Genomic DNA, 57,671 nt, shown 5'->3' with positions numbered 1-57,671 from the left:
CCCACGCGGACCGCGTCCGGCTCGGCGCGCACCTCGCCGAGGGCACCACCGTGATGCACGAGGGCTTCGTCAACTTCAACGCCGGCACGCTGGGCACCTCGATGGTGGAGGGCCGGATCAGCGCCGGTGTCGTGGTCGGCGACCACAGCGACATCGGCGGCGGCGCCTCGATCATGGGCACGCTGTCCGGTGGCGGCAAGCAGGTCGTGTCGGTCGGCGAGCGCTGCCTGCTCGGCGCCAACGCCGGTATCGGCATCGCGCTGGGCAACGACTGCGTGGTGGAGGCCGGTCTGTACGTGACCGCCGGCACCCGGGTGACCACCCCGGACGGCAAGATCGCCAAGGCGGTCGAGCTCTCCGGCCAGGACAACCTGCTGTTCCGCCGCAACTCGCAGAGCGGTGCGGTCGAGGTCATCGCGCGGTCCGGCTCGTGGGGCGGCCTGAACGCGGAGCTGCACGCGCACAACTGATCTCCTGTGCTCCTGGCGGGCCCGGGCGGCGTACCTCTGTGTACACGGCCCGGGCCCGCTGCCGTTCGAGCAATGGCGGCGGCGGTCCGCGGCTGCCGACGGGCCGTGGCGACGCGCCGCGGATGCCGACCGGCCGGCGGACGCACCGACGGGGTGCCGTCGCTCGGCCCTAGCCGAGGCCGGACCCGGGTCGCAAGCCGCGCTCACCCGCGGGGCTGACCCGGTGGCGCTCTTGGACCTCAACGAGTGGTCCCCGGTGACCGCCTGCGGGCGGGGGTCGTTGGACGGGCGGCGCCGCTATCGGACGCCGCACTGCGCACCGTCGAGCTGGAAGGGCACCCCCATGTCCGAGCCCCTGTCCGACTCCCTGCCCGAGCCGATCCGCGACGCGTCCGACGGCGCGTACGACCACGCGGCCGATCAGGCGTCCGATCACGCGTCCGGAAGCCTCGCGCATGACCTCTCCGCGGCCGCGGCGTCGAAGGACCTGCTGCAGCAGATGGAGGAGCTGCTGGCGACCGTCAGCGCGAGCCTGGCCGGGCTCGGGGCCGATCTGCGGTCCTCCGCCGCCCAGGTCGGAACACCGGACGACGAGGCGCCCCTGCCGGACGCTCACGGCTGACCCGCCGCCCCGGCAGCCGCCCCGACCGGCGGGCCGAGGCGGACGGAGAGCAGAGGGCCGAACCGCTCCGACGGATCCTCCTGGGCGGAGACGCCCCTGCCGAGCGGCAGGTCCGCCGACGGGCCCGACAGCGCGTCGGCCGCACGGCCGGTCGACACGTCGGACACGCCCTCGTCGAGGTACTCGGGCCCGTCTTCCTCGGGCGGCGGGAGGCCTTTCTCGCGGCGGACGGCCCGGAGCAGGTCGGCGGCCACCTCCTTGCAGTCCGCGCCGGCGTCCACTCCGTCGATGCAGCGCCAGTAGACGCTCTCCGCGTCGGCCCCGCAGGCGAGCACGACGAGCGCCTCGGCCACCTCGTGCAGCAGGAAGCAGAGTTCGCACAGGACGGGGTCGAGCTCGCCGAGGTCGTCCAGCCGTCGGGCCCGGCCTCCGGCCCAGTCCGTGCCGGGCGGGCCGAGTGCGTCGAGGGTGTCGAGGGTGTCGGGAACGGCCGGCGGATCGTCGAGGCAGCCCGCCGCGTGGGCGCCCGCGTCGCAGAGCAGCTGGCCGAGGGCACCGATTTCACCGGCGTCCTGCTCCGCGATCCGGGCGCCGACGGCCTCGGTGAGCAGCCCGGCCTGACGGGCCTCCAGCAGCACGTCCTGTGCCGTCCTGGCCTCGGCCAGCGCGTGCCGGGTCGTCTTGATCAGTCGCAGCGCGTCCATGACCGCCGCTCCCCTCGCTCGCATCGGACCGCCGTTGCCGACGGTGTGTCTCGACGCAAGCGTGCTGGCCTGCCCTGCCCTCCCCGGCCCTCCGCCGCGAACCTGTGGACAACCCGCCCCTGTGGACAACCGGGCTCACCCCCACGAGGGATGCCCCACCCCACATGAGGGACTCAGCCGGTCCGATCGTCCGACGAATCCCCGGCCGAAGCCGCAGGCGCACCGCCGGAGGAATCCGCAGCCGCACCCCCGAGCGGCCCCCCGGAGGAGTCCGCACTCGCCCCCTCGGCCGGAGCCGGCGCGCGCTCCGGCACCGGGAAGCGCTTCTCGTTGCGCTCGATCTTGGCCGCCAGCGCCTCCGCCGGATCCACCCCCACCACGCTGCAGAACTGCAGCAGGTAGGCGAGCACGTCCGCGACCTCGTCCCGGACCCGGTGGGCCCGGTCGGGGTCGGCCATCACCGCGTCCGCCTGTTCCGGCGTCAGCCACTGGAAGATCTCCAGCAGCTCGCCGGCCTCCACGCTGAGCGCCGCGGCCAGGTTCTTCGGGGTGTGGAACGGCTGCCAGCTCCGCGCTGCCGCGAACTCGTCGAGGCGCCGGCTCAGCCGCACCAGTGCGTCCTCGCCCGTCGTCGGCCCCCGGTGGGCCACGGGGCGGCCGGGGGCGGAGGTGTCGGCGTGGACGTGGTTCTCGTTGTCGCTCACGTCCCCAGGTCTACCCCGTCGGCGTCGCCCCGCCCGGCCTGTTGCGGGACCCGCGGCGGCCGGTCCGGCAGGACGAGCACGCTGTGGCCGGTGGCCGGGTCGCGGCGGCATTCGACCAGGTCCAGTCCCTCCACCTCGGCGGTGGCGGCCGGCTCCTGCAGCGCGGCCAGCAGCCGGACGTCGCCCTTGTCGCAGACCTCGCGGGCGACCCGCAGCAGCGAGGCGACCTGCTCGGTGCCCAGCCCGGCCCCGAGGTCCTCGGCCAGGACGGTCAGCTGCCGGTGCGCGGAGGGCACCTCGGCCGCGGCGTCCACGTCCAGCACCCCGGCCCCGGTGAGCAGCACCGCCGCGAACGCGAGCAGCCGCAGCATCCCGTCGGAGGCCTGGTCGGCGCCGGTCCGCCCGAGCACCCCCTCGTCGAAGACGGCCATCAGCCGCTGCTGGGCGTCCTCGCCTCGGCGGGCGACCTCCAGCCCGAGCAGCGGGTGTGGTGCGGCGGCCTGGACGGCCTTGAGGAGGCGCCCGTAGCGGCGGCTGCACTCGTTCTCCAGTCGGGCGAGCACCGCGGAGATGTTGGAGGCGGTGCCGACCAGCCGGGCCTGTGGTTCGGGCCTGGTCCAGCTCCGCATCGCGGCGGGCACCGGGTGCAGCGGGAAGACCTCGCGCAGGGCGGTGAGCAGCTGCTCGGTGGCGGCGAGCACCTTGCGCTCACCGGGCGAGGAGCCGGCCACCCGGAGCGGGATCTGAGCGGTGATCAGGCTGTCGCTGGGGAAGGGCGCCCGGATGTCACCCTGCCGGGTGTCGTTGTGCCAGGTGACGTTGACCCGGCCCTGGGCGATGTCCTGCTCGCCGGTCTCCACCAGGGTCTCGCCCGCGAGGGTGAGCCACTCCCTGGCCACCCGGACACGGCCGTCGGTGCGGACGACCAGCTCCAGCCGGATCGGTCCGGCGCAGGAGCGGACGGTGCAGCCGAGGATGATCGCGTTGCGGCCGTGCGGGACGCAGCCCATCAGTCCGCCGCGCACCGGTCCGGCGAGCGGGCCCACGGTGCCGCCGACCCCGTCCAGGGAGGGCCCGATCTCCTCGCCGATCGCCAGCCGGGAGAGCACCGCCAGGGCGTCCAGCGCGTTCGACTTGCCGACGCCGGACGGGCCGTGCAGCACGGTCAGCGCGGAGAGCGGCAGGGTGGTGCGGCGGTAGGACTTGAAGGAGGTCAGCCGGAGTTCCTCGACCGCAGGGCGGCGGGTGGGACGGGCGATCGGGGCTGCGGGAGCGGCGGCTTCGCTGGTCACCCGGGGGACCCTAGCGGCCGGAGAGCCAGACGAAACGTCCCTGCTCGGGCCGGTTCACACGAACGGCTCAGCATTCGCACACCGCCCCCACCGCCTCCGCGGCTGGTCCACGCGGCACCGGCCGAGCGCGCTCCCGCCGCCCCGGCCGAGCAGCCGTCCGGACGCCCCCGCCGAGCCGCCGTCCACCACCCCGACCCCACGCGCTCCCACCGCCCCCGCCGAGCAGGACCCGGCGGGACGGCCGACGACGCGTCAGCCGTACACCGCGAGCTGCACGGAGCCGGTGACCTCGACCGGCTCCGGCAGGGCGGCGAGTGCGGCGGCGAGCCGGTCCGGGCCGGTGTGCCAGGCGTTGGGGCCCATGCCGACGACCGCGGCGGCGTCCCGGTGCGAGAGGCGCAGGGTGAACTCCACCTCGGTGCGGTCGATCAGGCCCAGCCAGGGGCTGAGCTTCTCGTCGATCCGGCGTTCCTTCTCCTCGTCCACCGACAGCAGGCCGAGGCCGGAGACGAGTTCGCGCAGGTGGCGGGAGGTCGGCGCGACCAGCAGCAGGCGTCCGCCGGGGCGCAGCACGCGGCGGATCTCGGGGCCGTTGCGCGGGGCGAAGACGTTGAGGACGAGGTCGGCGCAGTCGTCCAGCAGCGGCAGCGGGCGCCAGGCGTCGCAGACCACGGCGCCGATCCGGGGGTGGGCCTTGGCGGCGCGGCGCAGCGCGTACTTGGAGATGTCGAGGGCGGCGCCGGCCGGGCCGTCGAGGCGGTCGAGGACGTGCGCGAGGTAGTGGCCGGTGCCGGCGCCGAGGTCGGCGACCAGTCCGTCGGAGAGGTCACCGGGCGCGGCTGCGGCGGCGTCGGCGAGCGCTTCGGCGACGGGCCGGTAGTGGCCGGCGGCGAGGAAGTCGCTGCGGGCGGCGACCATCTCCGCGGTGTCGCCGGTGCCGGTGTGCGCGTCGCCGGGGAGCAGACTGACGTAGCCCTGCCGGGCCTGGTCGAAGCTGTGCCCGGCGGGGCAGCGCAGGGTGCGGCCGTCGAGGGCGAGGTGCTGCGCGCAGTGCGGGCAGGCCAGGTGGGGCTCGATGTCCTGCAGCAACGTGGCGTTCCTCGTGGGGCTCGGGGGTGGTCCCCAAGCCTAACGAGTCGGCCGGTGGGCGCCCGACGCGTCAGTCGGTGTCGTCCTCGTCGTCGTCCCCGCCGACCTCTTCCTCCTCGGGCTCGTCGACGACCCAGGCGGAGAGCCGTTCGGCGACCCCGCTGACCCCGATCTTGCCCTCGCGGATGCCGCGGGCGAGGCTGCGGACCTCGCGCGCGGTGGTGGCGACGCTGCAGCCGCTGGCCACCAGGTAGGCGTAGGCGACGGCGGTGGCGAACAGCTCGTTGTTCCGCTCCAGCGAGGGGATGCGGATCAGCTGGTGCATCAGGGCCGCGGCCCGGTCGTGCGGTTCGGGGTAGACGGCGATGTCGAAGATCTCGGCCTGGTGCCGGGCGACCGCGGCCAGCAGTGACCCGTAGTCGGTGACCTGGGGGTCGCCCGGGGTGTACTGCTCAGCGGTCATGAGCAGCCACGAGAGGTCGACCTCGAGCTTCAACGGCGCACATCCTGGGCGCCCGGCTCTCCGAACTCGGCCAGGAAGGCCGTCTCGTACTCCTTCATGAACTGGGCCGCGGTGTCCACGAAGAGCCGTCCGGCCTCGCCCATGTCCTGCTGGACGAGCCGTTCGATGTACTGGTTCATGCTGATCCCCTGCTGCTCGGCCCGTTCCCGGGCCATCTCGGCGGTGGTGGCGTCCACCCGGACGTTGAGTTGTTTCTTGGCCATGAATTCAAGCTAGCGCTGGGGTGCTAGCACAGCAAGGGCGCAATCCGGCCGCCTCGCCGTACCCGCTCCCCTCAGATGTCCGTTCGCGCCCCACCGGAAACCAGCGCGGTGGCACGATCGGCCGGCCCCCGCCCGCAACGCCCCCGACCTGCGCCGACCGCCGCCGGTGAACGGCCGCCCCCGCCACGGCGTCACCCCGGCGACCGGGGGGCGGCACACGCGTGTACGGCGAATTCCCGCCACCACCACGTGGAACGGGACCCTCCGGCCCCGGAACGCCGATCGGCGGGCACCGGAGTCTCCTCCCGTGCCCGCCGATCGCAACGTCACCGCCGGCGGCGGCCGTTACGCGTCCGCGCCGCGGTCCTGTCCGAAGCCGTCGCCGGAGCCCTCGCCGACCGGCTCCAGGATCGCCACGCACTCGAAGTGATGGGTCATCGGGAACAGGTCGAAGGCGCGCAGCGAGACCGGCCGGTAGCCGCCCGCGCGGAAGAACGCCAGATCGCGGGCGAGCGCCGCCGGGTCGCAGGCGACGTACGCGATCCGGCGGGCCTCCAGGCCGACCAGGTGCGCGACGGTCTCGCGGCCGGCGCCGGAACGCGGCGGGTCGAGCACGATCAGGTCGGTGGCGGTGATGCCGGTGCGCGGCAGCAGGGTCTCCACCCGGTCGCACTCGATCCGGACGTTCTCCAGCGCGGCCAGGTTGTGCCGGGCATCGACCACGGCCTGCTTGGACGACTCGATGCCGAGCACCGCGCCGTCCTCGCCGACCCGGTCGGCCAGCGCACCGGCGAAGAGTCCGACGCCGCAGTACAGGTCGAGGGCCATCTCGCCCCACTGCGGGTCCAGTCCCTCCAGCACCGCGTCGACCAGGGTGTCCGGGGCCTGCGGGTGGATCTGCCAGAAGCCGCCCTCGGAGACCCGCCAGGTGCGGCCGGCGGCCCGCTCGCGGACGAAGGTCCGGCCGTGCACCCGGTGGAAGAGGCCCTGCTCGTCGACCCGGGAGATGGACACCGGCCGGTCGAGCTCGACCAGCGGCAGCTGCTCGCCGGGGCGCGGCCGCAGGATGACCTGGCGGTCCGAGGAACCGGTCGCGGCGACCGCCTCCACGGCGGCCACGCCCTCCCAGTCCCGCGCCTCGACGCCGAGCTCGGTGACACCCTCGGCGGCGATCAGGCAGCGGTCGATCGGCTGGACGTCGTGCGAGCGGTGCCTGCGCAGTCCGGCCCGCCCGGTCTCCGGGTCGACGGTGTACTGGACGCGGGTGCGCCAGGCGGGCACCTCGCCGGGCGGCAGCTTGCCGCCGACCGGCTCCACCGAGCCGTCCCAGCCGGCCTCGGCCGGGGTCAGGCCGGCGAGCTTGGCGAGCTGCTCGGTCAGCACCTGGGCCTTCAGCTTGCGCTGGCCGCCGGGCGTGACGTGCTGCCAGTCGCAGCCGCCGCACTTGCCGGGGCCGGAGAACGGGCAGGGTGCGGCGATGCGCTCCTTGGCGGGCTCCAGGACCTCCACGGCGTCGGCGCGCAGGAAGCGGGACGTGGTGGTGCCCTCGGTGATCTCCGCGATCACGCGCTCGCCGGGCAGGGTGTGCCGGACGAACAGCACCCGGCCCTCGTGCCGGGCGACGCAGTGGCCGCCGCCGTGCGCGACCGGGCCGACCTCGACCTCGTAGCGCTCGCCGACCAGCGGGTCGCCGCTCGGCACCCTGGGCTTCGGCTCGGCCTTGGGCCTGGACGCCGCCCCGGACGACGCCTTGGACGCGGCCTTGGGAGCCCCGGGCTTCGACTCGGCGGCGCGCAGCGCCTTCGGCGGGCGGACGGTCTGCTTGCGCGGCCGCCGGCCCTTCGAGCCGGCCGGCTGCTCCTTCGCGCCCGCACCACGACCCTGCGGGGCCGTGCGCTCGTCCACGGGCGCCTCCTCGCGCGGGGCGCGGGGCGCGGTCTGGGCGGTGTAGCCCTCGCGGTCGGTGGCCGCCGGGCGGGCGGACCGGTTGCTCCACTTGGGGTGGGCCACCTGGCCCGGTCGGCCGCCGGAGCGGCCGGAGCGGCCGGCCGAGCCGCCCGATCGGGGCGGGTTGTTGCGGGTCACGGTGATCCGTCCTTGTTGCCGGTCCGGGTGGTGTCGGAGGTCTCGAACGGCCGGCCGGTCTGGTGGCGGGGCTCGCCGCGGCGGACTGCGCCCGGCGCCGACCAGGCCTTCTGCGGCTTGCGCCGCTCGGAGGACTCCAACTGCCAGGGTACGGAGGTCACCATCACGCCGGGCTTGAACAGCAGGCGGCCCTTGAGGCGCAGTGCGCTCTGGTTGTGCAGCAGGTGCTCGTACCAGTGGCCGACCACGTACTCCGGGATGTAGACGGAGACGACGTCGCGGGGGCTGCTGCGGCGCAGGTTCTTGACGTAGTCGAGGACGGGGCCGGTGATCTCGCGGAACGGCGAGTCGAGGACCTTCAGCGGCACCTCGATGCCGCGGGCGTCCCAGTCCTTGCGCAGCGCCTCGGTGTCGGCCGGGTCGACGTTGACGGTGACGGCCTCCAGGGTGTGCGCCCGTGCCAGCCGGGCGTAGGCGAGCGCGCGCAGGGCGGGCTTGTGCAGCTTGGAGACCAGGACGATGGCGTGCACCCGGGTGGGCGGCGCGACGTCGTCGGGCTCCTCGGCGGCGACCAGCTCGGTGGAGACCCGCTCGTAGTGGCGGCGGATCGCCTTCATCATCACGAAGAGCACGACCATGGTCGCGATGGCGATCCAGGCATGGCTGATCTTGGTGGCGAGGACGACGATCAGCACGGCCATGGTCATCACCAGGCCGAAGGTGTTGATGGCCCGGCTGCGCTGCATGTGCGAGCGCTTCTTCGGGTCGGTCTCGGTGCGCAGCAGACGGGTCCAGTGCCGGATCATGCCGGACTGGCTCATGTTGAACGAGACGAAGACGCCGACGATGTAGAGCTGGATCAGCCGGGTCGGGTCGGCGTCGAAGGCGATGATGAACAGGATCGCCACGCCGGCCAGCAGGATGATGCCGTTGGAGAAGGCCAGGCGGTCGCCGCGGGTGTGCAGCTGGCGGGGCAGGTAGCGGTCCTGGGCGAGGATCGAGCCGAGCACCGGGAAGCCGTTGAAGGCGGTGTTGGCGGCGAGCACCAGGATCAGGCCGGTCACCGCGGCGACGAAGTAGAAGCCGGGCGTGAAGTTCGAGAACACGGCCTCGCTGATCTGGGCCAGCGCGGTCTTCTGGTGGTAGTCGGCGCCGGCGCCGACGAGCTGCTCGGCCGGGTCCTCGGCCATCTGCACGTGGGTGAGGCGGGCCAGCCAGATGATGCCCATGAACATCACGACGGCGATGGAGGCCATCAGCAGCAGGGTGGTCGCGGCGTTCTTGCTCTTGGGCTTCCGGAAGGCCGGGACACCGTTGGAGATGGCCTCGACACCGGTGAGCGCGGCACAGCCGGAGGAGAAGGCCTTCAGCAGCAGGAAGACCATCGCGAAGCCGGCCAGCGAGTCGTTGCCGGGGGTGGCCTGGAGGTGGAATCCGGAGCTCTCGGCGCTCATCGTCTGGCCGAGGGCGGAGCGGATCGCACCCCAGACCACCATGCCCATCACGCCGACCATGAAGGCGTAGGTGGGCACGGCGAAGGCGCTGCCGGACTCGCGGACGCCGCGCAGGTTCATGCCCATGAGCAGGATGACCACGACGACCGACAGCGGCAGTTCGTAACCGCGCAGCGACGGTACGGCGGAGACCACGTTGGCGACGCCGGAGGTGGTGGACACGGCGACGGTCAGCACGTAGTCGACGAGCAGGGCGCTCGCCACGACCAGGCCCGAGTTGGGGCCGTGGTTGACGGTGGCGACCTCGTAGTCGCCGCCGCCGCTGGGGTAGGCGTGCACGTTCTGCCGGTACGACGCCACCACCGCGAGCATCACGATGGCGACGACGACGCCGATCTGCCAGGAGAAGTGGATCGCGGACGCCCCTGCGATCGACAGCGTGAGGAGGATCTCCTCGGGGGCGTAGGCGACGGAGGACAGCGCGTCCGAGGCGAACACGGGCAGCGCGATCCGCTTGGGCAGGAGCGTCTCCCCCAGCTTGTCGCTGCGGAGCGCTCGCCCGATCAGGATGCGTTTCGGAAGATCGGCAGGCATAGGCACATCAAGGAATCGTAGGGGCTGCCGACACCTGCTCCGACGACCGGTGCCCCCTCCGTCGAGACTGTGTTCGGCGGACCGGCTAGCGTGTCGGATGAAGAGTTAGCGGGCAACACCCTGGTTGCCCCAGCTGCCGAGGTCGAAGGCCCCGACGACGATTCACCCCCGGAATGCGGGGGTGCGGAAGGATGATGAGCGGTGTTTGCGCAGGTCATGACCCCAACGGACCGGGTGAGGTAGCGTCCCGTGCACATCGTCATCATGGGCTGCGGACGCGTGGGCTCGGCCCTCGCGAGAGCGCTCGAGAAACAGGGTCACTCGGTGGCCGTGGTGGACCAGGACCCGACGGCGTTCCGCCGTCTCGGCGCCGGGTTCAACGGCCGGAGGGTGACCGGCGTCGGCTTCGACCAGGACACCCTGCGGGAGGCGGGCATCGAGGAGGCGGGCGCCTTCGCCGCCGTCTCCAGCGGTGACAACTCCAACATCATCGCGGCGCGGGTCGCCCGCGAGAACTTCGGCGTCGAGCACGTCGCCGCCCGGATCTACGACCCCCGCCGTGCCGAGGTCTACCAGCGGCTCGGCATCCCGACCGTGGCCACCGTCCGCTGGACGGCCGACCAGATGCTGCGCCGGCTGCTGCCGAGCGGCGCCGAGCCGCTCTGGCAGGACCCGAGCGGCAGCATCCAGCTCGCCGAGATTGCCTATGCCCACAGCTGGGTCGGGCACCGGCTGAGCGCCATGGAAGAAGCCGCGGGCGTGCGGGTGGCGTTCGTCACCCGGCTCGGCGAGGGCGTGCTGCCCACGCCGCAGATGGTCGTCCAGGAGGGCGACCTGGTGCACGTGACCCTGCGCCGGAGCGAGCTGGACGCGGTCGAGGCCGCGTTCGCGAAGGGCCCCGAGGAGGGTGGTCACTGATGCGTGTCGCCATTGCCGGGGCCGGTGCGGTCGGCCGCTCGATCGCAGGCGAACTGCTGGAGAACGGCCATGACGTCCTCCTCATCGACAAGAACCCGAACTCCATCTCGGTCGAGCGCGTGCCGATGGCCGAGTGGCTGCTCGCCGACGCCTGCGAGATCACCTCACTGGACGAGGCCGCCCTGCAGCGCTGCCACGTGGTGATCGCCGCCACCGGCGACGACAAGGTCAACCTGGTCGTGTCGCTGCTCGCGAAGACCGAGTACGGCGTGCCGCGGGTGGTCGCCCGGGTCAACAACCCGAAGAACGAGTGGCTCTTCAACGAGTCGTGGGGCGTTGACGTCGCCGTCTCCACCCCCCGCCTGATGTCGGCGCTGGTCGAGGAGGCCGTCAGCGTCGGCGACCTCGTCCGGCTGATGCGCTTCAGCCAGGGCAACGCCAACCTGGTCGAGCTGACCCTCGCCGCCGACACCGAGCTGGTCGGCACCCGGGTCGCGGACGTGCCCTGGCCGGTGGACACCGCCCTGGTCACGATCATCCGCGAGGGCCGGGTGCTGGTGCCGGGCAAGGAGGACACCCTGGAGGCCGGCGACGAGCTGCTGTTCGTGGCCGCCCAGGAGCGCGAGGAGGAGCTGGAGAACCTGCTGTCGGCGGGCTCCGGCGCTCAGTAGCGGACGCGGAGGCACGGAGAAGGGGCCGCACCCGGCGGGTGCGGCCCCTTCTCGTCACTCCGTGTCCGTCTGCGCCTTGATCGGCGGCGGCGCCTTCAGCAGGATCTGCCAGGTCACGTACATCGCCAGCAGCATCGGCGGGATGCCGAGCGCGACCTTGAGCCAGCCGAGCAGGTTGACGTTCCCGGTGAAGTACAGCGGGAAGAGGATCACCGGCTTGATGCCCATGATCACCACCCAGGCCCAGGTCGCCTTGGTGTACGCGGCGAGCCGGCCGGGGTTCTGAGTACGCCAGGTGAACATCTCGCCGGTGATCGGGCCGAGCATCACACCGATCAGCGGCCAGCGGACCAGTGCGGACACCGCCAGCGCCACGCAGTAGCCCACGCTGTAGAGCAGGCCGGGCAGGTAGAAGTTCTCCGCCTTGCCGGTCTTCATCGAGATCCAGGCGCCGATCGCGACGCCGAAGACGCCGCTGAACGCGTGCTGGATGGTCTCCCGCTTCGCCAGCCGGACCACCACGAAGAGGGCGCTCAGGCCGAGCGCCGACCACGCGGCCGGGGCGACCTGGTGCGTCACGTTGAAGGCGATGATGAAGACCAGGCCCGGCAGGGTCATGTCGATCATGCCGCGGACCCCGCCGAAGGCCTTGATCACCGTCTCGGCGGCCTCCTTGGAGGCCGCCGCGTCGTGCGCCGCCGTGCCGGGCTCGGGCGCGGGGTCGTGCGCCACGGCCGGCTCGATCCCGCTGGGCAGGTCGGCGGTGCGGGCGGCGGACTCGCCGCCGGGAAGGTTGCTCACGCTGATTCGCTCCCGTGTCCGACCGGACGCAGCTCGTAGCGGGGGTTGAACAGCACGCGGCGCCCGCGTGCATGGCTGATCCGGCCGGAGGCGATGAGCCGCCGGCCCGGTTCTATGCCCACGATCGAGCGGCGGCCGAGCCAGACCACGTCCAGCGCGTCGCTGCCGTCGAATAGTTCGGCCTCCAGGGCCGGCACGCCCGCCCGCGGGCGGATCGTCACGGTGCGCAGGGTGCCGGCCACGGTGACCACCTCACGGTCCCCACAGCTGGCGATCGGGGTGCATCCCGACTCTGCGGTGTCCTGACGCAGCTCCTCGGCCTCCAGTTCCTCGGTGGAGGAGGTCAGCCGGTTGAGCATGCGGCGGAAGCGGCCCTGCGGCTGGTCGCTGCGGATGTCACCACTCATGTCGGAAAGGCTACCGGGTGGCGGGGCCCGCGCGGCAGGGCCGCAGGTCACAGCGGACCGCCGCACCGGCCGGCCGACCGTTCCACGGGCGGGACGGCCCGCCCACCGGCGCATCCGGCCGGCCCCGCGCCGCCCGTGCGCGCCGGTGCTACGGCAGGACGGCGGCCCGGACACCGCTTCACGCCGCCGCCACGCCCGTGCAACACCCCGCTGCGACCATCGACCGCATGCTCTCCCTGGTCGCCTCCCCCGCGTTCGGCCGAGCCCCCCAGCCCGCCGAGGGCGGCGGCGCCGGGGCGGTGCTGCGCACCGTCCTGGTGCGCGGCGCGCTGACCCGCCCGGCACTCGGCAGGGCCACCGGCCTCAGCGCCGCCGCCGTCTCCCGGCACACTGCCGACCTCATCGCCCTCGGCCTGCTGCGCGAACTGCCGCCGCCCGACGGACCGCCGCGGGCCGGCCGGCCCCGGCTGCCGCTCGACATCGACACCCGCCACCACCTCGCCTGCGGCGTCCACATCGGCGTGCCCTGGATCACCTTCGCGCTGCTCGACCTGCGCGGCCGGGTCGTCGCCCACGAACGCCTCCCCCGGCACGGCGACGCCGCCGCCGTCCTGCGCACCATCCGCAGCCACCTGCCCTCCTTCACCGCCCGCCGCGCCGCCGGACGGTCCCTGCTCGGCGTCGGCGTGGTCACCGGCGGCTGGGTCGACTCCGAACGCGGCGTCGTCGTCGAGCACGCCCCGCTCGGCTGGCACGACGTGCCCGTCCGCGACCTGCTCGCCGGAGTCACCCGGCTGCCCGTCCACGTCGACGGCCACGCCCGCGCCCTCGCCCGGGCCGAGCTCCTCTTCGGCGCCGGCCGCGACGCCACCGACCTCGTGCAGCTCTTCGTCGGCAACGTCGTCGACGCCGCGATCGCCACCGGCGGCGGCGTCCTGCAGGGTCGGCGCTCCCGGGCCGGCGACATCGGCCACCTGCCGGTCCCCGGCTCCGCCGAGCCCTGCCCCTGTGGCCGCACCGGCTGCCTCCAGGCCACCGTCTCCGACCGCGCCCTGGTGCGCCGCGCCCACCGGCTCGGCATCGTCCCGCAGCCCGACCTCGACCTGCTGCTCACCCGCGCCGCCGCCGGCCGTACCGACGCCCTGGAACTCTTCGAGGAGCGGCTGCGGCTGATCGCCCCCGCCGCGGCCCTGCTGCTCGACGTCCTCAGTCCGGAGGTGCTCGTGGTCAGCGAGGCCGGGCTCGCCGTCTCCCCGCACCTCGCGAACGTCCTGCACGAGGAGGTGAACGCCCGGGCCCGCCCGGAACCCGGACAGCTGGTCACCGCGGGCTCCTTCGGACTCGACCTGCTGGCGGTCGCCGCCTGCGCGGGCGTCCTCGACAGCGCGTACCGGCGGCCGATGGAGCTGCGCACCGCCCGGGCGTCCTGACCCTGCCCGGACGGCCCTGCACAGAGCCGCGGCCAGCGCGCCCACCCATGCCCCGACCAGTGCGAACGGGCCGTCAACGCCGCATTAATTCCGCCGGGCCGACGAATCGTTGTCCGCCCGCCGGGCCGCCCGGAGGATGGGAGACACCCCCCAGTCCCCTCCTCCGAGCCGGAGCCCTCCGCCATGCCCGAGAACGACCGCCAGCTGCACTTCAACCTCTTCCTCATGGGCGTCGGCCACCACGAGGCCGCCTGGCGCCACCCGCGGACCGACCCGGCGCAGGCCGCCGACATCGGCCACTTCCAGAACCTCGCCCGCCAGGCCGAGGCGGCCTCCTTCGACTCCGTCTTCCTCGCCGACGGCGTCGAGGCCCGCTCGGACGGCGGCTGGGGCCTGATCAGCCACTTCGAACCGTTCACCCTGCTCACCGCACTCGCCGTGGTCACCGAACGGATCGGGCTCATCGGCACGGTCTCCACCGGCTTCTCCGAGCCCTACAACCTCGCCCGTCAGTTCGCCTCGCTCGACCACATCAGCCGCGGCCGGGCCGGCTGGAACATCGTCACCTCGGCCGGCGACCGCGCCGCCCAGAACTTCGGCCGCAACGCCAACCAGGAGCACGCCCTCCGCTACGAACGGGCCGACGAGTTCCTCGACGTCGTCACCGCGCTCTGGGACAGCTGGGAGGACGGCGCCCTCCTGCTCGACCGCGCCACCGGTGCCTTCGCCGACCCCGACCGGGTGCACGAGATCGACCACACCGGCACCCACTTCCGCGTCCGCGGGCCGCTCAACATCCCGCGCAGCCCGCAGGGCCACCCGCTCCTCGTGCAGGCCGGCTCCTCCGGCAGCGGCCGGGCCTTCGCCGCACGCTGGGCGGAGGCCGTCTTCACCGCGCAGCAGACCCTCGCGGAGGGACAGTCCTTCTACACCGACCTCAAGCGGCAGGCCGCCGCCGCGGGCCGCGACCCGCGGACGGTGAAGATCCTGCCCGGCGTGGTGCCCGTGATCGGCTCCACCGAGGCCGAGGCCCGCCGCCTCGACGAGGAACTGGACGCCCTGATCAGCCCCGCCCGCGCCGTCTCCGTGCTCTCCGGCGTCCTCGGCGTCGACCTCACCGACCACCCGCTGGACGCCCCGCTGCCCCCGCTGCCGCCGGTCACCGAGATCAACGGCGCCAAGAGCCGCTTCGAGCTCGTCCGCGACCTCGCCGAACGGGACGGACTCACCCTGCGGCAGCTGATCGGCCGACTCGGCGGCGGCCGCGGCCACCAGGTCGCGGTCGGCACCCCCGAGCAGATCGCCGACCACATCGAGACCTGGTTCACCCAGGGCGCCGCGGACGGCTTCAACGTGATGCCGCCGATCCTCCCCGACGGCCTCACCGACTTCGTCGAGCAGGTGCTGCCGATCCTCCGCAAGCGCGGCCTCTTCCGCGAGGGCTACGCCGGCCGCACCCTGCGCGAGCACTACGGCCTCCCTCGCCCCACCGGCCGCTGGTCCACCGCCGCCTGACACCGCACCCACCCACCGCGGGGCGCAGCCGGACCCACCCCGGCTGCGCCCCGCGGTGCTTCCTGCCCCTCGGCGGCAAGCAATCAGCGCGGGGACTATCAGGGGCGCGGGGAACTGCGCAATCCGGATGCGGCCCACCGTGTGGATCAGGGCTTGGCCCATGCTGTGTGATGCCCACCCCGGACTGCGCAGTCTCCGCCGGCCTCCGGCCGGGAGGTACCCCCACGCGCCCTGAGTGATCCCCGGCTCCTGAGGCGAAGCGTCGACACCGCCGCGTGCCCCGGCACGGCTCCGCCTTCCCGCCCTGCGCAGCAGCCCTCGACACGGAACACCCCACCCGTCCAGGTCCGTTGGCATCCTGGGGGTGTGGCGCGGTGTCCGCTCCCACGGACGAGGAGGCGGGGATGACGGACCGGAAGTCGCTGGTGCTCGGCGGGGGCGGGTTGGCGGGGATCGCCTGGCTGACCGGGTTGTTGGCCGGGTTCGAGGCGGAGGGTGTCGCCGTGGCCGGTGCGGCGGACCAGGTGGTGGGGACGTCGGCGGGCGCCACCGTGGCGGGCCAGCTGGCGAGCGGCCTGCCGCTCACCGAGCTCTACCGCCGGCAGAGCGAAGCCGCGCTGCAGAACGCCGAGTTGACCCCGGACCCGGCCGCGGTCGCCGCGCTGACCGCGGCATGGGGGAAGCTCCTCGAGGAGACGGTCGACCCGGTGGAGCTCCGCCGGTCGGTCTGCGAGATGGCGCTGGCCGCGGAGACGGTGTCCGAGTCGGCCCGCCGGGAGGTGATCGCCGCACGGCTGCCGCGGCACGACTGGCCGGCGTGGCCGCTCACCCTGGTGACGGTGGACGCCGACACGACCGAGGACGTGCTGGTCGACCGGGCGGCCGGGGTGGGCCTGGTCGACGCGGTGGCGGCGAGCTGCGCCGTCCCGGGGATCTGGCCGCCGGTCACGGTGGACGGCTCCCGGTACGTGGACGGCGGCGTCCGCAGCTCGGCCAACGCCGATCTCGCCGAGGGCACCCGGGTGCTGGTGCTCGCGCCGCTGCCGGACGAGGCGCTGACCGCCCAGGTCGCCGCGTTGGAGGCGCGCGGTGCTGTGGTGCTGGCGGTGACTCCGGACGAGGCGTCCGCGGCCGCGTTCGGCGTGAATCCGCTCGACCCGGCGGTTCGGACGCCCGCCGCGGTGGCCGGCCTCGCACAGGGCCGCCGGATCGCGGGGCAGGTCGCGGAGGTGTGGGGCAGGTGACCGCGCCCGGCCGCGCCGGGGGGCGGTGTGCCCCCGCGGCGCGGCCGGTTCGGTCTCGGTCAGTGGCCCGGCTCAGCCGGTGTAGTGCGCGGCGTCGTCGCCCTCGATGATGTAGCTGGGCTCGCCGCTGACGCCGACCGGCACGTCGCCGGCGACGGTGACGCGGTGCAGCCGGCGCGGCAGGTCGTCGTAGTCGTCCGGGGCGTAGTGCTGGGTGGAGCGGTTGTCGAAGAGCACGACGTCGCCGACCGACCAGCGCCAGCGGACCACGTTCTCGGGCCGGGTGACGTACGACTGCAGGGTGCGCAGCAGGTCGTGCGAGGCGGCGGTGGGCAGGCCGAGGATGCGCTCGGCGAACCCGCCGATGAACAGGCCGCGTTCGCCGGACTCGGGGTGGACGCGGACCACGGGGTGGGCGGTGCGGTAGGTGCGGGAGGTGAAGACGGCGCGGCGCTCGGCCTCGGCGTCGTCGAGCGCCTTGCCCTGTGCGTAGTCGTAGTCGTTGGTGTGGACGGCCCAGAGCCGGTCGGCGAACTCCCGCAGCTGCTCGGGGAGGTCGCGGTAGGCGGCCTGGGAGTCGGCGATCAGGGTGTTGCCGCCGTAGGGCGGGACGACCAGGCTGCGCAGCGTGGACGCCTTGGGCGGGGTGCGGACGAAGGTGACGTCGGTGTGCCACTGGTTGGCGCGTCCGCCGTCCTCGCTGTCGACGGCGAGGACGTTGGGCTGCCCGTCGAGCGAGGGCACGGTCGGGTGGGCGGTGGTGAGCGGGCCGAAGTACCCGGCGAAGCGGGTCTGGCCCTGGTCGTCGAGGTGCTGTCCGCGGAAGAACAGCGCCTTGTGCGCGACCAGCGCGTCGTTGAGTGCGGTGACGGTCTGCTCGTCGAGCGGCTGGGAGAGGTCGATGCCGGTGATCTCGGCGCCGATCCGGCCGCCGACCTTGTGGAGCTCGAACGCGGTCATGGGTGTGCTCCTCTTCGTTCGTGGGTCGGGAGTTCAGGAGGTGATGGGTGCGGTCCCGAAGGCGGGGCCGATGGCCTGCAGGGCTCCGGGAGTGCGGCCGTGGCCCCAGCCGATGCGGGCCCGGTAGCTGCCGAGGAGTCCGGAGTCGGCGAGCTCGTCCTCGTGGTGCGGGACGGGCTGCGGCCGGGTGCGCGGGTCGACGTACAGGGCGTCGACGGGGCAGTTGGCCTCGCAGTGGAAGCAGGTCTGGCAGTCGTCCTGCCGTGCGATCACGGGGATGCCGTCCGTGCCGCGGTCGAATACGTCGGTGGGACAGACCCTGATGCACTTGTCGCAGGCGATGCAGCGGGCGGCGGAGACGAGTTCGATCACACGGGCTCCTTCACGGGTCGGGTCCACACCTCGTCCAGGCCTCCGGTGGCGATCCGGTGGTGCTGGGCGGGGTCCTGTTCGGGGAAGTCGAGTCGGCGGGCCATGCCGCGGCTCTCGGTGCGGGCGAGCGCGGAGCGGTACATCCAGCGGGCGTTGGCGGCGAGTGCGGCGGCCTGCCGGGCGCGGATCGCGTCGCGGCCGTCGCCGCGCAGGCCGGAGCGCAGCTGCCGCCAGGTGTCGTCGAGCACCCGGAGCGAGGCGGTGAGGGTGTCGCCGTGCCGCAGGTAGTTCTTGTCGTACGGCAGGACTTCGCCCTGGACGGCGGCGATCACCTCGCGGTGGTCGACGCCGCCGCGGCCGGTCGGCCGCAGTCCTGCTCCGCCCGCGGCCCGGACGGCCCTGGTGTGGGCGGCGCGGCCGAGCCCGAGGGCGTACCGGGCGGCGCCGGTGCCGGCCCAGCTGCCCGAGGACATCGCCCAGGCCGCGTTGTGGCTGCCGCCGCCGGTGAAGCCGCCGCAGATCTCCTCGCGGGTGGCGGCGTCGCCGGCCGCGTACAGGCCGGGCACGGTGGTGCGGCAGTCCTCGCCGGCGATCCGGATGCCGCCGGTGCCGCGGACGGTGCCCTCGGCGAGCAGGGTGATCGCGAACCGCTGGGTGAACGGGTCGATGCCGAGCCGGTCGAAGGTGAGGAAGAAGTTCGGCTGGGCGAGCCGCATGGCCTGCCGGTCGGCCGGGTCGGCTCGGTCGAGGGTGCAGTACACCTTGGCGCCGAGCAGTTCCCGGGCGATCACCGAGCGGCCGCCCTGGCTGGCGGCGCCCTCCAGCACGCTGCCGTCCTCCCGGTAGAAGGTGGCGAAGGAGTAGAAGGCGGTCTTGGTGACGGAGGTGTGCTCGGGCGCGATGCCGTAGGCGTTGGAGAACTCCATGCCGGAGAGTTCGGCGCCCGCTTCGGCCGCGTAGAGCGCGCCGTCGCCGGTGTCGGTGTCGGTGCCGAGGGCGCCGCTGAGGAAGGCGCAGCCGCCGGTGGCGAGGACGACCGCGCCGGCCCGCACCCGGTAGGGGTGCCCGGCCTGCCGCCGGTGGCCGGCCGCGCCGGCCACCGATCCGTCGGCCGCGGTGAGGAGTTCGGTGACGGGGCTGTGGTCGAGGATGCGCACCCCGGCCCGGCGGGCCCTGATCCGCATCCGGCGCATGTACTCCGGGCCCTGCAGTCCGTTGCGCGGCTGACGGCCGTCCGGCGCGGTCGGGAAGGGATAACCGCCGCTCTCCGCCAGCTCGTTGATGTTGGCGTAGGTGCGGTCGAGGACGCGTGTCATCCAGCCGCGGTCGGCGAGGTACCCGCCGAGCCCCTCCCTGCTGGCCATCGCGGCCTCCCGGGCGGCCGGGTCGGGCTGCACGTACCAGACTCCGGTGCCGCCGGTGGCGGTTGCGCCGCTGGTGCCGCAGTAGCCCTTGTCGGCGAGGACGACGTCGGCGCCGGCCCGGGCCGCGTCGAGGGCTGCCCAGGTGGCGGCCGGCCCACCGCCCACCACCAGGACGTCCGCCGTGAGTTCCTGTGTCTGCCCGCCCATCCGTCAGCTCCCCACCGGTGCGCGCCAGGCGGTGAAGTGGCGCTCCAGGGCGACCAGCAGCTGGTTGAAGAGCACGCCGATCACGGAGATGGTGACGATTCCCGCATACATCTGCGGGATGGCGAAGTTGAACTGGGAGGCGTTGATCAGGTAGCCGAGCCCGGCCTTGGCGCCGACCATCTCGGCCGCGACGAGGACGAGGATCGAGACCGCGCCGGCCAGCCGGATTCCGGTGAACACGGTCGGTACGGAGGCCGGCAGGATCACCTTCTGGAAGAGCCGGAACGGCGAGAGGTTCAGTGAACGGGCGAGCCGCAGCAGGGTCGGGTCGACGGTGCGGACGGCGCTGATGGTGTTCAGCAGCACGGGCCAGATGCACGCGTAGAGCACGATGGAGATCTTGGAGGTCTCCCCGATCCCGAGGATCAGCACGAACACCGGCAGCAGTGCCAACGCGGCGGTGTTGCGGAAGAGTTCGAGCAGCGGGCTGAGCAGGTTGGCGATCGGCCGGTACCAGCCGATCAGCAGCCCCAGCGGCACGCCGATGGCGACCGCGAGGCCGAAGCCGCTGAGCGAACGGGTCAGGCTGGCCTGGGTGTTGGTGGCGAGCTGGCCGCTGTCCAGCAGGCCGAACCAGGCGTCCACGACCTCGCTGAACGGCGGCAGGAAGGTCGGGTCGACGAGGTCCAGCTGCGGCGCGGCCTCCCACGCCGCGAGCAGCACGGCGATCGCGACGGTCTTGGTGAGGCCGGTCAGCAGCAGACCGGGCAGCCGGGACGGTCGGCGCACGGTACGCCTGCCCTCCCTGGGCTGTGCGGCCGGCGCCTTGGCGGCGGGCGGCCTGGACGTGGTGAGGACGGGCGGTGCGGACGGGCGGACGTCGGTGCTCATACGGCGCTGACCTCTCTCTCCAACTGCTGGGCGCGGCTGACCTCGTCGTGCAGCAGACTCCAGATCTCGTGCCGGTAGCGGGCGAACTCCGGGCTGGAGCGCAGGTCCTGGGCGGCGCTCCGGTCGCCGAGGTCGATCGGGACGACCTGCTTCACCCGGCCCGGGCGGGAGGTGAGCACGGCCACCCGCCCGCCGAGGTAGACCGCCTCCTCGATGCCGTGGGTGATGAAGAGGACGGTCTTGCCGGTCTGCTGCCAGATCCGCAGCAGCTCGTCCTGCAGCGATTCCCGGGTCTGGGCGTCGAGCGCCGCGAACGGCTCGTCCATCAGCAGCACTTCGGGGTCGTAGGCGAGGCTGCGGGCGATCGCGACCCGCTGCTTCATGCCGCCGGACAGCTCGTGCGGGTGCCGGTCCTCGAAGCCGTCGAGGCCCACCAGCGCCAGGTACTCCCGTGCGCGGGCGGCACGTTGGCGTCTCGGCACGCCGATCGACTCCAGGCCGAACTCGACGTTGCCCTGGGCCGTGCGCCACGGCAGCAGCGCGTACTGCTGAAAGACGGTGGAGCGGTCGGGCCCGGGTCCGGCCACCGGGCGGCCGTTCAGCAGGATCTCGCCCGAGGTGGGCTCGGTGAGGCCGCCCAGCAGGTCGAGCAGGGTGGACTTGCCGCAGCCGCTCGGCCCGACGAGCACGGCGAACTCACCGGCGGCGATGTCGAGGTCCACCCGGTCCACAGCCGTGAAGTCGCCCTCGCCCCGGACCTGGAACACCTTGCTGACGGAACGGAAGGAGATGTCGGCGCTCATCGCTCAGCTCCTGCTCGGGGAGGGGCTGGCGGCCGCGGGGTAGCCGTTGAACTCGTTGGTGTAGAGGTCCGCGGGCTTCACCTGTCCGGCCTTGATGTCGCCGTGCTCCACCAGCCAGTCGATCCAGATCTTGAACTCCTCGTCGGTGATCCGGCCGCCGGTCTCCGCCACACCCGCGGACTTCCAGTACTTCAGTGCCGCGGTGTCCTCGTTGCGACCGCGCTTCTTCACGATCTCGACGCTGCGGGCGATGACCTCCTCCCGCGGCGTGGTCCTGGTCCACTCGATCGCCTTGGCCACGCCGGTGACGAAGGTCCGCGCGGTGTTCGGGTTCTGCTTGAGGAAGCGGTTGGTGATGACGTACGTCCCGGCGCTGAATTTGCCGAGCAGGTCGTAGTCGCTGAACAGCGGCCGGATGCCGCCCGCGGCCAGCGCCTTGTCCCGCAGGACGCCGCCCAGCACGCCGACCTCGATCTGCTTCTGGCGGAGGGACTGGTCGGTGTTGACCGGCGGCACTACGATCGGCTCGACCTTGGCGATCTCCGCCGGCGAGAGGCCGTTGCGCTGCAGGTAGATGTCGAGGATGGCCTCGCTGTGGGCACCGAGGGTGTTCATCCCGACCTTCTTGCCGAGCAGGTCGCGGGCGGAGCGGATCGGACTGTCCTGCAGCACGTAGAAACCGTTGTACGCGCCCTCGTCGACGCCGTAGTAGCTGATGACCGCCTTGACCGGGGCGCCGGCCGCTATGAGCTTCACGACCGCGCCGTTGAACGCACCGCCGAAGTCGATCTGGCCGGTCGCCGCGGACTGGATGTCCTGCGGTCCGCTGATGGTGTTGCCGACCCACTCGAGCTTCACATCACCGAAGTAGCCGAGGTCCTCGGCGAGTTCGGGAAGGGTCACCTGCCCGGCCCAGCCCTGGTATCTGAGCTTCTTGGTCTCGGAACCGGAGCCGGCTGAGGCGGTGGCCCGGCCGCAGGCAGCGGCGGCGACCCCCACGGCGGCGAGCGCGAGGAACTGGCGACGGGAGGTGGCGGGCATGGCAGAGATCCTTTGCGGGAAGGGCGGCACACCCCACCCCCGGAGACGGACGACACGGAGCCGGCAGCGGCCGGACGGCATGCGGGAACCCGCCTGGGGAGAGCGGTGACGCAGAACGTGCGAGGTGAGGTGAACGACCGCGGTCGACGCGAAGGCCGCAGGGGCGGTCGGGAGAGCGGAGCCCTGGTCCGCCGGAAGGCGGGGGGAGGCTCAGGTGAGGCCGGCAGAGGCGGCGCGCGCCGTCATGGCGCGGTGGCAGGCCTGCCCGTCAACGGCAGGCGGCACAGATGGCGCTGGCGTGACGTCGGAGATCGACGTGCAGGCGCCCTACGAGGCTCTCGGCTTGGCTCACGCTCTCAGCGTTCCAGCCGGCCCGTTCCCGGGTCAACGAATGTTCCAGGCCTGCAAGAAACCTGTCGTACCGTCGACACACGCCGGCCGGGGAACCGGGTCCGGACATGCGAGAAGCCCCGCCCGGTGTCCCCGGGCGGGGCTTCTCTGAAGAATTGTTCGGCGGCGTCCTACTCTCCCACAGGGTCCCCCCTGCAGTACCATCGGCGCTACGAGGCTTAGCTTCCGGGTTCGGAATGTAACCGGGCGTTTCCCTCGCGCTATGACCACCGAAACACTATGAAACTCTCCGACACAGACATGGCCTGTTCGTGGTTTCAGAACCAACACAGTGGACGCGAGCAACTGAGGACAAGCCCTCGGCCTATTAGTACCGGTCAACTCCACCCATTACTGGGCTTCCATATCCGGCCTATCAACCCAGTCGTCTACTGGGAGCCTTACCCTCTCAAGGAGGTGGGAGTGCTCATCTCGAAGCAGGCTTCCCGCTTAGATGCTTTCAGCGGTTATCCCTCCCGAACGTAGCCAACCAGCCATGCCCTTGGCAGGACAACTGGCACACCAGAGGTTCGTCCGTCCCGGTCCTCTCGTACTAGGGACAGCCCTTCTCAACACTCCTACGCGCACAGCGGATAGGGACCGAACTGTCTCACGACGTTCTAAACCCAGCTCGCGTACCGCTTTAATGGGCGAACAGCCCAACCCTTGGGACCTACTCCAGCCCCAGGATGCGACGAGCCGACATCGAGGTGCCAAACCATCCCGTCGATATGGACTCTTGGGGAAGATCAGCCTGTTATCCCCGGGGTACCTTTTATCCGTTGAGCGACGGCGCTTCCACAAGCCACCGCCGGATCACTAGTCCCTACTTTCGTACCTGCTCGACCCGTCAGTCTCACAGTCAAGCTCCCTTGTGCACTTACACTCAACACCTGATTGCCAACCAGGCTGAGGGAACCTTTGGGCGCCTCCGTTACCCTTTAGGAGGCAACCGCCCCAGTTAAACTACCCACCAGACACTGTCCCTGATCCGGATCACGGACCCAGGTTAGACATCCAGCACGACCAGAGTGGTATTTCAACGGCGACTCCACAACAACTGGCGTTGCTGCTTCACAGTCTCCCACCTATCCTACACAAGCCGAACCGAACACCAATATCAAGCTATAGTAAAGGTCCCGGGGTCTTTCCGTCCTGCTGCGCGAAACGAGCATCTTTACTCGTAATGCAATTTCACCGGGCCTGTGGTTGAGACAGTCGAGAAGTCGTTACGCCATTCGTGCAGGTCGGAACTTACCCGACAAGGAATTTCGCTACCTTAGGATGGTTATAGTTACCACCGCCGTTTACTGGCGCTTAAGTTCTCAGCTTCGCCCGACCGAAATCGGACTAACCGGTCCCCTTAACGTTCCAGCACCGGGCAGGCGTCAGTCCGTATACATCGCCTTACGGCTTCGCACGGACCTGTGTTTTTAGTAAACAGTCGCTTCTCGCTGGTCTCTGCGGCCACCCCCAGCTCGGAGTGCAAGACTCTTCACCAGGGCTGGCCCCCCTTCTCCCGAAGTTACGGGGGCATTTTGCCGAGTTCCTTAACCACAGTTCACCCGAACGCCTCGGTATTCTCTACCTGACCACCTGAGTCGGTTTGGGGTACGGGCCGCCATGAAACTCGCTAGAGGCTTTTCTCGACAGCATAGGATCATCCACTTCACCACAATCGGCTCGGCATCAGGTCTCAGCCTCAATGAGTGACGGATTTGCCTATCACTCGGCCTACACCCTTACCCCGGGACAACCACCGCCCGGGCTGGACTACCTTCCTGCGTCACCCCATCGCTCACCTACTACCACCTTGGGCCACCGGCTCCACCACTCCCCTTCACCCGAAGGATCCGAGGCGGCTTCACGGGCTTAGCATCAGAGGGTTCAGCGTTGGCGCTTCAAAGCGGGTACGGGAATATCAACCCGTTGTCCATCGACTACGCCTGTCGGCCTCGCCTTAGGTCCCGACTTACCCTGGGCAGATCAGCTTGACCCAGGAACCCTTGGTCAATCGGCGCAAGAGTTTCCCACTCTTGTATCGCTACTCATGCCTGCATTCTCACTCGTGAACCGTCCACGACTCGATTCCTCGGCCGCTTCACCCGGCACACGACGCTCCCCTACCCATCACAGCCTCCGTTGGGAGTATTGCTGCAATGACACGACTTCGGTGATGTGCTTGAGCCCCGCTACATTGTCGGCGCGGAATCACTTGACCAGTGAGCTATTACGCACTCTTTCAAGGGTGGCTGCTTCTAAGCCAACCTCCTGGTTGTCTCTGCGACTCCACATCCTTTCCCACTTAGCACACGCTTAGGGACCTTAGTCGGTGTTCTGGGCTGTTTCCCTCTCGACCATGGAGCTTATCCCCCACAGTCTCACTGCCGCGCTCTCACTTACCGGCATTCGGAGTTTGGCTAAGGTCAGTAACCCGGTGAGGCCCATCGCCTATCCAGTGCTCTACCTCCGGCAAGAAACACGCGACGCTGCACCTAAATGCATTTCGGGGAGAACCAGCTATCACGGAGTTTGATTGGCCTTTCACCCCTAACCACAGGTCATCCCCCAGGTTTTCAACCCTGGTGGGTTCGGTCCTCCACACGGTCTTACCCGCGCTTCAACCTGCCCATGGCTAGATCACTCCGCTTCGGGTCTTGGGCATGCAACTCAAACGCCCTATTCGGACTCGCTTTCGCTACGGCTACCCCACACGGGTTAACCTCGCTACACACCGCAAACTCGCAGGCTCATTCTTCAAAAGGCACGCAGTCACAGTCCGAAGACTGCCCCCACGGCTTGTAGGCACACGGTTTCAGGTACTATTTCACTCCGCTCCCGCGGTACTTTTCACCATTCCCTCACGGTACTATCCGCTATCGGTCACCAGGGAATATTTAGGCTTAGCGGGTGGTCCCGCCAGATTCACACGGGATTTCTCGGGCCCCGTGCTACTTGGGAGATGAGCAAGCAAGCCGCTGATGTTTCGTCTACGGGGGTCTTACCCTCTACGCCGGACCTTTCGCATGTCCTTCGACTACACCAACGGTTTCTGACTCGCCGACCGGCCGGCAGACCGATCAAGCTCATTCCCACAACCCCCCGAGCGCAACCCCTGCCGGGTCTCACACGCTCAAGGTTTAGCCTCATCCGGTTTCGCTCGCCACTACTCCCGGAATCACGGTTGTTTTCTCTTCCTGCGGGTACTGAGATGTTTCACTTCCCCGCGTTCCCTCCACTTACCCTATGTGTTCAGGTAAGGGTGACAGCCCATGACGACTGCCGGGTTTCCCCATTCGGACACCCCCGGATCAAAGCTCGGTTGACAGCTCCCCGGGGCCTATCGCGGCCTCCCACGTCCTTCATCGGTTCCTGGTGCCAAGGCATCCACCGTGCGCCCTTAAAAACTTGGCCACAGATGCTCGCGTCCACTGTGCAGTTCTCAAACAACGACCAGACACCCACCATCCACACCCGAGAGTGCATCAAGTGGAGCCGGCATCCACGAGGAAACCTTCGTTCCCTCAGGACCCAACAGCGTGCCCGACCCGAACAGTTCACATCACGCGTTCCACGCCGAAGCAGTACTAGCGTCCATGACTCTGTCCGTGCCGAATAGTCAACGTTCCACCCATGAGCTAGCACTCCGGAACACTCGTCCGAAGCTGCTGTGCGCTCCTTAGAAAGGAGGTGATCCAGCCGCACCTTCCGGTACGGCTACCTTGTTACGACTTCGTCCCAATCGCTGGTCCCACCTTCGACGGCTCCCTCCCAAGGGTTAGGCCACCGGCTTCGGGTGTTACCGACTTTCGTGACGTGACGGGCGGTGTGTACAAGGCCCGGGAACGTATTCACCGCAGCATGCTGATCTGCGATTACTAGCAACTCCAACTTCATGGGGTCGAGTTGCAGACCCCAATCCGAACTGAGACCGGCTTTTTGGGATTCGCTCCGCCTCACGGCATCGCAGCCCTTTGTACCGGCCATTGTAGCACGTGTGCAGCCCAAGACATAAGGGGCATGATGATTTGACGTCGTCCCCACCTTCCTCCGAGTTGACCCCGGCAGTCTCCTGTGAGTCCCCGACATTACTCGCTGGCAACACAGAACAAGGGTTGCGCTCGTTGCGGGACTTAACCCAACATCTCACGACACGAGCTGACGACAACCATGCACCACCTGTACACCGACCACAAGGGGGCTGATATCTCTACCAGTTTCCGGTGTATGTCAAGCCTTGGTAAGGTTCTTCGCGTTGCGTCGAATTAAGCCACATGCTCCGCTGCTTGTGCGGGCCCCCGTCAATTCCTTTGAGTTTTAGCCTTGCGGCCGTACTCCCCAGGCGGGGAACTTAATGCGTTAGCTGCGGCACCGACGACGTGGAATGTCGCCAACACCTAGTTCCCAACGTTTACGGCGTGGACTACCAGGGTATCTAATCCTGTTCGCTCCCCACGCTTTCGCTCCTCAGCGTCAGTAATGGCCCAGAGATCCGCCTTCGCCACCGGTGTTCCTCCTGATATCTGCGCATTTCACCGCTACACCAGGAATTCCGATCTCCCCTACCACACTCTAGCCTGCCCGTATCGAATGCAGACCCGGGGTTAAGCCCCGGGCTTTCACATCCGACGCGACAGGCCGCCTACGAGCTCTTTACGCCCAATAATTCCGGACAACGCTCGCACCCTACGTATTACCGCGGCTGCTGGCACGTAGTTAGCCGGTGCTTCTTCTGCAGGTACCGTCACTTGCGCTTCTTCCCTGCTGAAAGAGGTTTACAACCCGAAGGCCGTCATCCCTCACGCGGCGTCGCTGCATCAGGCTTTCGCCCATTGTGCAATATTCCCCACTGCTGCCTCCCGTAGGAGTCTGGGCCGTGTCTCAGTCCCAGTGTGGCCGGTCGCCCTCTCAGGCCGGCTACCCGTCGTCGCCTTGGTAGGCCATTACCCCACCAACAAGCTGATAGGCCGCGGGCTCATCCTGCACCGCCGGAGCTTTCCACCAACCCCCATGCAGAGGAAGGTCGTATCCGGTATTAGACCCCGTTTCCAGGGCTTGTCCCAGAGTGCAGGGCAGATTGCCCACGTGTTACTCACCCGTTCGCCACTGATCCACCCCGAAGGGCTTCACCGTTCGACTTGCATGTGTTAAGCACGCCGCCAGCGTTCGTCCTGAGCCAGGATCAAACTCTCCGTGAATGATTACCCGTCATCGGGTGCACACTCGCGTTGAGCGGCACGGCGACCACCGGAATAGGCGGCCCCGCGCACTGCGTCCTCGCTGTGTTATTTCAAAAGGAATCTCCAACCGATCGATTGCCCGACCGGCCGGGGATGTCAACATATCTGGCGTTGACTTTTGGCACGCTGTTGAGTTCTCAAGGAACGGACACTTCCTTCGGACCGCCTTCCAGCGGACCCTCCGGGCGTTTCGCTCTTTCGTGTTTCCAGCTTATCAGATGTTTTCCGCTCCGTTTTCCGGAGTCTGTTTCATCGGATTGGCTTTCGCCTTTCGGCGCTCCCGAACTCTATCAGAGTTCTTTCACCGGATTTACCGCCTCGAACTGAATTCGAGCGGTGCCGTCCGGCAGTGGGGCAACCCGGAGAACATTACGCCCCGGGTCGCCCCACGTCAAACCTGGCCGGTCGGGTCTCAGACCTCGACCACGACCGGGAGGATCATCGGCCGGCGGCGGTAGTTGTCCGCCACCCACTTGCCGATCGTGCGGCGCACCAGCTGCTGCACCTGACGGATCTCCAGCACGCCGTCGCCCGCCGAGCGGGTGAGCGCCTCCTCCAGCTTCGCGACGACCGGCACGAACGCACTGTCGTCGATGCCGGAGCCGCGGGCCTGGATGGTCGGGCCACTGACGATCTTGCCGTTGGTGGAGTCGACCACGACGAAGACGGAGATGAAGCCCTCCTCGCCGAGGATGCGGCGGTCCTTCAGGGAGGCCTCGGTGATGTCGCCGACCGAGGAGCCGTCGACGTAGACGTACCCGGCCTGGACCTTGCCGACGATCCGGGCGACGCCGTTCTCCAGGTCGACGCAGACGCCGTCCTCGGCGATGACGACCCGGTCCTTCGGCACGCCGGTGAGGATGCCGAGGTCGGCCGCGGCCCGCAGGTGACGCCACTCGCCGTGCACCGGCATCAGGTTGCGCGGCCGGCAGATGTTGAAGAAGTACAGCAGTTCACCGGCCGAGGCGTGGCCGGAGACGTGCACCTTGGCGTTGCCCTTGTGGACGACCTTGGCGCCCCAGCGGGTCAGGCCGTTGATCACCCGGTACACGGCGTTCTCGTTGCCCGGGATCAGCGAGGAGGCGAGCACCACGGTGTCGCCCTCGACGATGCGGATCTGGTGCTCCCGGTTGGCCATCCGCGAGAGCGCGGCCATCGGTTCGCCCTGCGAACCGGTGCAGATCAGCACGACCTTGTCGTCCGGCAGGTCGTCCAGGGTCTTCACGTCGACGACCAGGTTGCCGGGGACCTTCAGGTAGCCGAGGTCCCGGGCGATGCCCATGTTGCGGACCATCGAGCGGCCGACGAAGGCCACCTTGCGGCCGTACTCGTGCGCGGCGTCCAGCACCTGCTGGATGCGGTGCACGTGGCTGGCGAAGGAGGCCACGATGATGCGGCGGTTGGCGTTCGCGAAGACGTTGCGCAGCGCCGCGGAGATGTCCCGCTCGTGCGGGATGAAGCCGGGGACCTCGGCGTTGGTGGAGTCCACCAGCAGCAGGTCCATGCCCTCCTCGGCCAGCTTGGCGAAGGCCGGGAGGTCGGTCAGGCGGCCGTCCAGCGGCAGCTGGTCCATCTTGAAGTCGCCGGTGGCGACGACCATGCCGGCCGGGGTGCGGACGGCGACGGCCAGGGCGTCCGGGATGGAGTGGTTGACGGCGATGAACTCGCAGTCGAAGGGGCCGATGCGCTCGCGCTCGCCCTCCTTCACCTCCAGGACGTACGGGCGGATCCGGTGCTCGGCGAGCTTGGCCTCGATGAGCGCGAGGGTGAGCTTCGAGCCGATCAGCGGGATGTCCGGGTTCTCCCGCAGCAGGTACGGGACGGCGCCGATGTGGTCCTCGTGCCCGTGGGTCAGGACGATGCCGTCGACCTTGTCGAGGCGGTCCCGGATGTAGGTGAAGTCCGGGAGGATCAGGTCGACGCCGGGCTGCTCGTCCTCGGGGAAGAGGACGCCGCAATCGACGATCAGGATGCGGTCCCCGTACTCGAAGACCGTCATGTTGCGGCCGATCTCGCCGAGGCCGCCGAGCGGGGTGATGCGGAGAGCGCCCTCCTTGAGTGCGGGAGGTGCGCCGAGTTCGGGATGCGGGTGGCTCAAAAGACTCTCCTCACGACGCACGCCACATGCCCGGGATCGTCCGGCGACATATGGCGTGCGTCCATCGTTGGCTTCCTACGTATCAGGTGCCTCCGCGCCTTCGGTCCGGTCCAGCGGCAGGCCCTCGGGGGCCCGGCGAGCCGGGGCGCGCACGTCTGTGTCTGTTAGAGGTGTACCCCGCCGGCGGCCAGATCCTGCTTCAGTTGCGCAATCTCCTCCGTGGTGGCGGAGACCAGCGGGAGGCGCAGCGGGCCCGCAGGGTGGCCCTGCAGGGTGAGCGCGGCCTTGCTGAGGATGACGCCCTGGGTGCGGAAGATGCCGGTGAAGACCGGCAGCAGGGACTGGTGGACGGCGGTGGCCTTGGCGGTGTCGCCGGCGGTGAAGGCCTCGATCATGGCCTTGAGCTCGGGCGTGACCACGTGGCTGACGACGCTGACCACGCCGACGGCGCCGACCGAGAGCAGCGGCAGGGTCAGGATGTCGTCGCCGGAGTACCAGGCGAGGTCGGAGCGGGCGATCGCCCAGGAGGCGGCGCCGACGTCGCCCTTGGCGTCCTTGTTGGCGACGATGCGGGGGTGCTCGCCGAGCCGGACGAGCGTCTCGTGGCTCAGGGCGACCCCGCTGCGGCCCGGGATGTCGTAGAGCATGACGGGCAGCTCGGAGGCGTCCGCGATGGCCGTGGTGTGCCGGTACAGGCCCTCCTGCGGGGGCTTGCTGTAGTACGGCGTGACCGCGAGCAGGCCGTGGGCGCCGGCCTGCTCGGCCTGGCGGGCGAGCTCGACGCTGTGGTGGGTGTCGTTGGTGCCGACGCCCGCCACGATGTGCGCGCGGTCCCCGACGGCCTCCACCACGGCGCGGACCAGCTGGGCCTTCTCGGCGTCGCTGGTGGTCGGCGACTCACCGGTGGTGCCGTTGAGGACGAGGCCGTCGTTGCCTGCGTCCACGAGGTGGGCGGCGAGGCGCTGGGCGCCGTCGAGGTCGAGCCCGCCGTCGGCGGTGAACGGGGTGACCATCGCGGTCAGGACCCGGCCGAAGGGCGTCTGGGGGGTGGAGGTCGGAGCCATGCGTCCAAAACTACTCGTAGGCCACTGGGGGGCGGTCACGCCGGTCCACGGTTCGGACAGAATCGTGCGAGGTCGGCGGCGGGCCGTGGGGGTCGGAGCATGGGATTCCGGTGCTGCCCGCTCGGGGGTTCGGGCAGCACCGGAATCCGTGCTCCGAGCGTAGGGAGCGGGCGGAACCGCTGCAATCCGGACATGCCGGGCGGGCCGCCCGGATGCCCGTCTTCGCAGGTCAGGGGGCGACTCGGCCGTGTGCGTCGAAGGCCGCACGGGTGAGCGGCATCAGCTGCCCCCAGAGCTCCTCCATCTGCTCGGCGACCATCTCGATCTCCCGCTGCGGGAAGGACGGCACGGTGGCGTGCTCGTTCTTGGTGCGCAGCGACAGGAAGTGCATGAGCGACCGGGCGTTGCAGGTGGCGTACATCGAGGAGAACAGGCCGACCGGGAGCACCGCGCGGGCGACCTCGCGGGCGACGCCGGCGGCGAGCATCTCCTGATAGGCGCGGTAGGAGGATCGGTAGGACTCCTCCATGGCCTCGGTGGTGACCTTGTGCTGCTCGACGGTGCCCTCGACGAACTCGTACCGGCCGGGCTTGCCCTGCTGGACGAGGCGGCGGTCCGGGCCGGGGACGTAGAAGACCGGCTGCAGCTCGCGGTAGCGGCCGGACTCCTCGTTGTAGGACCAGCCGCTGCGGTGCCGGTGGAACTCGCGGAAGACGAAGATCGGCGCGCTGATGAAGAAGGTCATCGAGTTGTGCTCGAAGGGGGTGCCGTGGCGGTCCCGCATCAGGAAGTTGATCAGGCCCTTGGACTTCTCCGGGTCCTCGCCGATCGTCTCCAGGGACTGCTCGCCCTTGGTGGACACGCGGGCGGCCCACAGGACGTCGGTGTCGGTGGCGGCGCTGCGGACGAGTTCCACCGTGACATCGCTGCGGAAGGTGGGGGCCAGGTCGTCGCTCACGCGGTGCTCCTCGTTTCGGTGGTGGTGCTGTGCAGCTTGATGGCGTGCTGCATGGCCTTGCGGGCGCGCGGGGTGTCGCCGGCGTCGGCGTAGGCCACGGCGAGGCGGAAGAAGACCCGCCAGTCGTGCGGGGCGGCCTCCGCCTCGGCCTTGCGGCGGGCGAAGACCTCGTCGGCGGAGGCCCGGTCGATCCGGCCGCCCGTGGTGCGGCGGAGTTCGTCGACGGGCAGGCCGCCCTCGGCCTCCAGCTCGCGGGCGAGTTGCTCGCTGGCCCGTCCGAAGCGGATGGTCTGGCGCAGGAACCAGATGCCGATCGGGGGGACGACGAAGGCGCAGAGGCCGAGGCCGATGCCGAGCGGCTTGCCGGTGGCGACGAGTTGGACGCCCTCCCCCACGCAGAGCAGGGAGACCACGACCAGGGCGGCGGCGAGCAGGAAGAAGCCGGTGCGGGAGGTCATGCGGGGCTCACAGGTCCAGGAAGTGTTCGAGGCCGAAGGTGAGTCCGGGGGTGTCCACGACCTTGCGGACGCCGAGCAGGATGCCCGGCATGAAGCAGCTGTGGTGCAGCGAGTCGTGGCGGATGGTGAGGGTCTCGCCGGTGTCGCCGAAGAGGATCTCCTGGTGGGCGAGCAGGCCGCGCAGCCGGACGGCGTGCACGGGGACGCCGTCCACGTCGGCGCCGCGGGCGCCGGGCAGCTCGTGGGTGGTGGGGTCCTGCTGCGGGGCGCGGCCGGCGTCCTTGCGGGCGGCGGCGATGAGCTGCGCGGTGCGGGTGGCGGTGCCGCTGGGGGCGTCGGCCTTGCGGTCGTGGTGGAGCTCGACGACCTCGACGGACTCGAAGTACTGGGCGGCCTTCTGGGCGAACTGCATGCCGAGGACGGCGCCGATGGAGAAGTTCGGTGCGATGAGCAGGCCGGTGTCGGGGCTCTCGGCGAGCCAGCCGCCGACGGTGGCCAGGCGCTCGTCGGTCCAGCCGGTGGTGCCGGTGACCACGTGGATGCCGTGGTGCAGGGCGAAGTCGAGGTTCCCCATGACCGCGTCGGGATGGGTGAGCTCGACGACGACCTGGACACCGGCGTCGGTCAGCTCGGTGAGGTCGGAGCCGCGGCCGAGGGCCGCGACCAGCTCCATGTCGGGGGCGGCGTCGACGGCCTTGACGGCCTCGGAGCCGATCCGTCCCTTGGCGCCGATCACGGCGACGCGCAGTGTCATGCGGTTTCCTCCTGGGCGAGCAGCTCGGCCACGGCCGCCGCCCGCTTGGCGTTGATCGGACCGATCAGGGCGAGCGACGGACGGTGGGCCCCCAGCACATCACGGGCGACCGCCCGGACGTCGTCCAGGGTCACCGCCGCTATCTTCGCCAGCATGTCGTCCACCGAGAGGTGGGTGCCGTAGCAGAGCTCGGCCTTGCCGATGCGGTTCATCAGCGAGCCGGTGTCCTCCATGCCGAGCACGGTGGAGCCGGAGATCTGGCCGATGGCGCGCTGGAGCTCCTCCTCGGTGATGCCGTCGGCGACGACCTTGGCGAGCTCCCGGCGGCAGATGGACAGCACCTCCTCGACCCGCTTGGGCTGGCAGCCGGCGTAGATGCCGAAGATGCCGCTGTCGGCGTAGGAGGAGGAGTAGGAGTAGACGGAGTAGGCGAGGCCGCGCTTCTCCCGGACCTCCTGGAAGAGCCGGGAGCTCATGCCGCCGCCGAGGGCGGCGTTGAGGACCCCCATCGCCCAGCGGCGCTCGTCGTGGCGGGGGACGCCGGGGACGCCGAGGACGAGGTGGGCCTGCTCGGTGGGCCGGTTGAGGACCTCGGTGCGGCCGGCGGTGCGCAGCGCCTTGACGCCGCGGCGGACGTCGGCGGGGTGGCCGGTGGAGCGGGCGAGGACGGGCGCGAACGCCTCCTCGACGAGCTTGACGACCTTGCGGTGGTCGAGGTTGCCGGCGGCGGCGACGACCAGGTGCTCGGGCTTGTAGCGGCGCTTGTAGAAGCCGGCGATCTGGTCGCGGGTGAGGTTGGTGACGGTCTCCTCGGTGCCGAGGATCGGACGGCCGAGCGGGCCGTCGCCGTAGATCACCTTGGCGAAGAGGTCGTGGACGACGTCGCCGGGGTCGTCCTCGGCCATGGCCATCTCCTCGAGGATGACGCCGCGCTCGGCGTCGACGTCCTCGGGGCGGACCAGCGAGCCGGTGAGCATGTCGCAGACCACGTCGATGGCGAGCGGCAGGTCGGTGTCGAGCACCCGCGCGTAGTAGCAGGTGTTCTCCTTGGCGGTGAAGGCGTTCATCTCGCCGCCGACGGCGTCCAGGGCCGCGGAGATCTCGAGGGCGCTGCGCCGGGCGGTGCCCTTGAAGAGCAGGTGCTCCAGGTAGTGGGTGGCGCCGTTGAGGACGGGCGTCTCGTCGCGGGAGCCGACGCCGACCCAGATGCCGAAGGTCGCGGAGCGGACGGTCGGCAGGGTCTCGGTGACGACCCGCAGGCCGCCGGGGAGGACGGTTCGGCGGACGGTGCCGGCGCCGTCGATGCCCTTGAGCAGGGTCTTGGTGGTGCCGGGGCGCTGCTGTGCCGCGGAGGCCTGAGCCACCAGGGTGTACCTCTCGATCGGGGAAGAACAGGGTGCGGCCCGCACGCCTCGGGGGCGTGCGGGCCGCGGGAGGACTACCTCGTCACTCGGTGCGTCACTCGGAGGCGGCCTCGCCGCCCTCCTCGCCCTCGATCACGGGGACGAGGGAGAGCTTGCCGCGGGGGTCGATCTCGGCGATCTCGACCTGCACCTTGGTGCCGACCGCGAGCACGTCCTCGACGTTCTCCACGCGCTTGCCGCCGGCGAGCTTGCGGATCTGCGAGATGTGCAGCAGACCGTCCTTGCCGGGCATGAGAGAGACGAACGCGCCGAAGGTCGTGGTCTTCACCACGGTGCCCAGGTAGCGCTCGCCGACCTCCGGCATGGTCGGGTTGGCGATCTGGTTGATCGTGGTGCGGGCGGCCTCGGCGGCCGGACCGTCGGAGGCACCGATGTAGATGGTGCCGTCGTCCTCGATCGTGATCTCGGCGCCGGTGTCCTCCTGGATCTGGTTGATCATCTTGCCCTTGGGGCCGATGACCTCACCGATCTTGTCCACCGGGATCTTGATCGTGATGATGCGCGGGGCGTACTGCGACATCTCGTCCGGAGTGTCGATGGCCTCGTTCATCACGTCGAGGATGTGCAGGCGGGCGTCCTTGGCCTGCTTCAGCGCGGCGGCGAGCACCGACGCCGGGATGCCGTTCAGCTTGGTGTCGAGCTGGAGGGCGGTGATGAAGTTGCGGGTGCCGGCGACCTTGAAGTCCATGTCGCCGAACGCGTCCTCGGCGCCGAGGATGTCGGTCAGCGTGACGTAGTGGGTCTCGCCGTCGATCTCCTGGGAGATCAGGCCCATGGCGATGCCGGCGACGGCGGCCTTCAGCGGCACACCGGCGTTCAGCAGCGACATGGTGGAGGCGCAGACCGAGCCCATCGAGGTGGAGCCGTTGGAGCCGAGCGCCTCGGAGACCTGGCGGATGGCGTACGGGAACTCCTCGCGGGAGGGCAGCACGGGCAGGATCGCCCGCTCGGCCAGCGCGCCGTGGCCGATCTCGCGGCGCTTGGGCGAGCCCACGCGGCCGGTCTCGCCGACGGAGTACGGCGGGAAGTTGTAGTTGTGCATGTAGCGGCGGCGCGTCTCCGGGGAGAGCGTGTCGAGCTGCTGCTCCATGCGGAGCATGTTCAGCGTGGTGACGCCCAGGATCTGGGTCTCGCCGCGCTCGAACAGGGCGGAGCCGTGGACCCGCGGGATGGCCTCGACCTCGGCGGCCAGGGTGCGGATGTCGGTGACGCCGCGGCCGTCGATGCGGACCTTGTCCTTGATGACGCGCTCGCGGACGATCTTCTTGGTCAGCGCGTTGTAGGCGGCGCTGATCTCCTTCTCGCGGCCCTCGAAGTCCGGGAGGAGCTTGTCCGCGGCGACTGCCTTGATGCGGTCGAGCTCGTTGTTGCGCTCCTGCTTGCCGGCGATGGTGAGCGCCTGGGCGAGCTCGTCCTTGACCGCGGCGGTCAGGGCGTTGAGCACGTCGTCCTGGTAGTCCAGGAAGACCGGGAACTCGCCGGTCGGCTTGGCGGCCTGGGCGGCCAGCTGGGCCTGGGCGGCGCAGAGCACCTTGATGAACGGCTTGGCGGCCTCGAGGCCGGCGGCGACGATCTCCTCGGTCGGGGCCTCGGCGCCGTCGGCGACCAGCTTGATGGTCTTGTCGGTGGCCTCGGCCTCGACCATCATGATCGCGACGTCGCCGTCCGGCAGGGCGCGGCCGGCCACGACCATGTCGAAGACGGCGTCCTCGAGCTCGCTGTGGGTCGGGAAGGCGACCCACTGGCCCTTGATCAGCGCGACGCGGACGCCGCCGATCGGGCCGGAGAACGGCAGGCCCGCGAGCTGGGTGGACGCGGAGGCGGCGTTGATGGCCACCACGTCGTAGAGGTGGTCCGGGTTGAGCGCCATCACGGTGACGACGACCTGGATCTCGTTGCGCAGACCCTTGACGAAGGACGGGCGCAGCGGGCGGTCGATCAGGCGGCAGGTGAGGATGGCGTCCTCGGAGGGCCGGCCCTCACGACGGAAGAACGAGCCGGGGATCCGGCCCGCGGCGTACATCCGCTCCTCGACGTCCACGGTCAGCGGGAAGAAGTCGAAGTGCTCCTTCGGCTGCTTGGACGCGCTGGTCGCCGACAGCACCATGGTGTCGTCGTCCAGGTAGGCGACGGCGGAGCCGGCGGCCTGACGGGCCAGGCGGCCCGTCTCGAAGCGGATGGTACGGGTGCCGAAGCTGCCGTTGTCGATGACGGCCTCGGCGTAGAACACGTTCTCTTCCACCTGGAAGATCTCCTCTTTCGTACGTCTCCGGTGGAGCGCCCCCCAGCGTCCGCCTGCCCGGCCCTGCGGGCCGGTCTTCGATCGAAGCCCCCGGGCGTCTGTCGACGACTCCCGGCGGCCACTACCGAGGACCGGCGCCTCTCGGCTTGCCTGGTCGGCGGTCGCGTGTGGACGCTCCCCGGATGCGGGCGGCCTCCGTTTGAGGCCTGCGGCCCGCGCAGGGTGTCGGTCCTGCCCGGTGCCGTCCGCGCGGTGCGCGGTCGGGCACTTACCCGGGCATGCCCTTCACCTTACAAATTCACACCCTACCGAGCACGGCTTTACCACGCGTGTGGCAGCGGTTCTCTCGCCCGGGTGCGGTTCCGCGCGGTGCGTTCGCGCGGATGCAGCGAGGGGCGGCCCCCCGGGAAGGGGAGCCGCCCCACGAAGCGGTGTCAGCGAGCGCCGCCCGCGGCGCCGCGGCGGATGCCGAGGCGGTCGACGAGGGTACGGAAGCGCTCGATGTCCTTCTTGGCCAGGTACTGCAGCAGGCGGCGACGCTGGCCGACCAGGATCAGCAGACCACGACGGGAGTGGTGGTCGTGCTTGTGGGCCTTCAGGTGCTCGGTCAGGTCCGAGATGCGGCGGGAGAGCATGGCCACCTGGACCTCGGGGGAGCCGGTGTCGCCCTCCTTCTGGCCGAACTCGGCGATGATCTGCTTCTTGACGTCGGCGGCGAGAGCCACGGCATCTCCTTCGGGGTGGCCGAGTGATCCCGGTAGACGACACAGGATCTGACAGAACTCGGACTGACCAAGAGTACCAGCGCCCGCCGGCGTCCCCTGTCGCGGGGCTCCGGCGGGCGCGGGATCGGGTGCGGCGGCGTCAGCTGGTGGCGCCGCGGACCAGGGCGTAGATGTTCAGCACGGCCAGCGCGAGCGGGACGAGCGAGATCAGCATCAGGCCGTCCACCATGTCCAGGATGCGCCCCCAGAAGGGGGACACGCCGAGACGGGGGACGATCAGCGCGATCGCGGTCAGCAGCGCGGCGCCCACCGCGATGGAGGCCGACAGCCAGACGGTGCGCAGGTCGAGCGAGCTCTCCGTGCCGCCCTGCTGCAGCTGCTCCAGGATGAACAGCGGGGTGTGCAGGGAGAGGCCGAGGACCAGCAGGCCGAGGCCGATCAGGCCGGCGATGGTGAGGCTGAAGACCTGCGCGGTGTAGCGGAAGAGCCGGGCGCGCAGCATGGTCGAGATGCCGACGGCCAGGGCGAGCAGCTCGGCGAAGGCGGAGTCGCTGAAGCCGAGCACGGCGCAGGCGCCGATGACGGTGGCGGCGCAGCCGCCGACCAGGCCGACGAGGACCTCGTGGCCGCGGCGGGCCTGGTGGGCGATCCGCTCGTACTGGACGGTCTCGGCGCGGCTGGTCTCCTCGCCGTAGGCGCTGCCGCGGGTGCGGGTCTGGCCGGGCGGGCTGAATCCGACGGGCAGGCGGGCGAAGCGGGCGGAGAGGGCCGGCAGGAAGCCGACCGCGGCGACCGCGGCGACGCCGGTGACGGCGGCGATGTGGGTGGCCGGGGTGCCGTCGAGCAGCACGGCGGCGAAGGTCGACAGGGTGCCGGCGGCGGCGAGGAAGGAGGAGGCCACGAAGACCGAGTCCTTCTCCGGCAGCAGACCGACGAGCAGCACCGAGACGACGAGGACGGCGACGCAGCCGACGAGGAACTGCAGCCGGCCGGGGCCGTCGCCGGCGTTCGCGACCGGGACGGCGCCGGAGCCGGCGATCAGGGCGTGCGGCAGGGCGCCGAGGCCGAGCGCGAGGCCGGCCGCGTGGTCCTCGTAGACCCGGGCGCGGATGCCGGCGAAGGTGACCAGGACGACCGCGGTGACGCCGGACAGGATGCCGGGCAGGCTGTGCATGTCGTGGCGCAGGTCGGAGAACCACAGCGCGAAGCCGAGCAGCACCAGCATCACGGTGGCGCCGATCAGGCCGAAGGCCCGCATGAGGTCGGGGCTCCAGAACCGGCGGTCGGCCTCGACGGCGCTGGCGACGGCGTCGGCCACGTCGTCGTAGACGGCGGGCGGCAGCGACTCCGCGAACGGGCGCAGGCTCAGCAGGTCGCCGTCGCGGACCTGCTGCGCGGCCAGCGGCAGGCCGCTGTCGAGCACGGTGCCGTCGCGGCGGACGAGGTGGAAGCCGGTGGGTGTGCCGTCGACCTGGGTCTGCCCGGTGAGGCGCAGCACCTCGGGGTAGATGTCGGCGAGCGGGACGTCCTCCGGCAGGGCGACGTCGATCCGGCTGTCGGGTGCGACGACGGTGACCCGGCAGAAGCCGGTCGTTGCACTGGCACTCATGCGGCCACCTCCGCGAGCCCGGAGGCCGCTCCGCGCAAGGCGCACCTCTTGACTGTCCGCTCGCTCACCGGCGCTCCCCCTTGTCGGATTTGCCTGCTCGTCAGCTCTTGGTTCGGTTGCGCCCTCCTGCCGGCCGGTCCGGAACTGGCACGGACCGGGGTGGAGTTGGCGCGGCGTTACCCTACCGCCCGCGGAGGGGCGGGTGCGGGCTGGCCCCCGCCCGGAATTCGCCGCCCGCCGTGGGGGGCGGCGAATTGCCGTGCAACGGTGTGCCGTTGTGGAGGGGATTCGACGATTCGTACCGGAAATCTCCTCGGCTGACCCCGTGGTCGAATCGTCCCGGCCGCCCAGTAGGATCGGCCCCTGCGCAAGGCGTACGGGGGCCGGCTGGTGCAGCAACCCTCTGATGTGCGTCTGCGGTCGGCGGAGCGGGGGCGGCGTCATCGCACGGGGCGCCCTCACCCGTACGTAATCGGTGTGCGTGAGGGTTGGTGCCAGTGAGCGAGCGAAGCGAACGGACCGTCAAGAGGTCCGGGTTCCGCGCAGCGGCCGCCGGGCGGAGCGGGGCGGTCGCATGAGTGTGGTGACGGTGAAGCGTCCGCCGCGGGCGTTCCCGCCCCCGGTGCCGGACGAGCCGGTGGAGCTGGTGGCCCCTCCGGAGCTGCCGCGGTCCGGTGGCGAGGACTGGATGATGTCCTTGCTGCCGCTGCTCGGTATGGGCGGTTCGGCGGCGTTCTTCTTCTCCCCCGGCGCCCAGGGCCCCATGAAGATCATGGGTGTCCTGATGGTGGCGTCGACCGCGGGCATGGCGGTCGCGCAGATCGTCAAGGCGCGCCGCGGCGGCAACGCGGGCACCGCGGACGAGCGGCGCGACTACCTCAAGTACCTGCAGCAGATGCGCCGCCAGGTCCGGCGCACGGCCGAGCGGCAGCGCGGTGCGCTGCTGTTCACCCACCCTGAGCCGGACCAGCTGTGGTCGATCGTGGCCGAGGGGCGGCGGCTGTGGGAGCGCAGGCCCACCGACCAGGACTTCGCGCAGGTGCGCCTCGGTACCGGTCCGCAGCAGCTGTCGAGCCCGATCGTGGCGCCGCAGACCGCTCCGCTGGACGAGCTGGAGCCGCTGGCCGCCGAGGCGATGGGCACGTTCATCAAGTCGCACGGCACGCTGCAGGACCTGCCGCTGGCGGTCTCGCTGCGCGCCTTCTACCACATCACGGTCTGCGGCGACCCGGACACCGTGTACGGCAACGTCCGGGCGATGGTCGCCCAGTTGACGACCCTGCACTCGCCGGACGACCTGATGGTCGCCGTGGCGGCCGCGCCGGGCGCGGTCGACGAGTGGGAGTGGGCGAAGTGGCTGCCGCACACCCAGCACCGCAAGGAGAACGACGGCGCCGGTTCGCGCCGCCTGATCGCGACCGGCCTCGGTGAGCTGGAGGAACTGCTCGCCAAGGAGCTGGACGGCCGCAAGGGCTTCTCCCGGGACAACGTGCCGAGCGCCGACAAGCCGCACCTGATCGTGGTCATGGACGGCGCCGCGGTGCCGCACGACTCGATCCTGGCCGGCCCGGACGGCGTCGAGGGCGTCACCGTGATCGAGGTCGTCCCGGGCGACCTGGACGAGCCGAGCGGCCACCTGGTGATCACGGTGGGCAAGGACAACCTGCTGCTGGAGTCCGCCTCCGGCGCCTCGTACTCCGGCCGGCCGGACACCCTGTCGGCGTGGCAGTCGGAGGCGCTGGCCCGCCAGCTGGCGCCGTTCCGGGTGTCCGCGGGCGGCGACGACGGCGACCCGTCGCTGGTGTCGATGGACTTCACCGAGATGATGAACACCGGTGACCCGGGTTCCTTCGACCCGGCCCGGCACTGGCGGCCGCGTCCGATGGCGGAGAAGCTCAAGGTGCCGCTGGGTGTCGGCCAGAACGGCGAGTACGTCTGGCTGGACATCAAGGAGGCCTCGCTCCAGGGCATGGGCCCGCACGGCATGTGCGTCGGCGCGACCGGTTCCGGCAAGTCCGAGGTGCTGCGCACCATCGTGCTGGCGCTGGCGGTGACGCACTCCTCCGAGGTGCTGAACCTGGTCCTCGCGGACTTCAAGGGTGGTGCCACCTTCGCCGGCATGGCGGAGATGCCGCACACGGCGGCCGTGATCACCAACCTGGAGGGCGAGGCGACCCTCATCGACCGCATGCGCGATGCGATCGAGGGCGAGATGAACCGCCGCCAGGAGCTGCTGCGCGCGGCGGGCAACTACGCCAACATCAACGAGTACGAGCGGGCCCGTGCGGCGGGTGCGGCGCTGGACCCGCTGCCCTCGCTGCTGATGATCATCGACGAGTTCTCCGAGCTGCTCACCGCGAAGCCGGACTTCATCGACCTGTTCATCCAGATCGGCCGCATCGGCCGTTCGCTCGGCATGCACATGCTGCTGGCCTCGCAGCGCCTGGAGGAGGGCAAGCTCCGCGGTCTGGACACCTTCCTCTCCTACCGCCTGGGTCTGCGCACCTTCTCGGCAGCCGAGTCGCGGGCCGCGATCGGCGTCCCGGACGCCTACCACCTGCCGCCCATCCCCGGTGTCGGCTACCTGAAGTTCGGCTCCGACGTGATGGAGCGCTTCCGGGCCGCGTACGTCTCCGGCCCGTACCGGCCGCCGGGCCAGCAGCGGACCAGCGGCGGCCAGGTGATCACCGCCCAGCCGGTGCTGTTCACCGCCGCCGAGGTGCCGGTCGTGGAGCCGGTGGTCGAGGAGGTCGTCGAGGAGGTCGAGGAGATCGACGACTCGCTGCTCGACACCATGCTGGACGTCTTCGTGCAGCGCATGATCAGCCAGGGCCCGCCGGCCCACCAGGTGTGGCTGCCGCCGCTGGAGGAGGCGCCGAGCATCGACGGCCTGGTGCCGCCGCTGCAGGTCACCGCGGAGCGCGGTCTGACCTCGCCGGAGTACGGCGCGCTCGGCCGGCTGGTGGTGCCGGTCGGCATCGTCGACAAGCCGCGCGACCAGCGCCGCGACGTGCTGTACCAGGACTTCTCGGGTGCGGCCGGCCACGGTCTGATCGTGGGCGGTCCGCAGTCCGGCAAGTCCAACATGGTGCGCACCCTGGTGTCCGGCTTCGCCGTCACCCACACCCCGACGGAGGTGCAGTTCTACCTGCTGGACTTCGGCGGTGGCGCGTTCGGCGCGCTGTCCGGCCTGCCGCACGTCGGCGGGGTCGCCGGCCGTCTGGACGTCGAGAAGGTGCGCCGTCTGGTCAGCGAGGTGCACGGGGTGCTCAACCGCCGCGAGGAGCTGTTCCGCACGGCCGGCATCGACACCGTCGCCACCTACCGCTCGCGCCGCGCGGCCGGCCAGCTGCCGGACGAGCAGTTCGGCGACGTCTTCCTGATCATCGACGGCTGGCTGACCTTCAAGCAGGAGTACGAGGTCCTCGAGCCGGTCATCAACGACATCGCGCAGCGCGGTCTGACCTACGGCGTGCACGTCGTCGTCACCGCGGCCCGGTACGCGGAGGTGCGGCCGGCGCTCAAGGACCTGCTGCAGAACCGCACCGAGCTGCGCCTGGGCGACTCGATGGAGTCGGAGATCGACCGCAAGGTCGCGGTCAACGTCCCGGCGGGCTCGCCCGGCCGCGGTCTGACCGCGTCGAAGCTGCACTTCCTGTCCGGTCTGCCCCGCCTGGACGGTTCCTCGGCGACCGAGGACCTGTCGGACGGCGTGGCCGACCTGGTGGCGCAGATCGACGCCGCCTGGACGGGCCCGCGCGCCCCGCAGGTCCGCATGCTGCCGGCCGTCCTGGACGGCAACGCGCTGCCCAAGGGCTTCGAGCACCCCGAGCTGGGCGTGGCCTTCGGCGTGGACGAGGTCGAGCTCGCGCCGGTCTTCGTCAACTTCGAGAGCGACCCGCTGTTCATCGTCTTCGGTGAGAGCGAGTCCGGTAAGTCGGCGCTGCTGCGGATGCTCGTCAAGCAGATCACCGAGCGGTACACCCCGGACCAGGCGGGCATCGTGGTCGGCGACTTCCGCCGTTCGCTGCTCGGTGTCGTCCCGCAGGAGTACCTGGTGGAGTACGCGGCGGCGGCGCCCGCGATGTCGGCGGCCGTGGAGATGCTCCGCGGCGCCTGCTCGCGCCGCCTGCCCGGCCCGGACGTCACGCCGGAGCAGCTGCGCAACCGCAGCTGGTACAGCGGCAAGGACATGTTCGTGATCGTGGACGACTACGAGCTGGTCGCCACCTCCTCGGGCAACCCGCTGGCGCCGCTGGCCGAGTTCCTGCCGTTCGCCCGCGACATCGGCCTGCGCGTGATCATCGCCCGCAGCGCCGGTGGTGCCGGCCGCTCGCTGTTCGAGCCGGTCATGCAGCGTATGCGCGAGCTGGGTGGCCAGGGCGTGCTGCTCTCGGGCGACAAGAACGAGGGCGCACTGCTCGGCACGGTCAAGCCGCAGCCGCTGCCGCCGGGCCGCGGTGTCTTCGTCTCCCGGCGGATCGCCGCCGGCCAGACCGTCCAGACGGGCTGGCTGCCGACCCCGCAGTAGTGACCTTGTGTGACAGGAAGGGCCGGACTCCACGGAGTCCGGCCCTTCCGGCGTTCCAGGCCGTGGACGGTGCCAGAACGTTATCTACTTTTTTGCCGCATCCGGCTGCGGTTCCCGTACCGGTCGCGGCGGCCTCCGGAGCCCCGAGAGGCCACCTTCAGCCATGAGAGTGAACTGGACCACAGCCTTCGATTCACTGGCATTAGCCTGTCATTCACCTTTGATTCAATCTTCATCCATCCGAGTTGACAGAACGGACAAAGGTGAGCTTTGGCACACCGCACGACTGGTTCGCATGTTTATGCGGCCTGCGGCAACGGATTCCGAAGCCGATCGCGCGTTGACGATGGCAAAACGTCGCGGTTCCATGGCGTCTCGGGAGCGACCGAAAACCACGTCAGCGAACGCCCGTCGGAGGCGATACCGCTCCCACCCCCAAACCCCTCGCACGTCGATCGGATGCCCCATGACCGACACGCTTCGCCCGCCACTCGCAGTAGCCGAGACTCCGGCGGATGGCGGCCCCAAGAAGCTCACCCGTTCGATCGGTGTCGTGGGTGGAACCCTGCTCACGCTCTCCTGTGTGACGCCGGCCTCCTCGCTGTTCGTCATCGTGCCCGAGCTGTTCTCCTCGCTCGGCACCTTCACCGCCATGTCGATCGCCATCGGCGCGCTCATCTGCATCGCGGTGGCCTTCTGTTACTCCGAGCTCGGCACCCTCGTCCCGAGCGCCGGCGGCGAGTACGCCATGGTCGGCACCCTGGCCGGGCGCTTCGCGGGCTGGCTGGTGTTCATCCAGTCGCTGATCGTCGTGATGATCGTGCCCTCGCTCATCGCCATCGGCACCGCCGACTACCTGGCCCCCATCGTCCACCTGGACCCCCGCTGGGCCGGCGCGGCCGTCATGATCGCCGCCACCGTCGCGGGTCTGCTGGACCTGCGCGCCAACGCCTGGATCACCGGCATCTTCCTCGTCCTCGAGGTCATCGCCGCCGGTGTGGTCGCCTTCCTCGGCTTCGGCCACGCCGAGCGCGGCGCCGGCAGCCTCTTCCACGGCTCGGTCGTCACGGACGGGGCCACCGGCGTCGTCGGCCTCGGCGCGATCGTCGCCGCGATGGGCACCGCGCTCTTCGTCACCCAGGGCTTCTCCACCGCCATCTACCTCTCCGAGGAGCTGGAGAACCCCCGCCGCAACGTCGCCCGCACCGTGCTGTGGACGCTGGCCCTGTCGGTGGTCATCATCATCCTCCCGGTGGTCGCGATCACCCTGGGCGCCCCGGACCTCGCCGCGCTGAGCGCCGGCAACATCTCCGAGCTGGTCACCGGCTGGAGCAACTCCGCGGTCGGCACCTTCATCAGCCTCTGCGTCGCCCTGGCGATCATCAACGCCGGCATCGTCATGGTCATCCAGAACTCCCGGGTGCTGTTCGCCTCCGGCCGCGACAAGGCCTGGCCGGAGCCGGTCAACCGCGCCTTCGGCACCCTCAACCGGTTCAGCGCCCCCTGGGTCTCCACCCTGGCCGTCGGCGTCCCCGGCGCGGTGCTCTGCTTCGTCCCGCAGGAGCAGCTGACCAACATCACCGGCGTCGCGGTCACCGCCCTGTACCTGCTGGTGGCCGTGGCCGCGCTGTTCTCCCGCCGGGCCCACCACAAGCACGCGCCGGCCTGGCGCCAGCCGCTCTGGCCCGTCCTGCCGGTCCTGCTGACCGTCGGCCTGGTCTACCTGCTGACCCAGCTCGACGTCACCGCACTGAAGTGGACCGGCGCCATCACCGTCGTCGCGAGCCTCTACTGGCTGTTCTACCTGCGGCCCCGGCAGGCCGACCGCTGGGTGATCACCCTGCCCGAGGACGAGCAGGTCTGACCCGGCCCCCGGCACCACGGAAGCGGCCCGGCCCCCTCACCAGGGGGCCGGGCCGCTTCCGTCCGTCCACGGGCGCTCAGCCCTCGCGGCGGCGCCGGTGGTCGCGCAGCACGACCGAGCCGCCGGCCAGCGCGGCCACCGCGAGCACGCCGCCGCCGAGCACGAAGGTGCCGGTGCGGCGGTCCCGGTCGGCCTGGGTCTCGGCGAGGCCCAGCGGCTGGGCCACGACCGGCGCCCGGTCGATGGCGACCTTGGGGTCCTCGTGCGCCTCGGGGAGCTGCTCGTCGCCGCTCTGCACGGCCTTGACCGGGTCGACGACGCCCCAGCCGATGAACTTGTCCGCACCGCGCTGGGTGCGCTGGGCGGTCTGCTCGATCCGGGCCCGGATCTGCGCCGCGCTCCAGTCCGGGTAGGCGCCCCTCAGCAGCGCCGCCACCCCGGCCACGTACGGGGCGGAGAAACTGGTGCCGTTGTCGACGCACTGGCCGCCGGCCGGCACCGTCGACAGCATGTCGACGCCCGGGGCGGCGATGTCGACGAACTGGCCGTACTCGGAGAACGGGGCGCGCTCGTTGTTGCGGTCCGAGGCGCCCACGGCCAGCACCGACTTGAAGGCGGCCGGGTAGGTGTCGCCCTCGCGTCCGTCGTTGCCGGACGAGGCGACGACCACCACACCCTGCTGCTCCGCGGCCTTCACGGCCGTCTCCAGCTGGTCCTTCAGGGCGAAGTCGCTGGAGTCGCCCTCCGCCCGGACGTCCTGCGAGATGTTGATGACGTCGGCGCCCTTGGTGATGGCCGCGCCGATCGCGTCGATCAGGCTCTGGACCGAGCCGCTGCCCTGGTCGTCGTTCTGCTTGATCGAGAGGATCGCGGCCTCCGGCGCGAGGCCGACGAAGCCCGTCCCGGTGATCGGCTTCGCGGCGATGATGCCGGCGACCTTGGTGCCGTGGCCGACCGTGTCGGTCTTCCCGTCGTCCTTCTGGCCGGGCTGCTTGACGGGCAGCAGCGAGCCGCCGTCCTCGACCTTGCCCGCGAGCTGCGGGTTGCGGTCGTCCACGCCGGTGTCGATCACCGCGACCTTGACCGGCTCGCCCTTCTTGCCGCCGGGCCCGTCCTTGGCGAACTTGCCCGTCCGGCCGTCCTTCCAGAGCTCGTTCAGCAGCACCCGCTGGAGCGCCCACGGGGTGCCCTGCACGTTCTCGGACGGGAACTTGCACTCACCGGCCGCGGCTATGCCGATCGGCGACCAGCGCGGCGCGCTGTCCGAGGCGGACGGCGTGGGCGTGGGCGCGGCGGCGTACGCCGGACCCGCGGCGAGCGACCCGACCACCCCCAGCACCACTGACGCGGCGGCCGCCCTGCGGAACGTACCCAACGACACCTGTCTTCCCCTCATGATCCCGATGCCGTGCGCGTGGTCAGTACGCGCGAGGGGCGGGCGCCCGGTCGGACGCCCGCCCACTGTCGCCGTGTCGCACGGCGGCGGAGCCTCAGTTCCAGACGCCCGCGTTCTTCTGCTCGGTGGCCTGGTAGCTCTGGGCGGCGTTGTCCAGCGAGGTGGCGATCTGGCCCAGGACCTGCTGGAGGTCGGCGGCCTTGGCGTCCCACTCGTGCTGGCGGGCCTGGTAGCCCTCCTGCGCCGAGCCCTCCCAGCTGGCCGCGATGCGCTGCACGCCGGCCTTCAGCTCGTCGAGCTGCGACTGGATGCGCTGCGCGGTCTGGCGGACCTCCGACGACGCGTTCTGGATCGTCGAGAAATTGACGAGAATGTGGTCACCCATGGTGTCTCCTAGTCGATGGAATCGGCGCGGCCCGGTGCACGGACCGCACTACGGCCGAGGTCCTGCGGACCCGAGAACTCAGTGACCGAGCCCGGACATCGAGGACTGCTGCTCCTGCTCCGTCTGCGCGTAGAGCTTGGTGGTCGCCTCGATCGCCTGCTTGATCTCGTCGAGCACCTTGTTGAGCGCGGTCGCGTCCTCGTTGAACCGGGTCTGCATCTGCTGGTAGGCCTGGGCCGCCTGGCCCTGCCAGCCAGCCTTGATCGAGTCGACCAGCGCGTTGAGCCGCTGAATCTCGCCCTGGACCTGCGCGTTCACCTCACCGATGCGGTTGGCGAAGGCATTCATTTCCTCAGCGGTCGTCTTGAACTGACCAGCCATGATCCACCGTCCCCCATGAGACAGACAATTGCTTCGGATGGTCCTGGTACGGCCCACCCGGTGACACCACGTTGCGGTGTCCCCAGCACTTTAGCCGCCGTTTGCAAGCGGCCCAACACCGGAGTGCCGGTAGTTACCAGACCATGACACGGCCTACCGGACACCTGCACTGACGGACCATCACGCGGTCTGCGCGGTCTCCGCGGCCTTGGTGCTCAGCGATCCGCCGGCCGGCACCAGGATCGACCACTGCAGCGGAACCCGGCCCGACACAACGGACTTGTAGCCGAGACGGGCCTGCGCACCGTTCTCCTCGTCCTTGGCCTGCGGCTGCTGCGGCGCCTCGCTCGGGGCGGGCGAAGGGCCGTTGCCGCCGTCGTTGTTGGCCTGCAGCGAGTACCGCAGACCGGTCTCGGTGATCAGGAAGGTGGTGCCCGAGGTGTCCTGGTTCCCCGGGCCCGCCTGGCCGTCCACCGCGCGGTACAGCAGGCCGTGGCCGGGCGTCACATGGGCGCTCGCCGAACCCAGCGTGACCTTGGCCGGGTACTCGGTGTGCGCCCACACTGTGCGCTTGGGCGCGCCGTTGTCGTAGCCGGCGAAGGTGCTGCAGATCACCGAACGGGTGCCCTTGGGGCCGACGTTGAGCGGCGGCTGCGGCTTGGCGTCCGGCAGGTTGGTCGTGTCGAGGATCTTCGGGCTGACCTTCCCAGCCAGGTCGGCGTGGTCGCTCGGGGACATCTCGGCGGCCTTCGGGCTCGCGCCGCCGTAGGCGACGCCGAGCGCCGGGTCGTTGCGCATCAGCTCGGCCTGGAAGGGCGTCACCTGGTAGAGGCTGTCCTTGCCGACCGAGTAGTAGGTGTTCTGGAAGACCAGCAGCCTGCCGACGTAGGCGTCCTCGGTGTTGGTGAGCTTGACGTTGGACTTCGTCCTCACCGTGGTCAGGTCGGGGTTCTTCGGGAACTGGACCACCTCGCCGGACTCCAGGGTGTCCAGCCAGGCCTTGGTCACCTGCTGCGGATCGACGTCGACGCCGAACAGTCCCGACTCCAGGGCGGCCCGGTCACGGGGCGGCAGGTTGAGCTGGCCCACCGCGTGCTTCACGCCGTTCATGTCGACCAGGAACTTGCTGGGGGTGTCGTCCTTCTTCAGCGGCGGCGCCTGGACGTAGAGCCCCTGGCCCTCCTGCAGCACCGTCGCCGGGTCGGAGAGGGTCTTCGCCTCGTCGCCGGCCGCGATGAACACGGCCTGGTTGATGCCCGCCTGGGTCTTGTCGACACCGGGCCGGTCGCAGACCGACCACAGCTTCGTCTCACCGGCGTCGGCGGCCGAGGGCAGCTTGTCCGGGGCGTACGGGATACCGATGGTGGCGCCGTGGTTCTTGTAGTTGTCCAGCACCTTGTCGGCGACCTGGACGACCTTGGAACCGGCCGGCAGCAGCAGCTTCGCCGACGACATGTTGAGGACCTGGTGCAGCACCTTCTCGTGGCTCTGCGGGTCCTCCAGCACCACGTACCGGGTGGTGGAGTCCTTGCCCTGGATGATGTTCTTGCCGTCGTCCCAGTTCAGCGGGGCACTGGGCTTGATGACGCCCCACATGCCGAAGCCCGCCACGGCGACCGCGGCGACGACGAAGCTCGGCAGCACCGCCCGCACCGGGCGCGGCGCGTCCTCGTCGTTGCCCCCGCCGCCGGGCTGCAGGAACGCCCCCACCGTCCGCCGCCGCGCGAAGTTGTACGCGTTCAGCTCGTCCCTGCGTGATGCCATGCTCCCCGTCTCCCCTGTGAAGTCCGCGCCTGTCCTGCCGTCAACGCGCGTTCGCCGTGCGTGAGTCTGCCACCCGGCGGGCACCGACTGCGCCGAACCCTCTACGATGCCGCAGCAGACGGTGAGTACCGTAACGGGTACGGTTCACCGCCCGGCCAGCCGGGCCGTGACATCTGATCAGAGAGGGTCCATCGGGGGATGCCAAGCCAGACCGCTCCAGCTCGACGCAGCGCCTCGCACGGCCGCCGGCAGGGCGGCCGGGGTGCCGACCCCGGCGGTCGTCGGGCCCGGTCCGCGGCCCCCGCGACCGGGCCGGTACCGCTGCGCGTCCATCCCCGGCCCGGGCTGCTCGGCGGCCGGATCCGGCTGCAGCAGCTGGTGCTGCTGGAGGTCGCCGCGGCCCTCGTCGCGGTGGGGTGGACGATCGCCCCGGCGATGGCCGGCGCCTTCGCCGTCCCCGCCGTCCTGCTCCTCGTGGTGGCCCTGCTGCCGCTCGGCGGCCGCAGTCTGCCGGAGGCGCTGCGCGTCCGCTCGGCGATGAAGGCCCGCCGCAAGGAGGCGCAGTACAACGTGCCGCCGCCGGGCACCGACCCGGCGCTGGCACCCGCGCTGGAGGTCGAGCCGGCCCTGCGCACCTGCACCCACGCCACCGAGACCGACCTCGGCGACGGCCGTCCGATCCGCCGCGAGACCGGCATGGTCGGCGACGGCACGTTCTACACCTCGGTGCTGCTGGTGCAGGCCAAGGACCAGCCGCTGCGCCCGGTGCGCACCGCGCTGCCGCTGCCGCTCGACATCGTGTGCTCGGCCCTGCAGGTGGACGACATCGGCCTGGAGTCCGTCCAGCTGGTGCAGCACACCCAGCCCGCACCGGCCCCGCACCTGCCGGACCAGTCGCTGGCCGCCCGCGCCTACCAGCAGCTCCAGGACGGCACCGCCACCCCGGCGCTGCGGCTCACCTGGGTCGCGCTCAAGCTGAACCCGGAGACCTCCTCCACCGCGGTGCTCGCCCGCGGCGGCGGCGAGGAGGGCGCCCGCAAGACCCTCCAGCGGGTCACCGACCAGCTGGCCGGACGGCTCAACGCGGCCGGGTTCACCGCCACCGTGCTGGACGAGCGCGAGCTGATCGCCGCGCTGGCGATCTCGATCTGCGCCAACCCGGTGGCCGTGGCCGGCCGCCAGGGCAGCGGCGGTGGCGGTGCGGCCGCCCGCCGCACCCAGGAGAGCAGCAAGTTCTGGCGGATCGACGACCGCTGGCACAGCACCTTCTGGATCTCCAAGTGGCCGCAGCTCAGCCGGCCGGGCGGCACGCCGGGCCGGATCTCCGCGCCGGACCTGGTCAACCTGGTCACCGGCACGCCCGCGCTGGCCAGCACCTTCAGCCTGACCGCCAGCCGGGGCACCGGCGGCTCGGTCGCACTCAGCGGCCACGTCCGGGTCACCGGCCGCAGCGAGAGCGAGGTCGCCCAGGTGGGCCGCCTGATGGAGTCTCGGGCGCAGAGCGCCGGCGTCGGCCTGACCCGCCTCGACCAGGAGCAGGCGCCGGGCCTGCTCGCCACGCTTCCCCTGGGAGGGACGTCCTGATGGCCTATCAGTCCTACCCCACCCAGGCGCCGCAGCCGGCCGCCGAGCCCTCGCGCCCGGTCCGGATCCGCCCCGGCTTCGGCCTGCGCGGCCCGCGCCGCGAGAAGCACGTGCTCACCACCGAGGACCTCGCCGCGCTGTCCTTCCCGGTCGGCGACGACGGCGTGGTGATCGGTGTCGACCCGCACCAGCAGCCCGCCGTGATCGGCCTGTTCCGTCCGCACGCCTACGACGTGGTGCTGGTGGGCGGTGTGTGGACGGCGCAGGTCATCGCGCTGCGCGCCGCGGCCACCGGTGCCCGGGTGGCCGTGGAGACCGGTCGTCCGCAGACCTGGGCGCCGATGGCGCAGGCCGCCGGCGGCGGCCAGCCGTGCGTGACCGTCCACCAGGTGGGCCGGCTCGGGCCGCAGGGCGCGTCCGTCGCCTCGCCGGTGCTGGTCGTCCGCGACCTCGGCGCCCGTCCCTCGCGCAGCCGGCTGTCGGCCGCGCCGTGGCAGACCACGCTGACCCTGCTGCCGTACCTCGGCCCGAACGCGAGCCGGGTGCTCAACTCGGCCGACCTGGTCGGTGTGCAGCGCATCTCGCCGCAGGAGGCGGAGATCGTCGCGCGGATCCTCTCGCTGGGCGACCAGGAGGTCGCCTCGCTGCCGACGCTGGGCGACAACATCACCCTGTGGGCGACCCGGATGCGGAAGCAGTACGTCATGACCAACCCGGTCGAGGCCGAGGCCCAGGTGCTGGGCGGCCCGCGCCGGATGGACTGACAGCACCTCACGGCACGGACGGCGGTCCGTGCCCGAAGCGGCCGGCACGGACACCCGTGTCGGCCGCCACCGTTTCGAGCGGTCACGGCCGGGGACGGGGAGGCAGGGAACACGCATCGGACGTTCACCCTTTGGACGGTTCCCGGTGCGACGATCCGCCGTGTCCGCCGCGGCCCGGCAGCCGGTACCGCCTTCAGGTGACCGCGGATCACGTCCTAGTCTTGATGCCCGACCACCGCCAACAGCGGCGACGAAAACGAGGGAGCCCCAGTGAGCAGCGATCGGGACGGCGTCTACGTCGGCGACAACGCGGCGGAGGACGACGACGACTGGTCGGACGAGCCCGACTACGCGCCCCCGTCCTGGTACACGCAGAGCGCGGCTCCGGCGCAGCCCGCACCGGCGCCGTCGCCGTCGCCACCGCCGGCCGTCCAGCCTCCGGTGGTGCAGCCACCGGTCGCCGTCCAGCCTCCGGTGGCTCAGCCGCCCGCGCCGGTGCCCGCTCCCGCGCCGCCCGCGGAGTCGGTTCCCGCCCCGGCTCCCGTGCCCGCGCCCGCTCCGGCGGTCGAGCAGGCTGCGCCGCAGCCCGGCCCGGCCGACGTCGCGGTCGCGGAGGCCGTGGCCGCCCCGGTGCCCGCTCCTGCCCCGGTGCAGCCCGCGGCAGAGCCGGTGGTGCCCCCGGTGGAGCCGATGGTGCCCGCGGTGGAGCCGGTGGTGCCCGCGGTGGAGCCGGTGGTGGAGGTGCAGTCCGCCGCGGTGCCGCCTGCGGAGCCGGTCCCCGCGCCGGCCCCGGTGCCCGCTCCTGCGCCCGCTCCCGCTCCCGAGCAGCAGGCCGCGCAGCCGTGGCCGCCGGCGCCCCAGCCGCAGACCCAGCAGCCGCCGCAGCAGCCCGGCCCGTACGCCCCGCCGCAGCAGCCGGTGCCGCCGGGCCCGCAGCCGTACCAGCAGACCGGTGCGCCGCAGCCCGGGCCGTGGCCGCCGCAGCAGGGTGTTCCGCCGGTGCCCGGCCCCGCGCCCGCGCCCGGTCCGGCCCCGACGCCGGGCCCCGCCCCGGTGCCCGGTCCGCCGGTCGACCCGCGGACCGGTGGCTGGCCGCAGCCGCCGGCGTACCCACAGCCGTACCAGCAGCAGGGCGGTGTGCCGCAGGCCCCGGCCGCGTTCCAGCAGGCGGGCCCGCAGCAGGCACAGGCGCACGGCGCCGCGCTGGGCTACACCGCGGCGGTCGAGCTGTCCTCGGACCGGCTGCTGCGGGGGCAGCCGAAGGCCCAGCGCCAGCAGCCGCGGTTCCAGTTCGGCGGCAAGGCGGCGCAGGCCGACCGGGCGCGCAAGCTGGAGATCATCCGGACGCCGGTGATGAGCTGCTACCGGATCGCGGTGATCAGCCTCAAGGGCGGTGTCGGCAAGACCACGACGACGACCTCGCTGGGTGCGACGCTGGCGAGCGAGCGCCAGGACAAGGTCATCGCGATCGACGCCAACCCGGACGCCGGCACGCTCGGCCGGCGGGTGAAGCGCCAGACCGGCGCGACCATCCGCGACCTGGTGACGGCCATCCCCCACCTGCGCAGCTACATGGACATCCGCCAGTTCACCTCGCAGGACCTGCACTCGGGCCTGGAGATCCTGGCGAACGACGTCGACCCGGCGGTCTCCACCACCTTCGACGACTCGGACTACCGCCAGGTCATCCAGACCCTCGGCCAGCACTACCCGATCATCCTGACCGACTCCGGCACCGGTCTGCTCTACAGCGCCATGCGCGGTGTGCTGGACCTCGCGGACCAGCTGATCATCGTCTCCACACCCAGCGTGGACGGTGCCTCCAGTGCCTCGACCACGCTGGACTGGCTCTCCGCGCACGGCTATGCGGACCTGGTGCAGCGCAGCATCACGGTGGTCTCCGGGGTCCGCGAGACCAGCAAGATGATCAAGGTCGAGGACATCGTGGCGCACTTCCAGACGCGCTGCCGCGGCGTCGTGGTGGTGCCGTTCGACGAGAGCCTGGCGGCCGGCGCCGAGGTCAACCTGGCCATGATGAAGCCCAAGGTCCGCGAGGCGTACTTCGAGCTGGCCACCCTGGTCGGCGAGGACATCGCCCGCACCCAGCAGGCCCAGCAGGCCGCCTGGGCCCAGCAGCAGGGCTACGGACAGCAGATGCCTTCGCAGCAGCAGCAGCCGTACCCGCCGCAGCAGGGCTACCCGCAGCAGCAGCCGCAGCAGCAGGGCTACGGCTACCCGGGGCAGCCCGCGCCGGGCGCGCCGTGGGCCCCGCAGCCGGGCCAGCAGCCGCCGCCCGGCTGGGGCCAGCAGCCGCCGGCCCAGCCCGGGGCGCAGCCGCTCCCGCAGGAGTGGCAGCAGCCGCAGCAGCCGGGGTACGGCTACCCGCCGCAGGAGGGCCAGCAGCCCCCGCCGCCCGGGTACGGCTACCCGCCGCCGCAGAACTGAGCCCGGCAGCGCGCAGAACGCCGCAGGCCCCCGACAGCACCTGTCGGGGGCCTGCGGCGTGCTCGGCCGCCGTCAGCCGGCGGTGTCGGTGAGCACGCGGGCCTGCTTGACGTCGTCGGCCATCCGCTCCAGCAGGGCCTCGATCGAGTCGAACTTCTCCATGCCGCGCAGGTACGCGAGGAAGTCGACGGCCACGTGCAGGCCGTACAGGTCGAGGCCGACCCGGTCGATGGCGTAGGCCTCGACGGTCCGGGCGGTGCCGTCGAAGGTGGGGTTGGTGCCCACCGAGATGGCGGCCGGCATGCGCTCGCCGTCGGCGGTGAGCCAGCCCGCGTAGACGCCGTCGGCGGGAACGGCGCTGTGCGGCACGGTCTCCACGTTGGCGGTGGGGTAGCCGAGTTCGCGGCCGCGCTGGGCGCCGCGGACGACCACGCCCTCGACCCGGTGCGGGCGGCCGAGCACCTCGGCGACGCCGGTCATGTCCCCGGCGGCGACCAGCCGCCGGCACAGGCTGGAGGAGAACGCCTCGCCGTCGCCGGCGCTGCCGCTCACCTGCAGGTCGAGCACCTCGACCTCGAAGTCGTCGGCACGGCCGAGCTCGGTGAGCAGGGCGACGTTGCCGGCGGCCCGGTGGCCGAAGCGGAAGTTCGGGCCTTCGACGACGGCCTTGGCGCGCAGTGCGTCCACCAGCACCGACCGGACGAAGAACTCCGGTGACTCCTGGGAGAATTCGAGGGTGAACGGCAGGACGAGCACGGCGTCGACGCCGAGCCCTTCGATCAGTTCGGCCCGGCGCGGCTGCGGGGCGAGCAGGGCCGGGTGGCTGCCCGGCCGGACGACCTCGCTGGGGTGCGGGTCGAAGGTGACGACGACCGACCTGGCGCCGAGCTCGCGGGCCCGTTCCACCACCCGCTCGATGATCAGCTGGTGGCCGCGGTGCACACCGTCGAACGATCCGATGGTGACGACGCTGCGCCCCCAGTCCCCGGGGATCTCCTCCAGGCCACGCCAGCGCTGCACCTGACCGCTCCTTGTTCCTCTGCCGCGCCTCGGGAGGCGCTCGAACACTCAACCCGAACCCCTATAGCGTGCCATGAGCCCGTCCCTGCTTCGGCACCGGAATGGCCTCGGCGCGGTGGGCGGCCCGTTCGGCCTCGGCTGCGGCGTACTGCGGGTCCCGGCCGGCGGCGGCGAGCTCGCGCAGCCGGGCGGTGAGCGGGCCGTCGGGCGGCGGTGGTGCGGTGTCCGGCCAGTCGGCGAGCAGCCGGGCGAAGGCGGCCGTCCGCCCGGCGGCCCGGACGAGGGCGGCGTCGGCCGCGGGCCAGCGTCCGGCGATCCGGCGGACCAGTGCGCGGGCCCGGTCCGGCGTGGTGCGGGCACAGCCGTCCGCGAGCCGGTCGAGGGCGGCGCCGAGCACCACGGGGTCGCGCTCGGCGGCGAGCAGGGCGTCCAGCAGGGCGTCCCGGGCGGGGGCGTCGGGTCCGCCCTGCGCGGCGAGCACCGTGGCGAAGACCTTGCGCACGGTCGCGGGGGCGGTGACCGCCTCGGCGACCAGCGGCCGGGCGTCGTGCCCGGCGGCCAGCAGGACCTCCAGGTGGGCGGCCAACTGCCCGGCACGCTCCGGGTGTTCGCGCAGCTGCCGGGCGGCGAGCAGAACCCCCTCACGGACGGTGCGGGGGTCGGTGGCACCGGCGAGCAGGCGCAGTCCGTCGGCGACCGGGGCGGCGGGGGCGGCGAGCCTGCGCCGGACGGCGGCCAGCACGGCCCCCGGGTGGTCGTCCAGCGCGGGGGCGAGGGCGCCCGCCCCGAGGAAGGGGTCGTCGGCGGCGTAGGCGTCGAGGGCCCTGGGCAGGTACTCGGCCCGGTCCTCCGGGTCGAGCAGCAGCAGGGCGAGGGCCGCGCCGTGCAGGGCGGGCTCGTCCTCGCGGCCGAGCAGGGTGAGTGCGGTGAACCGCAGCAGCCGCCGACCGGCCGGGCTGGCGTGCGGGGCGGTGCGGAGCGCGTGCACGGCGGCGGCGATGTGCCGTTCGGGGCGCGGGTCGTGGCTCCAGCGGTCGACGGCGCGGCAGAGCGCGGAGGGCTCGTCCTCGGCGAGCCGGGCGAGCAGCGCGTCCGCCCGCGGGTGTGCGGCGGCGGCCAGGGTGTCCGTCAACTCGTCGACGGCCAGGCTGCGGTGGGCGTGCAGCAGGTCGTGGGCGAGATCGGCGACCGTGGCGCCGGTGCCGTCGGCGAGCGGGCCGGTGTCGGCGAACCAGGCGCAGAGCAGCGGTTGGACGGTGACCGGGTCGGCGGCCAGCAGCGCGGCGGCCGCGGCCCGGTGCGGTCCGCCGGGCGGGTCGGTGCGGACGAGGCCGCGCAGGTGGTCCAGCCGCTCGGCCGGGGTGAGCGGCAGGGCGGCCCACCAGGCGGGGGTGAACGCGGGGTGGCCGGCCAGGCGGGCCAGCAGCGCCCGGTGGGTGCCGGGCCGGGGCAGTGCCGGCAGCACCGCCGCGAGCAGGCGGGCGGCCCACCAGGCGGCCTCGCTGCCGGGGGCGGCGGTCTCCAGGGTGTGCTGCAGCAGCTGCAGGTGTCCGGCCAGGGCCGGTTCGTCGCCGTTCTCGGCGCACCGGCGCAGCGCGGCGGCGACCGGGCCGAGCCGGTGCCGCGGCACCCCGTGGCCGGTCGGGTCGCCGTGGGCGGCCCCGCCCGGCCGGTCGGCCGTGTCGTCCTGGGCGGGGCCCGGGTCGAGCAGCAGCCCGAGGGCGCGGCCGAGGTCCAGGTGGCGGCCCTGCAGCCAGTCGGCGTGGTCCTCGCGGGCGAGCCGGTGGCCGCCTCCGGCGGCGACGAACAGGCCCTCGGCGAGCACGGCAGGACCCCAGCCCCCGGTGGTCGGGAAGAGGCGCTCGAACTCGGCGGTGGTCAGCCCGGCGTGGCCGGCGCCGAGCAGCAGCCTGACGGCCTCGTGGACGCGACCGGCGAGGGCGGCGGCGGTGCGGCGCAACCGTCCGGTGTCCTCGCCGCCGAGCGGCGGTGCGCCGCGGCGGTGGGCTCCGGGGCGGCGGTCCTCGGCGGCCCGGATCCGGCGGGCGGCGCGCAGGCAGAGCAGGTCGAGGTGGGCGGCGTAGAGCTCGCCGCGGCCGGCCGGGGTGCCGTGCAGACCGGCGGCGCGGAGTTCGCCGGCGGTGCGCAGCGCCTCGGGGTGGCGGGCGTCGGCGGGTGCGAGGGCGGCCGGGGCGGCGCCGTGCCGGCGGG

42 protein-coding genes, 3 rRNA genes and 2 pseudogenes (1 of these 47 only partly in view) are annotated in these 57,671 nt (G+C 71.4%); 12 read left to right on the top strand and 35 right to left on the bottom strand.

Annotated elements, in window-relative coordinates; all coding sequences use genetic code 11:
• Both dapD and KSNIM_RS24860 read left to right on the top strand, forming a co-directional pair.
• On the top strand, window positions 1–470 hold the final stretch of the coding sequence (gene dapD / locus KSNIM_RS24865; RefSeq protein WP_411543769.1) for a 2,3,4,5-tetrahydropyridine-2,6-dicarboxylate N-succinyltransferase. The gene continues 520 nt to the left of window position 1, outside the view; 470 of the gene's 990 nt are visible here — the last part of the coding sequence; its start codon lies off the left edge, out of view; it ends in the stop codon at window positions 468–470.
• 343 nt (window positions 471–813) lie between these two features.
• Window positions 814–1,092 (top strand): hypothetical protein, encoded by a 279-nt coding sequence (locus KSNIM_RS24860; protein WP_263105358.1) that lies wholly within the window; start codon window positions 814–816, stop codon window positions 1,090–1,092.
• Here the strand turns inward: KSNIM_RS24860 and KSNIM_RS24855 are convergent.
• The 8 genes and pseudogenes from KSNIM_RS24855 to KSNIM_RS24820 all read right to left on the bottom strand — a co-directional run bounded on the left by KSNIM_RS24855 (window position 1,083) and on the right by KSNIM_RS24820 (window position 9,740).
• Window positions 1,083–1,796, bottom strand: a complete 714-nt coding sequence (locus KSNIM_RS24855; protein WP_263105357.1) for a DUF6099 family protein — start codon at window positions 1,794–1,796, stop codon at window positions 1,083–1,085. The genes KSNIM_RS24860 and KSNIM_RS24855 overlap by 10 nt on opposite strands.
• A gap of 305 nt (window positions 1,797–2,101) precedes the next feature.
• Window positions 2,102–2,410 (bottom strand): annotated as a pseudogene (locus KSNIM_RS24850) (nucleotide pyrophosphohydrolase); the annotation flags it as partial.
• 86 nt (window positions 2,411–2,496) lie between these two features.
• Complete coding sequence (locus tag KSNIM_RS24845; RefSeq protein WP_263105356.1) at window positions 2,497–3,792, bottom strand: AAA family ATPase; 1,296 nt, start codon at window positions 3,790–3,792, stop codon at window positions 2,497–2,499.
• 252 nt (window positions 3,793–4,044) lie between these two features.
• Window positions 4,045–4,881 (bottom strand): putative RNA methyltransferase, encoded by an 837-nt coding sequence (locus KSNIM_RS24840; protein WP_263105355.1) that lies wholly within the window; start codon window positions 4,879–4,881, stop codon window positions 4,045–4,047.
• Window positions 4,882–4,951: 70 nt separating this feature from the next.
• Window positions 4,952–5,377, bottom strand: a complete 426-nt coding sequence (locus tag KSNIM_RS24835; protein WP_263105354.1) for a fic family toxin-antitoxin system, toxin component — start codon at window positions 5,375–5,377, stop codon at window positions 4,952–4,954.
• Window positions 5,374–5,607: a toxin-antitoxin system HicB family antitoxin gene (locus KSNIM_RS24830; protein WP_030270443.1), complete on the bottom strand. Its 234-nt coding sequence runs from the start codon at window positions 5,605–5,607 to the stop codon at window positions 5,374–5,376. Before KSNIM_RS24830 ends, KSNIM_RS24835 begins: the two co-directional genes overlap by 4 nt.
• Window positions 5,608–5,952: 345 nt before the next feature.
• Complete coding sequence (locus KSNIM_RS24825) at window positions 5,953–7,308, bottom strand: class I SAM-dependent RNA methyltransferase (protein ID WP_263108099.1); 1,356 nt, start codon at window positions 7,306–7,308, stop codon at window positions 5,953–5,955.
• A 380-nt stretch (window positions 7,309–7,688) separates the two neighbouring features.
• Entirely contained in the window at window positions 7,689–9,740 is a 2,052-nt protein-coding gene (locus KSNIM_RS24820; RefSeq protein ID WP_263105353.1) for an APC family permease, read from the bottom strand.
• Window positions 9,741–9,989: 249 nt separating this feature from the next.
• On the opposite strand from KSNIM_RS24820, the gene KSNIM_RS24815 reads away from it, so the two are divergent.
• Entirely contained in the window at window positions 9,990–10,658 is a 669-nt protein-coding gene (locus tag KSNIM_RS24815) for a potassium channel family protein (RefSeq protein WP_263105352.1), read from the top strand.
• Window positions 10,658–11,329 carry a potassium channel family protein gene (locus KSNIM_RS24810; protein WP_263105351.1) on the top strand — a complete coding sequence of 224 codons (672 nt, stop codon included), beginning with the start codon at window positions 10,658–10,660 and terminating at the stop codon, window positions 11,327–11,329. The genes KSNIM_RS24815 and KSNIM_RS24810 overlap by 1 nt, the downstream gene beginning before the upstream one ends.
• 54 nt (window positions 11,330–11,383) lie before the next feature.
• Here KSNIM_RS24810 and KSNIM_RS24805 read toward each other — a convergent pair whose 3' ends face one another.
• A complete protein-coding gene (locus KSNIM_RS24805) occupies window positions 11,384–12,130 on the bottom strand; it encodes a DUF3159 domain-containing protein (RefSeq protein WP_263105350.1) in 747 nt (248 codons plus the stop codon).
• Window positions 12,127–12,537, bottom strand: a complete 411-nt coding sequence (locus tag KSNIM_RS24800) for an OB-fold nucleic acid binding domain-containing protein (protein WP_095875656.1) — start codon at window positions 12,535–12,537, stop codon at window positions 12,127–12,129. Before KSNIM_RS24800 ends, KSNIM_RS24805 begins: the two co-directional genes overlap by 4 nt.
• A 227-nt stretch (window positions 12,538–12,764) precedes the next feature.
• Between KSNIM_RS24800 and KSNIM_RS24795 the strand changes: the two genes are divergently transcribed.
• The 3 genes from KSNIM_RS24795 to KSNIM_RS24785 all read left to right on the top strand — a co-directional run bounded on the left by KSNIM_RS24795 (window position 12,765) and on the right by KSNIM_RS24785 (window position 16,726).
• The gene (locus KSNIM_RS24795) at window positions 12,765–13,967 is read left to right on the top strand and encodes an ROK family transcriptional regulator (RefSeq protein WP_263105349.1); all 1,203 of its coding nucleotides are present in this window, start codon (window positions 12,765–12,767) and stop codon (window positions 13,965–13,967) included.
• A 183-nt stretch (window positions 13,968–14,150) separates the two neighbouring features.
• Window positions 14,151–15,482, top strand: a complete 1,332-nt coding sequence (locus KSNIM_RS24790) for an LLM class flavin-dependent oxidoreductase (protein ID WP_263105348.1) — start codon at window positions 14,151–14,153, stop codon at window positions 15,480–15,482.
• A gap of 404 nt (window positions 15,483–15,886) precedes the next feature.
• Entirely contained in the window at window positions 15,887–16,726 is an 840-nt protein-coding gene (locus tag KSNIM_RS24785; RefSeq protein ID WP_263105347.1) for a patatin-like phospholipase family protein, read from the top strand.
• A 72-nt stretch (window positions 16,727–16,798) separates the two neighbouring features.
• Here KSNIM_RS24785 and KSNIM_RS24780 read toward each other — a convergent pair whose 3' ends face one another.
• From KSNIM_RS24780 to eccD, 19 genes are all read right to left on the bottom strand, one after another.
• On the bottom strand, window positions 16,799–17,686 hold the full coding sequence (locus KSNIM_RS24780; protein ID WP_263105346.1) for a TauD/TfdA dioxygenase family protein: 888 nt from the start codon (window positions 17,684–17,686) through the stop codon (window positions 16,799–16,801).
• A gap of 33 nt (window positions 17,687–17,719) precedes the next feature.
• Window positions 17,720–18,058: a ferredoxin family protein gene (locus tag KSNIM_RS24775; protein ID WP_263105345.1), complete on the bottom strand. Its 339-nt coding sequence runs from the start codon at window positions 18,056–18,058 to the stop codon at window positions 17,720–17,722.
• Window positions 18,055–19,629 (bottom strand): FAD-binding protein, encoded by a 1,575-nt coding sequence (locus tag KSNIM_RS24770; protein WP_263105344.1) that lies wholly within the window; start codon window positions 19,627–19,629, stop codon window positions 18,055–18,057. Before KSNIM_RS24770 ends, KSNIM_RS24775 begins: the two co-directional genes overlap by 4 nt.
• 3 nt (window positions 19,630–19,632) lie before the next feature.
• Window positions 19,633–20,520, bottom strand: a complete 888-nt coding sequence (locus tag KSNIM_RS24765; RefSeq protein ID WP_263105343.1) for an ABC transporter permease — start codon at window positions 20,518–20,520, stop codon at window positions 19,633–19,635.
• Window positions 20,517–21,323: an ABC transporter ATP-binding protein gene (locus KSNIM_RS24760; RefSeq protein WP_263105342.1), complete on the bottom strand. Its 807-nt coding sequence runs from the start codon at window positions 21,321–21,323 to the stop codon at window positions 20,517–20,519. The genes KSNIM_RS24765 and KSNIM_RS24760 overlap by 4 nt, the downstream gene beginning before the upstream one ends.
• Window positions 21,324–21,326: 3 nt before the next feature.
• Window positions 21,327–22,364: an ABC transporter substrate-binding protein gene (locus tag KSNIM_RS24755; RefSeq protein ID WP_263105341.1), complete on the bottom strand. Its 1,038-nt coding sequence runs from the start codon at window positions 22,362–22,364 to the stop codon at window positions 21,327–21,329.
• Between the two features lie 268 nt (window positions 22,365–22,632).
• Window positions 22,633–22,824: a putative leader peptide gene (locus tag KSNIM_RS39455; protein WP_411543768.1), complete on the bottom strand. Its 192-nt coding sequence runs from the start codon at window positions 22,822–22,824 to the stop codon at window positions 22,633–22,635.
• A 48-nt stretch (window positions 22,825–22,872) separates the two neighbouring features.
• A 5S ribosomal RNA gene (gene rrf / locus KSNIM_RS24750) occupies window positions 22,873–22,989 on the bottom strand.
• Between the two features lie 73 nt (window positions 22,990–23,062).
• Window positions 23,063–26,168, bottom strand: a 23S ribosomal RNA gene (locus KSNIM_RS24745).
• A gap of 269 nt (window positions 26,169–26,437) precedes the next feature.
• Window positions 26,438–27,952 (bottom strand): 16S ribosomal RNA (locus KSNIM_RS24740).
• The 16S, 23S and 5S rRNA genes sit together here, the layout of an rRNA operon.
• 454 nt (window positions 27,953–28,406) lie before the next feature.
• On the bottom strand, window positions 28,407–30,092 hold the full coding sequence (locus KSNIM_RS24735; RefSeq protein WP_263105340.1) for a ribonuclease J: 1,686 nt from the start codon (window positions 30,090–30,092) through the stop codon (window positions 28,407–28,409).
• Window positions 30,093–30,256: 164 nt separating this feature from the next.
• Window positions 30,257–31,156 (bottom strand): 4-hydroxy-tetrahydrodipicolinate synthase, encoded by a 900-nt coding sequence (gene dapA / locus KSNIM_RS24730; RefSeq protein WP_263105339.1) that lies wholly within the window; start codon window positions 31,154–31,156, stop codon window positions 30,257–30,259.
• Between the two features lie 229 nt (window positions 31,157–31,385).
• Window positions 31,386–32,114: an FAD-dependent thymidylate synthase gene (gene thyX / locus KSNIM_RS24725; protein WP_263105338.1), complete on the bottom strand. Its 729-nt coding sequence runs from the start codon at window positions 32,112–32,114 to the stop codon at window positions 31,386–31,388.
• The gene (locus KSNIM_RS24720; protein ID WP_263105337.1) at window positions 32,111–32,572 is read right to left on the bottom strand and encodes a tetratricopeptide repeat protein; all 462 of its coding nucleotides are present in this window, start codon (window positions 32,570–32,572) and stop codon (window positions 32,111–32,113) included. The genes thyX and KSNIM_RS24720 overlap by 4 nt, the downstream gene beginning before the upstream one ends.
• Window positions 32,573–32,579: 7 nt before the next feature.
• A complete protein-coding gene (gene dapB / locus KSNIM_RS24715; protein ID WP_263105336.1) occupies window positions 32,580–33,326 on the bottom strand; it encodes a 4-hydroxy-tetrahydrodipicolinate reductase in 747 nt (248 codons plus the stop codon).
• Complete coding sequence (locus KSNIM_RS24710; RefSeq protein ID WP_411543884.1) at window positions 33,323–34,693, bottom strand: M16 family metallopeptidase; 1,371 nt, start codon at window positions 34,691–34,693, stop codon at window positions 33,323–33,325. The genes dapB and KSNIM_RS24710 overlap by 4 nt, the downstream gene beginning before the upstream one ends.
• A 91-nt stretch (window positions 34,694–34,784) precedes the next feature.
• The gene (locus KSNIM_RS24705) at window positions 34,785–36,992 is read right to left on the bottom strand and encodes a polyribonucleotide nucleotidyltransferase (protein ID WP_263105334.1); all 2,208 of its coding nucleotides are present in this window, start codon (window positions 36,990–36,992) and stop codon (window positions 34,785–34,787) included.
• A gap of 434 nt (window positions 36,993–37,426) precedes the next feature.
• Window positions 37,427–37,717, bottom strand: coding sequence for a 30S ribosomal protein S15 (rpsO, locus tag KSNIM_RS24700; protein ID WP_030274764.1), 291 nt, complete (start codon window positions 37,715–37,717; stop codon window positions 37,427–37,429).
• Between the two features lie 139 nt (window positions 37,718–37,856).
• On the bottom strand, window positions 37,857–39,326 hold the full coding sequence (gene eccD, locus KSNIM_RS24695; protein WP_263105333.1) for a type VII secretion integral membrane protein EccD: 1,470 nt from the start codon (window positions 39,324–39,326) through the stop codon (window positions 37,857–37,859).
• A 574-nt stretch (window positions 39,327–39,900) separates the two neighbouring features.
• On the opposite strand from eccD, the gene eccCa reads away from it, so the two are divergent.
• Entirely contained in the window at window positions 39,901–43,857 is a 3,957-nt protein-coding gene (gene eccCa / locus KSNIM_RS24690; protein ID WP_263105332.1) for a type VII secretion protein EccCa, read from the top strand.
• A 466-nt stretch (window positions 43,858–44,323) separates the two neighbouring features.
• A complete protein-coding gene (locus KSNIM_RS24685; protein WP_263105331.1) occupies window positions 44,324–45,721 on the top strand; it encodes an APC family permease in 1,398 nt (465 codons plus the stop codon).
• 76 nt (window positions 45,722–45,797) lie between these two features.
• Here KSNIM_RS24685 and mycP read toward each other — a convergent pair whose 3' ends face one another.
• The 4 genes from mycP to KSNIM_RS24665 form a co-directional block, all read right to left on the bottom strand.
• Window positions 45,798–47,102 (bottom strand): type VII secretion-associated serine protease mycosin, encoded by a 1,305-nt coding sequence (mycP, locus tag KSNIM_RS24680; protein ID WP_263105330.1) that lies wholly within the window; start codon window positions 47,100–47,102, stop codon window positions 45,798–45,800.
• A gap of 109 nt (window positions 47,103–47,211) precedes the next feature.
• On the bottom strand, window positions 47,212–47,502 hold the full coding sequence (locus KSNIM_RS24675) for a WXG100 family type VII secretion target (RefSeq protein WP_263105329.1): 291 nt from the start codon (window positions 47,500–47,502) through the stop codon (window positions 47,212–47,214).
• Window positions 47,503–47,580: 78 nt separating this feature from the next.
• Window positions 47,581–47,883, bottom strand: coding sequence for a WXG100 family type VII secretion target (locus KSNIM_RS24670; protein WP_263105328.1), 303 nt, complete (start codon window positions 47,881–47,883; stop codon window positions 47,581–47,583).
• Between the two features lie 180 nt (window positions 47,884–48,063).
• Window positions 48,064–49,647: a type VII secretion protein EccB gene (locus tag KSNIM_RS24665; protein WP_263105327.1), complete on the bottom strand. Its 1,584-nt coding sequence runs from the start codon at window positions 49,645–49,647 to the stop codon at window positions 48,064–48,066.
• Between the two features lie 198 nt (window positions 49,648–49,845).
• Here KSNIM_RS24665 and eccE point away from each other — a divergent pair, with 198 nt between their 5' ends.
• The 3 genes from eccE to KSNIM_RS24650 all read left to right on the top strand — a co-directional run bounded on the left by eccE (window position 49,846) and on the right by KSNIM_RS24650 (window position 54,440).
• Entirely contained in the window at window positions 49,846–51,231 is a 1,386-nt protein-coding gene (gene eccE, locus KSNIM_RS24660) for a type VII secretion protein EccE (RefSeq protein WP_263105326.1), read from the top strand.
• Complete coding sequence (locus KSNIM_RS24655; RefSeq protein WP_263105325.1) at window positions 51,231–51,995, top strand: hypothetical protein; 765 nt, start codon at window positions 51,231–51,233, stop codon at window positions 51,993–51,995. Before eccE ends, KSNIM_RS24655 begins: the two co-directional genes overlap by 1 nt.
• Window positions 51,996–52,265: 270 nt before the next feature.
• Entirely contained in the window at window positions 52,266–54,440 is a 2,175-nt protein-coding gene (locus tag KSNIM_RS24650; RefSeq protein ID WP_263105324.1) for a MinD/ParA family protein, read from the top strand.
• Between the two features lie 72 nt (window positions 54,441–54,512).
• Here KSNIM_RS24650 and KSNIM_RS24645 read toward each other — a convergent pair whose 3' ends face one another.
• Window positions 54,513–55,460 (bottom strand): bifunctional riboflavin kinase/FAD synthetase, encoded by a 948-nt coding sequence (locus tag KSNIM_RS24645; RefSeq protein WP_263105323.1) that lies wholly within the window; start codon window positions 55,458–55,460, stop codon window positions 54,513–54,515.
• A gap of 61 nt (window positions 55,461–55,521) precedes the next feature.
• Window positions 55,522–57,671 (bottom strand): annotated as a pseudogene (locus tag KSNIM_RS24640) (serine protease); the annotation flags it as partial.

Origin of the sequence: Kitasatospora sp. DSM 101779, assembly GCF_025655475.1 — a bacterium.
Classification (GTDB): Bacteria; Actinomycetota; Actinomycetes; order Streptomycetales; family Streptomycetaceae; genus Kitasatospora.
This window is presented reverse-complemented; position numbering and strand designations above follow the sequence as displayed.

Bases quoted from the DNA above. Each gene is read 5' to 3' on its own strand.
- KSNIM_RS24860 (WP_263105358.1), top strand. From the start codon at position 814: ATGTCCGAGCCCCTGTCCGACTCCCTGCCCGAGCCGATCCGCGACGCG.
- KSNIM_RS24855 (WP_263105357.1), bottom strand. From the start codon at position 1,796: ATGGACGCGCTGCGACTGATCAAGACGACCCGGCACGCGCTGGCCGAG.
- KSNIM_RS24830 (WP_030270443.1), bottom strand. From the start codon at position 5,607: ATGGCCAAGAAACAACTCAACGTCCGGGTGGACGCCACCACCGCCGAG.
- KSNIM_RS24820 (WP_263105353.1), bottom strand. From the start codon at position 9,740: ATGCCTGCCGATCTTCCGAAACGCATCCTGATCGGGCGAGCGCTCCGC.
- KSNIM_RS24810 (WP_263105351.1), top strand. From the start codon at position 10,658: ATGCGTGTCGCCATTGCCGGGGCCGGTGCGGTCGGCCGCTCGATCGCA.
- KSNIM_RS24800 (WP_095875656.1), bottom strand. From the start codon at position 12,537: ATGAGTGGTGACATCCGCAGCGACCAGCCGCAGGGCCGCTTCCGCCGC.
- KSNIM_RS24795 (WP_263105349.1), top strand. From the start codon at position 12,765: ATGCTCTCCCTGGTCGCCTCCCCCGCGTTCGGCCGAGCCCCCCAGCCC.
- KSNIM_RS24790 (WP_263105348.1), top strand. From the start codon at position 14,151: ATGCCCGAGAACGACCGCCAGCTGCACTTCAACCTCTTCCTCATGGGC.
- KSNIM_RS24785 (WP_263105347.1), top strand. From the start codon at position 15,887: ATGACGGACCGGAAGTCGCTGGTGCTCGGCGGGGGCGGGTTGGCGGGG.
- KSNIM_RS24780 (WP_263105346.1), bottom strand. From the start codon at position 17,686: ATGACCGCGTTCGAGCTCCACAAGGTCGGCGGCCGGATCGGCGCCGAG.
- KSNIM_RS24770 (WP_263105344.1), bottom strand. From the start codon at position 19,629: ATGGGCGGGCAGACACAGGAACTCACGGCGGACGTCCTGGTGGTGGGC.
- KSNIM_RS24765 (WP_263105343.1), bottom strand. From the start codon at position 20,520: ATGAGCACCGACGTCCGCCCGTCCGCACCGCCCGTCCTCACCACGTCC.
- KSNIM_RS24760 (WP_263105342.1), bottom strand. From the start codon at position 21,323: ATGAGCGCCGACATCTCCTTCCGTTCCGTCAGCAAGGTGTTCCAGGTC.
- KSNIM_RS24755 (WP_263105341.1), bottom strand. From the start codon at position 22,364: ATGCCCGCCACCTCCCGTCGCCAGTTCCTCGCGCTCGCCGCCGTGGGG.
- KSNIM_RS39455 (WP_411543768.1), bottom strand. From the start codon at position 22,824: ATGTCCGGACCCGGTTCCCCGGCCGGCGTGTGTCGACGGTACGACAGG.
- dapA (WP_263105339.1), bottom strand. From the start codon at position 31,156: ATGGCTCCGACCTCCACCCCCCAGACGCCCTTCGGCCGGGTCCTGACC.
- KSNIM_RS24720 (WP_263105337.1), bottom strand. From the start codon at position 32,572: ATGACCTCCCGCACCGGCTTCTTCCTGCTCGCCGCCGCCCTGGTCGTG.
- dapB (WP_263105336.1), bottom strand. From the start codon at position 33,326: ATGACACTGCGCGTCGCCGTGATCGGCGCCAAGGGACGGATCGGCTCC.
- eccD (WP_263105333.1), bottom strand. From the start codon at position 39,326: ATGAGTGCCAGTGCAACGACCGGCTTCTGCCGGGTCACCGTCGTCGCA.
- eccCa (WP_263105332.1), top strand. From the start codon at position 39,901: ATGAGTGTGGTGACGGTGAAGCGTCCGCCGCGGGCGTTCCCGCCCCCG.
- KSNIM_RS24685 (WP_263105331.1), top strand. From the start codon at position 44,324: ATGACCGACACGCTTCGCCCGCCACTCGCAGTAGCCGAGACTCCGGCG.
- KSNIM_RS24675 (WP_263105329.1), bottom strand. From the start codon at position 47,502: ATGGGTGACCACATTCTCGTCAATTTCTCGACGATCCAGAACGCGTCG.
- KSNIM_RS24670 (WP_263105328.1), bottom strand. From the start codon at position 47,883: ATGGCTGGTCAGTTCAAGACGACCGCTGAGGAAATGAATGCCTTCGCC.
- KSNIM_RS24665 (WP_263105327.1), bottom strand. From the start codon at position 49,647: ATGGCATCACGCAGGGACGAGCTGAACGCGTACAACTTCGCGCGGCGG.
- eccE (WP_263105326.1), top strand. From the start codon at position 49,846: ATGCCAAGCCAGACCGCTCCAGCTCGACGCAGCGCCTCGCACGGCCGC.
- KSNIM_RS24655 (WP_263105325.1), top strand. From the start codon at position 51,231: ATGGCCTATCAGTCCTACCCCACCCAGGCGCCGCAGCCGGCCGCCGAG.